Source organism: Arthrobacter sp. HY1533 (assembly GCF_027568515.1).
In the GTDB taxonomy this organism is placed as follows: domain Bacteria; phylum Actinomycetota; class Actinomycetes; order Actinomycetales; family Micrococcaceae; genus Specibacter.
On the sequence record NZ_JANKZF010000001.1, the window covers coordinates 169,248 to 225,394 of the forward strand.

The window sequence follows — 56,147 nt, forward strand, 5'->3', positions numbered from 1 at the left end:
CGACCACCACCCTGATTGTGGCCCACCGCCCCTCGACCGTGGCGATGGCCGACCGTGTGGCACTGCTGCAGGACGGGCGCATCACGGCCGTCGGCACGCATGCAGGGCTGCTGGCAGAAAACGAGCACTACCGCTACGTGCTGGCCAGCCTCGAGACCGAACCGAAGGACCTGGACACCGGCTTTGACGAGGAGCTGCCCGACGACCTCGGCACGGGCGCGCTGCCCGTGGCACCGCGAACCAGCACAAGCAATGCGAAGGAGGCCTCGGAATGAGCCGGGACAACAAGCAGGCGGCCACCGCCCAGGGCACGGCAGGCGAAGACCGGGTTGATTTGAGCCAGGCCGACAGCCGTGCCGTGCGCCAGCGTTCCGTGCGGCTGCTGCGCACCTTGCTGCGGCCTGTCCGTGTGCGGTTCGCCATCACGGTGGCACTTGTGGTGCTGTCGCAGGCGGCCAAGGTGGCCGGGCCGCTGCTGATCGCGTACGGGATCGACACGGCGCTGCCGGCACTCAACGGCCCCGATGGGCCCTGGCTGCCGCTTGCCGTGGTGGGCGGCGGCTACGTGGTGGCGGCCCTTGCGGCGTCCTGGCTGACTGCCGCCTACCTGACCGAGACGGCCAGGCTGAGCCAGGCCATGCTGCTGGACCTGCGCATCCAGGTCTTCCGCCACACGCAGCGGCTCAGCATGGAATTCCACGAGAACTACACCTCGGGACGCATCATCTCGCGGCAGACCTCGGATCTGGAGGCGCTGCGGGAGCTGCTTGATTCGGGCATTTCCTCCCTCGCGTCCGGGCTCGTTTTCATGGTCCTGACAGCGGTTTCCATCTTCACCCTGGACTGGGTCACGGGGCTGCTGGTGCTGGCCTCGGCGATCCCCATGTGGCTGCTCTCCCGCTGGTACCAAAAGCATTCGCAGGCCGCCTACCGTTCCTCACGTGTGGTCTCGGCCAGGCTCATTGTGCACTTCATTGAGACCATGACAGGCATCCGCGCCGTCAAGGCATTCCGCCGCGAGGATGACAACGCCGCCCGCTACGAGGAGCTCGCCGAGGACTACCGGCAGGTCACCGTCCGCTCCATCAACCTCAACGGCGTGTTCCAGCCGGGCCTGGTGCTGATTGGCAACGTCGCCGTGGCCGCCGTGCTCCTGGTGGGCGGCTTCCGCGTCCTGGGCGGCGCGCTGGAGGTGGGCGCGCTTCTGGCCCTGCTGCTGGCCACCAAGCGTTTCTACCAGCCCGTGGGCCAGATGGCCATGTTCTACAACTCCTTCCAGTCGGCGCAGGCGGCGCTGGAGAAGGTGTCCGGGCTGCTGGAGGAGATCCCCACCGTGCGGCCGCCGCGCCACCCCGTTCCGCTGCCGGCCGCTCGCGGAGACATCCGCTTCACCGGCGCCGAGTTCCGCTACGGCGAAGGCCCGCTTGTTGTGCCCAGCCTTGACCTGCACATTCCTGCCGGCCAAACCGTGGCGGTGGTGGGCGCCACGGGTGCGGGCAAGTCGACACTCGCCAAGCTCATGGCCCGCTTCTACGATGTCACGGCCGGGTCCCTCGCGCTCGACGGCGTGGAGTTGCGCAAGCTCTCCACCGAAGACCTGCGCCGTGCAGTGGTCATGGTGACGCAGGAGGCGTTCCTGTTCAGCGGCACGGTTGCCGACAACATCGCCCTGGGCCGGCCGTCGGCCACCCGGGCGGAGATCGAGGCCGCCGCCCGCGACGTGGGCGCCGACGAGTTCATCCGGGCCCTCCCCGACGGCTACGACACCGACGTCAACAAGCGCGGCGGGCGGGTCTCCGCCGGGCAGCGGCAGCTAATCTCCTTTGCACGTGCCTTCCTGGCGAACCCGGCCGTGCTCATCCTGGATGAGGCCACCTCATCCCTGGACATCCCGTCCGAGCGACTGGTGCAGGACGGCCTGCACAGGCTGCTCGGACATGCTTCCATGGAAGGGGAGGCTGGCGGCGGACGGGTAGGCGGGCGCACCGCGCTCATCATTGCGCACCGGCTTTCCACCGTGGCCATCGCTGACAGGGTCCTGGTGGTGCATGACGGGCGGATCGTGGAGGACGGATCCCCCGCCGAGCTGCTGGCCGGCGGCGGGCGTTTTGCCAAGCTGCACGGCGCCTGGCAGGACTCGCTGGTCTGAGCCGCCACCGGTTTCCCATGACCGCACCTTTCGCGCACAACTGGTGGCAGCTGCCCACCGACAAGCGCAGAAGGTGCGGTCATGCCGGTTGGGGCCAGTAGCCTTGGGGAAAGCCCCAGCTACGGAAGCAGGATCATGACCCACTTTGACCTCGTCATCATTGGCACGGGCTCCGGGAACTCAATCCCCGGGCCGGAATTTGACCACTGGAACATCGCCATAGTCGAGGACGGCCTGTTTGGCGGCACCTGCCTGAACGTAGGCTGCATCCCCACCAAAATGTTCGTCCACCCGGCGGAGCTGGCCGACGCCGCCCGCCATGGCCGAGCTCTGGGGGTCGATGCCCAGCTCAATGCCGTGGACTGGCCCGGCATCAGGGACCGCATCTTTGGCCGGATCGACTCCATCGAGGAGGGTGGGCGGCGTTACAGGCAGGGCCCGGAGTGCCCCAACATCACCGTCTTCCCGGGGCGCGCACGGTTCACCGGCCACAAGGCCCTGACCATTGACCTGCACGATGGCGGCACAGCCGCCGTGTCCGCCGACAGGTTCGTGCTGGCCGCAGGCTCCCATGCCGTTGTCCCGGACGTTCCTGGCCTTGCCGCCAGCCCGGGAACCGGGACGGCCGGGACGGCCGGGAGCGGGGCTGTTTTCCACACCTCGGACACCGTCATGCGGCTCGCGGAACTGCCCGCCAGCATTGCCATCCTGGGCGGCGGGTACATCGCCGCCGAATTCGCCCACGTGTTCTCCTCCTTTGGCGTCCAAGTGACCCAGATTGCCCGCGGCAAACGGCTGCTCAAATCACAGGATGCAGATGTCTCCGCACAATTCACCAAGGAAGCCGCGGCGCGCTACACGGTCCTGCTCGAGACCAAGGTGACGGCCGTGGCAAACTCGGGCGACGGCGTCGAACTTCAGCTGCATGGGCCGGACGGCACCAGCGCTGTCAGCGCCGACGTACTGCTCGTGGCCACGGGCCGTACACCCAACGGCGCGGGCCTGGACGTGGAAAAGACGGGTGTGCCCCTGGACGCGCATGGCCGGGTGGTGGTGGACGGACACCAGCGGACCGCCGTGGAAGGCATCTACGCACTGGGGGACATTTCCTCGAAGTTCCAGCTCAAGCATGTGGCCAACCATGAGGCGCGGGTGGTCAAACACAACCTGGCCCATCCGGGGCAGCCCATCAGCTCAGACCACCGCTTTGTGCCGGCGGCTGTGTTCACCGACCCCCAGATCGCCAGCGTGGGCATGACGGAGTCCCACGCCGTCAAGGCCGGCATCCCCCACGATGTGAAGGTCCAGAACTATTCCGACATTGCCGCCGGCTGGGCGCGCGAGGATTCAGGGCACTTCCTGAAGGTGCTTGCCGACCCTGCCACGGGGCTGCTGCTGGGGGCGCATGTGATTGGCCCGGAGGCGGCCACGGTCATCCAGCCGCTGGTCCAGGCCATGCACTTTGGACAAACTGCGCACGACGTGGCCCGCGGGCAGTACTGGATCCACCCGGCCCTCTCGGAACTGGTGGAGAACGCACTGCTGGGCCTGCCGGAGGCTACCCCAGCCGGCTGAGCTCGGCGCGGCCCAAAAGGTAGTTGCGCACGGCGGGCTGGCGGGCCAGGCCGGCCGCAACCGTGAACTCGGCGGAAGCCTCGGCAGTGCGGCCGGACCGGGCCAGTAGTTCGGCGCGGGCGGCGTGGAAGGGCTGGAAGGCCGCGACGGCCGCTCGCCCAGCAGCCGTGCCCGTGGCGGCCAGCGCGTCCAACGCCGCCAGCCCGGATGCCGGCTCGCCTGTTCGCCCGGCCACGGCGGCCAGCGCCACCTGTGCCCCAAGGCTCGGCGCCACCACGAGCAGGGCCGCATAGAGCGTGTGGAGCGCCGCCCAGTCCGTGAGCCCTGTCCTGGCCCGTGCGCAGTGGACAGCCTGGATGGCGGCCTCCAGCTGAAACCGTCCCGGCAGCCCCGGCGGAACTGCCAATCCCAACAATGCTTCGCCTTGTGCCAACAGGGACGCATCCCACCGGGAGGTGTCCTGCTCCCCCAGCGGAACAAATTCACGGCCCTCGTCACTCCGGCCGGGCCTCCGGGACATGGACAGCGTGATGAGCGCGGCAAGACCCCACGCCTCCGGCTCGGTTTCCAGCGTCCGGGCCAAGGTGAGGGCCAGGTATTGTGCCTCGCCGCTGAGGTCCGGGCCCTGCTCCGGCCCGTCCCCCTGCGCCGCAGCCTCCCAGCCCTCATCGAGCCATGCCATGGCGTAGCAGCCGTAGATTGCTTCCAGCACTGCCGGCAGGCGTCCGGGCATGGCCCCGCGGTCCGGGACAGTGAAGGGGATGCGGGCTTCCTTGATCTTCCGCTTGGCCCGGACCAGGCGCTGGGCCATGGCCGCCGCGGGGACGGCGAAGACTGCAGCTATCCGGGCGGCGTCGAACCCCAGGACAGTCTGCAGCATGAGCGGCGTGCGGATGCCGGGGTCGATGGCCGGGTGGGCACAGACAAACAGCAGTTCCAGGCGCTTGTCCCCCATGGCGTCAACGTCGGGTTCGTCCGCCGGCATGGCGTCCCGACCTTCCCATCCTGCGGCCTCCAGCGGCGCGAAAGCGCGGTTGTAGGCCGATTTCCAGGTGTCGCGCTGGCGGTTGCGGGCCACCGTCAGCAACCACGCCTCCGGATTGCCCGGGATTCCGTCGCGCGGCCAGCGCAGCAGGGCCTGTTCAAAGGCGGCGGACAGGGCGTCCTCGGCCAGGGCAAGGTCTCCCGTGGGCGCGGCAAGGAGCGAAACCAGCCGCCCGTAGGAGGCGCGGGCCGTCCGCTCGGCGGCAGCATGCACCTCCCCTGCGCTCATTCGTTGGGCCGCCACGCGCCGTCGACAGTGAAAACGGCGCCCGGGCGCACCTCAACGGCGCCCCATTCAATGGCCGGTGCCTGGCGGGCCCAGTCAATGGCCGCATCGAGGTCATCCACGTCCAGCACGAAGCTGCCGCCGAGCTGCTCCCGGGTGTCGGCGAACGGGCCGTCCTGGACGGCAAGAGCCCCCTCCACCATGGTCAGGGTGGTGGTGCTTGATGAGGGCTGGAGCACCTCGGCGCTGACCAGGACACCCGCCTGGTGCAGCGTTGCCGCATAGCTGGCGAAGGCCCGCTGGCCCTCTGCCAACGCCTCGGCTCCCAGGGCCTCGGCGTCCATCTCCGGATAGTGCAAAAGCAGCGTGTAGCGCATGGTCGTTTCTCCTTCGTGTAAAGCCGGTGCGTGTGCCCCGGCCCTTGCACAGTGATGACGATTGGACGGCCGCGGAAACGACAGCACGGGGCAGCTACCTGCCGCCGGCGATCTTTCGGCTGCGCTGCTCCTGCGCCTTGGGCCCGTAGGGATAGACGCCCACCTGCGGCTCGCTGACCAGGGTGAGCTGTCCGGTTTCCCGTGGCGTGAGAGCCAGGCTCGCCGCCCCAAGGTTTTCGGCCAACTGCGCCGTGGTCCTGGCCCCCAGAATCACCGAGGCCACCCCGGGACGCGCCGCCGTCCAGGCCAACGCCACCTGGGCCGCGCTCACGTCGCGGCTCGCGGCAATGTCAGTCACAACGCCCACCACGTCCCAGGTGCGCGGGCTCGCATTGCGTTCGGACCACGCCTCCATGCCGCGGTTCGGGTCCTCGCCCAACCGGGTGGCGCCCACCGGCGCCACATCGCGCTTGTACTTCCCGCTGAGCCAACCCCCTGCCAGCGGCGACCACGGCAGCAGCCCCACCCCGGCATCAAGTGCGGCGGGCACGATTTCCAATTCAATGTCCCGCACCAGCAGGCTGTACTGCGGCTGCAGGGACACGGGCAGGTTCCAGCCCTGGGCCTTGGCAAGGTAGACCGCCTTGCTGAGCTGCCAGCCCAGGAAGTTGGAGAAGCCGTAGTAGCCGATCTTCCCGGCGGTGACGGCGTCGTGCAGGAAGCGCAGCGTCTCCTCCAGGGGCGTGATGGGGTCCCAGGCATGCATCTGGTAGAGGTCGATTTGTTCCACGCCCAGCCTGCGCAGGGATTCATCCAGGGCGCGGGTCAGGTGCCGGCGGGACGTCCCGACGTCGTTCGGGTGCCCACCCATGGGGAAGCGGCCCTTCGAGGCAAGCACGACGGCGTCCCTCGCCCCGGGCCGCGCGGCCAGCCAGCGGCCGATGATCGCCTCCGAGGCGCCCCCTGTGTAGACGTCGGCGGTGTCGATGAAGTTGCCGCCGGCCCCCAGGTAGCTGTCCAGGATGGCGTGGGAGGTGGACTCGTCGGCCTCCGCTCCGAACGTCATGGTGCCGAGTGCGAAGCTCGAAACGACGGTCCCGGTGTTTCCCAAAGTCCTGTATTCCACGATGCTCCCAACTCTGAGGTGGCTGTGCTGCCCCTTCCACGATAGGACCCTCCCCGGCGCTGCGCGAGGGTCAGGACGGAACTTTCGCGGCTTAGGAGAAGACCACCAGGCCGTAGACGGCGAACAGCGCCAGGTGTGCAGCCCCGTGCATGGCTGTGACCTTCTTCGCGCCAAACGAGGTAACGGACAGCAGCAGGCTCACGCCCAGGAGCAGCAGGTTCGCCGGGCTCTCCGCGAGCACCACGGCCTGGCCCGTGAGCAATCCAATCACCAGCACTGCAGGGATGGTCAGCCCCACGGTCGAGACCAGGGCGCCATGGCACAGGTTGCTGACACGCTGCGCCTCGCCCGCGAGTGCGGCCCGGATGGTGGTGATGGTTTCCGGGAGGAAAACGATCATGGCGATCAGGATGCCGGAAAGGGCCACGGGGGCACCGGCCCGGCCCAGCCCGTCGTCCAGCAGCGTGGCCATGTCATGGGAGAGCAGCACGATGGGCAGCACAGTCGCCACGAGCAGGGCCAGGCGCAGGACAATTTCGCCGCGGTGCTTGGACAGGATGGCGGTGATGGGCTCGCGTTCCGGGGCAATTGCCCCTGATGTGCCGACGGTGAGGCGTGGATCGACCTCGGTGAAGTCCCCGGCCTGGCTGCCCATCTGGCGGAACAGGAAGAAGGCGTACAGGGCCACGGCCAGCAGGATGATCGGCACGGCCTGGCCCGGCGTGTAGGAGCCACCTGATCCAATCAGGGCAGGCAGTGCAAAGGCCAGTGTGGCCAGGACAATGATCATGCCCAGGTAGGCGGAGGTGCCTGTGCGGTTGTGGCGCAGCCCGCCGTGCCGGAGCCCGCCAAGCAGCAGCGACAGACCAACCACCCCGTTGAGGATGATCATGGAAACCGCCATGACCGAGTCGCGGGCAATGGTGGCGTGCTCACCCGGGCCAAGCATGACGGCGGAAATCAGGACCACCTCGATCAACACAATGGAGAGTGTCAGGACCAGAGATCCATACGGGTCCCCCAGGCGCCGGGCCAGGTGTTCGGCCTCATGGACCACGCCGAAGGAGCAGATGAGGATGACGGCGATGATGGCCGTGAGCGTGCCGAGCAAAAGCGGTGTTGGCACGGGTGGTTCCAGGAGCGGCCCGGCAAAGAGCAGGGCGGCTACCGCGCTCCAGCCAACCAGCAGGCGGAGCCACGCCGCGGGGGTGATGATGGAGCGCATTGATGAGGTCAGCATGGGTTCAAACCTGTTCCACGAGGCCGTCCCCGAGTTGAATTGCCGAAACGGGCCGTCCCGTTCGTGCTGCTGGATTCCTGGCGGTGCCGCCCCTGCTGCAGGGGCCTGGCAATTGCCTCCGCCCAGAATAGTCCAGCCTCCACCCGGAGGCCAACTTGCCAGGGCCGGTCTGTGTCCGGCTGTGGGCATGCAGGAAATCTAGCTAGATGAGCTAGTAACCTCTTTGGGAAGGTAATGTTTGTGGCAATCATGCGGGCAGGGATCCAGACGGCGAAAACGCCCGGATTCACTGAATTTGAGATCGGGGACGCAAGTGGGCAAAAACGCCATGGAGGGAATCAACCTTGTCTGGTTCCGAGACGACCTTCGCACCGCGGACCACCCGGCCCTGGCCGCCGCCATGGCAGACCGGCGTCCCGGCGTCCGCACCATTGCCGTCTATGTGCTCGATGAGGTCTCCCCGGAGATCCGCCCCCTGGGGGCCGCGGCGAAATGGTGGCTGCACCACGGCTTGGCGGAGCTGCACGGGCAGCTGGCCCGGCTCAATGTGCCACTGCTGCTGCTGCGCGGTCCGGGCGCGTCCATGGTGCCGGACTTGGCCGGTGAACTTTGCGCCAGCCTGGCCCTGGAACCCGAGTCGCTGTCCGTCTTCTGGAACCGGCGCTACGGTTCCGGGGAACGGACCGTGGACACCGAGGCCAAGAACAGGATCCGGCAGCAGGGCTGCACGGCTACCAGCTCAGCCGGCACCCTCCTGCATGAACCATGGACGGTTCAGACACAGGAAGGACAGCACTACAAGGTGTTCACCCCTTTCTACAACGCACTTCAACGGCTTCCGCTGCGTCCGGCATTGCCTGCCCCGGCCGCCCAGTCCCCTGTGCCGGACATGGACACCCACGGCGATGCGCTCGGCGACTGGGAGCTGTTGCCGACAGTACCGGATTGGTCCGCAGGTCTGGCCGCCGCGTGGGAGCCGGGCGAAGAGGCAGCGCACAGCCGCCTGGACTGGGTGCTCTCCGAGGTTGCTGCGGGCTACCCGTCAGGGCGGGACCTGCCGGGACGTGACGGCACATCACGGCTTTCCCCGGCGCTGCGGTGGGGCCACCTGAGTCCCGTGCAGGTGTGGGAAGCCCTTGGCACGCTGGCCCCAGGCGATGCCGACGCCGCCGAGGGCGCCCGGGCCATGATGCGCCAACTGGCCTGGCGGGACTTTTGCTGGAACCTGCTCTACCACCATCCCCGGATGGACACACGGAACATCCGCGCCGAGTTCGACAACTTTGACTGGGCCTGGCCGGCCGTGGATCTGCCGGGAGTGGAAGCAGGAGGGGCCGGCGGCCCGGGCCAGGAACTCATTGATGCCAACTTCACGGCGTGGTGCCGGGGCGAAACCGGCTTTGCCCTGGTGGACGCCGGGATGAGGCAGCTGTGGGAGACGGGCTGGATGCACAACCGTGTGCGGATGGTGGTTGCCAGCCTGCTGGTCAAGAATCTCGGCATCCACTGGCGCGCCGGCGAAGCATGGTTTTGGGACACGCTGGTGGATGCGGACGCGGCGTCCAACCCGGCCAACTGGCAGTGGGTGGCCGGGTGCGGTGCCGACGCCGCCCCGTATTTCCGGGTCTTCAACCCGCTGCTGCAGCAGAAAAAATTCGATCCACAGGGCCGGTACATCGCACAGCATGCACCGGCCCTGGGCCCGGAACCGATCGTTGACCTGCCGGAATCCCGCCGCGCCGCACTGGAAGCCTACGAACAAATGAAGGCCGACACCCGCTAGACCAACCTAGCCATCAGCGGGGGCCCCGCCGCTGTGGCGCGATGCCCGGGAAAGCTTGGACGGCCACCAAATGCTCCGCCCGATGTCATACGCCAGGGCCGGCACAAGCAGTGACCGCACCACGAATGTGTCCAACAGGACCCCAAAGGCCACGATGAACGCGATCTGCACCAGGAAAAGGATGGGAATCACCGAAAGTGCGGAGAACGTGGCCGCCAGGACAAGGCCGGCCGAGGTGATGACGCCGCCGGTGATCACCAGGCCGCGCACAATGCCTTCCCGCGTGCCGTGCTGCAGCGATTCCTCCCGCACACGCGTCATCAAGAAAATGTTGTAGTCGATTCCCAGCGCCACCAGGAAGATGAAGCCAAACAGCGGAACAGCCGGATCGGCCCCCGGGAATTTCAGCACGTCGTTGAACACGAACGCGGCCACTCCGAGCGCAGCACCGAAGGACAGCACCGTGGTGAGCACCAACAGCACGGGGGCCAGCACGGAACGCAGCAGCAACATGAGGATCACCAGGATGACGCCCAGGACCACGGGAATGATCAAGTTCCTGTCGTGGATTGAGGCATCGTTGGTGTCGATGGCGGTTGCCGTGACCCCGCCAACCAGGGCACCGGGCACTGATTGGGCAAGGTCGCCGCGCAGTCCGCGTACGACGTCGGCCGCCTCATCTGAGTCTGCGGCCGCGGCCAGGGTCCCCTGCAGCATGGCGTCCCCCTGCACCAGGGTGGGCTGCGGTGCGGGCGCTCCGGGGGCACCGAGAGGCTGGATTCCCTCCGCCGTAACTGGTGCCGTTCCGCTCGGGGAATCCTTTGCCACCACGGAAACTCCCTCAATTCCCTGGTTGCCCAGCAGCACATCCGCTGCCGCCTGGAGCCGGTTGCCGGGAACCACCACCAGCACGGGGCTGCCCGTGCCGCCGGGGAAGTGCTGCCCCAGCACAGCCTGCCCATCCCGCGCTTCCGAGGCGCCCAGCACCAGCTCGGACTGCGGGATGCCTGTGGCGTTGAGCTGGGTTGCCCCGAAGGCACCCAGCAGCAGCAGGATGGTGGTTGCCACCCAAATCGCCCGCGGGCGGCGCTTGATCAGCCGGGAGAGTTTCACCCAAACCCCCTGGGCGTGCACGCCGTGCTCGGCTGCCACAACTTCCGGTTCATACTTGGGGCGGCGCGGCCAGAAGGCCGAGCGGCCAAAGGCAAACAGGATGGCCGGGAGCAGGGTCAACGCCGACAGCATGGCAAAGGCAATGCCGATCGCGGCCACCGGGCCCAGGGAGCTGTTGGACTTCAGGTCGCTCAACAGCAGGCACAGCAGTCCGGCTATGACGGTTCCGCCCGAGGCCGCGATGGGCTCGGCGGACTTTCGGATTGCCGCCCAGCTGGCGTCCCACTTGTCGGTGGCAATGCGAAGCTCCTCCCGGTAGCGGGAGACATAGAGCAGCGAGTAGTCGGTGGCGGCGCCAATCACCAGGATGAACAGGATTCCCTGGGTTTGTCCGCTGAGTGCCAGAATGCCGGCCTTGGCCAACCACCAAACACTCAGGAGCGCCACGCACAAGGCAAAGAGGCTGGTTGCCAGCACCGCCACGGGGAGCAGCAAGGAGCGGTACACGAAGACCAGGATGACAAACACCGCCAAGAGCGCAACGCCAAGCAGAATTCCGTCAATGCCCGAGAACCCCTCGATGAGATCCGCGGTGAACCCGGCCGGACCCGTCACGTGGACCGAAACACCCTCCGGGGCGGTGGCTCTGAGCTCGGCTCCCAGGGCAGCCACCACATCGGCGATCTCCGCATCGGCCGCAATGGGCACGAACGCCTGGACCGCCAGGCCGTCTTTCGAGGGAATGGCCGGAGAAACGCCCGATCCCACACCGGGGATGTCCACCAGGGCCGCAATTGCCTGGTTTGCCGCCGCCAGCTGCTCCTTCGTGAAGGGGTCCGTGCCGGACATGACCACGACGGCGGGGATCTCGTCCGAGTCGCGGAACTCGCCCAACAGCTTCTGCACCTGGGTGGCATCGGCAGACTCCGGAAGGTAGCTGGTCTGGTCATTGGAGGAGACCTCGCTGACCTTGCCAAAGTAGGGGCCGCCAATTGACCCGCCGGCGAGCCAGGCCAGGATCAGCACCGTGGGAATGAGGACGCGCAGCCATTTTGGACCCCTGCGGGAAGGCAGCCCAACGGTCCCGTCGACCTCAGGTTTCTGGCTGGTTTTCACATGCGCCTCCCCGGCAGGGTCTGTTGTGTGCCACATGGACACTTTGCTAGTCTAGCTAGCAAATACCCTAACATGCATCATTCCGGCCTTGATATATGCAGGCTCGGCTAGAATAAACCCCATGGCACGCATTGAACCAACATCCCAGCCCATGCCGTCCAACATCTACGATGTTGACGCCAGCGATCCGCGGCAACAGCTCGTGGACCGCTCGGGGATGGACCCGGCCACGGTCAGCCACATCGGGGAGGTCATGGCGGCATTGGGCAGGTTGCGCAGCGCCGAGCAGGAACTCTCGGACGCGTCACTGAAGTTCATGAAGCTGAACCAGACGGACATGCGTGCCCTCCATTACTTGATTGTGGCCGCAAACAGCGGCGGAACAGCAACCCCCGGAGCCCTGTCAACGCACCTGAAGATTTCCACGGCGTCCACCACCAAGCTGCTGGACAGGCTGGAACACGCGGGCCACATCACGAGGGCACCGCATCCCAGCGACAGGCGGGCCCTGGCCATCACCATCTCGCCCAAGACCCGCCAGGCGGCGATGGACACGGTGGGCCGGCAGCAGGCCAAGCGGTTCCATGCTGCTGCGCGGCTGAGTGAAGAAGAGCGCAATGTGGTGATCCGTTTCCTTGACGACATGGCCGGCGAGCTGGCCATCACCGACGAGGCGTGGGCGCAGCCCGGCGCGGCCGCCGACTGACACAGCGCGAGGGGCCAGGGCCCGGGCGCCGCTACATCAGGGCCGCGACGCGGCGGACGCCCGCCTGGATCTGCTGGATGGATGCGGCGCTGTAGGACAGGCGGATGAACGGGGCGGTGGGTTCGTCCACGTAGTAGTGCCTGCCGTCCCCGATCAGCACGCCGGCGGCATTGGCGGCGGCTGTCAACGCCGTCGAACCACTTCCGGCCGGCAACTTGACCCAGAGATGGATGCCTCCCGCGGGCACGATGGGCACGCGTGCGCCGGGCATGGTGGCCAGCACCTCGGCCACCATGGCATCCCGGCGCTCCAACAGGCCCTTCCGCAGCCGCTTGAGATGGCGCGGCCATGCGCTGGATCCCAGCAGGCCCAGGGCAATCTCCTGCGTCAGCGGCGGCACGCACATGTCATCGGCAATGCGGGCGGTCCGCAGGCGCTCCCCCGCCGGCCCGCGGGCTGCCAAGGCACCCACGCGCAGCCCGGGTGCGGCCGGCTTGGTGAGGGTGGCAATGTGCACCACATGCCCGTCTGGGTCCTGCGTGAACAGTGGCGGCGGGGCCGCGCCGTCAAGTGAAAGGTTGCGTGCCCAGTCGTCCTCAATGATGAAGGCGCCATGCGCCTTTGCCAGGGCCAGGACCTCCACGCGCCGCTCCGGGCTCAGCACGGCGCCGGTGGGGTTGGTGCAGTATGGCTGGAGGTAAATGAGCTTGGCGTGGGTGCGCTCCAGGGCCTCGGCCAGCTTTTCGGGAATGATTCCGTCCGCGTCGGCGGGCACAGCGGCGATGTTGAGCCCGGCGGATTGGGCGGCAATGGTCGCGCCGGGGTAGCTGGGGCTCTCCGTGATGATCGTGGAGCCGGGGTCGGCCAGTGTGCGCATGGCGAAGACGAGCGACTGCTGCCCGCCCGGCATGATGAGGACATCCCCGGCCTCGGCATCCAGCTGGGAGGCGAACGCGCGCCGCAACTCGGGCAGCCCCATGGGCGGTGCCATGGTCCAGGCCCGGTGGCTCTTGGCGCAGCGTGCACCGAGCGTGCGCAGTTCATCAAAGGGCTGCAGTTCCGGGGCCAGGTAGCCCCACGAAAGCTGGACCTGTTCGGCCGTGCCCGGCGAACCCAGCCGGCCCGCACGGCCCGCATCAACACGGGTCCGCCCCAGTGCCTGCGACTGCCAGGCATAGTCCGGCTCGGCGGGGAGGTCACGCCCGGCCACGAAGGTGCCGCGGCCGGGCTCTGCCCGCACCACCCCCAGGGCAGACAGCAAAGTGATGGCCTGGGTGACCGTCACCGGGCTGGCGCCGTAGGTCTTGGACAACTCACGGACCGACGGAAGCTTCTCCCCCACCCGCATCAGGCCGGCCTGCTGCTTGAGCAATTCCGCAATCTCGGACGCCCTGTTATTACTCTGCATGGTTCAACTAAATAACGTTACTGTTACCCCATCAAAAGTGTTACCCCATATTTCACTGCGTGGGTGGTGCCGTGCCCGCAGCCGCCGACGCAGCGATTGCCGACTCCGCGACTGCCGACCGGATGGCGCCAATGGCGTCCTGTTCCTCCCGCAGACACTGCTCGAGCAGTCCGGCGACCCCGGGCACACCTTCCGCCCGGGCGTGGATGGCCAGGCTTTCGTAGACACCGCATTCGTGGTGCCTGGCCTCCAGCAGGCTCGTCAGGACCACCTCGTCCACCAGTGGGCTGGAGACCTTGCCAATGAATGACCGGGCCTCCCTGCCAAGGGCCTTGGAGGTGGGTGAGGAAAATTGGTGGGCTTCCCTGCCCAACAGCTCGAAACACTCCTTGAGCATGCCAACATGCCCACGGTTCTCCTTTGCCTGGGCGAGGACCAGATCCTTGACGCCGCCGCCCATGGCCGCATTGTCCAGGTCGGTGTGCAGTTCCATTGCCTCGTACTCCATGGCGAGGGCCATGCCCAGCTTGTAGAGGAAGATTTGTTCCGGGGTTGTGAAGTGTTCAAACATTGTTCGATCTCCATTCCTTGCCATGGCGATGACGTCCCCCACCTTCGACTCTAGCCAGCGGAGCGGGAAAATTCCATGGTTTTCAGCCTCCCCGCGGACCTTCCGGGCCGAAGCAGCTGCCCGGGAAATCCATCCTGTTCGCTGCGCCCCGCTGGTGCTACCTTTTGATCAGGTGTGGCTCTCTGGGTGGAGGGATTGCGATGGCACAGGATCAGGATGGGGCGACCCGCAAGGTTTTGTTCTACGTTCCGGGCCTGGCAATCGGCCCCGACAAGAGTGGCCCGCTGCTGGAGCGGCTGCGCGCAGAGTACGGCAGCGACTGGGAAATTCATGTGTTCCGGCACGGTGTGCGGCCCTGGACCCTCTACCCCCGGCTGGGGCAGGCGGTGGACCGCCTGGCCGTGGCCATCGCGTCCGCCTCGGGCGACTTCACGGGTGAGGCCCACACCGTGGGCGAGGTCCGCCTCATGGGCCACAGCCTCGGCGGCCTGCTCATCCAGTCGGCCTATTTGCGCGGGCTGGGGGTGGACGGCAACCAGTCCTCCAGCACGGTGGGAAGCTGGGCCTCCAAGGTGCGCCGCATGGTCCTGGTGGGCACCCCCAACCAGGGCTTCGCCCCTCGGCGCATGCCGTTCACGGCCCGGCTGACCTACGCCTTTGCCTCACCATTTTGGGATTTTGCCGCCGAGGCCTTCCGGATGGGCGGCTACTGGATCACCAACCTGCGGCTGCTGTGGATGGAGACGCTGCGCGGCCAGGCCAACCCGCCGCTGGTGGTGCAGGTGCTGGGGACCGACGACGACTTCATCCATGAAGAGGACGTACGGGACAGCATCAACATGCCCAACACCGGCTGGACACACATGGACGGGGCCAACCACCCCGGCCTGGTGGACCTGGGCGACCCGTTCACCTCCGAATACCGCTGGAAGGTGCTGCGCGAGGCGCTCTTTGGCTCAAGCATCAAGCCCCAGGCTGCCAGCCCGGTCTCGGAGCGGCCCGTTCACTTCATAGTTCACGGGATCCGGGCCAGCGCCTACGACACCTGGGTGCAGCAGCTGAAGGCCGAAATTGAGCATGACCCCGACGGCGTGGAGCCGTATGTGGTGGCCATGGACTATGGCTACCTGAGCGCCTATGAGTTTGCCCTGCCATTCTCCCGGAACCGCAAGACGCACACCTTCCTGACCACCTACGCAAACGCCTGCCGCGACTTCAACCCCGACAACTTCAACTTTGCCGGACACAGCAACGGCACGTTCATGATGGGCAGGGCCATGAAACTGGTGCCTGCCGTCCGCTTCCGCCACATTTTCCTGGCCGGCAGCGTCCTGCCGGTGGACTACCGGTGGTCGGCGCTTTTTGCCCGACGGCAGGTGGGCCGGCACGACTCCACCGGCTTGTGGCTGCGGGGCCGGGTGCACAACGACAGGGCCGCGGTGGATGTGCCCGTGGGCATCCTGGCGACGTTCCTGCACGGCCTGCACCCGTTCAACAAGGACATCGGCCCGGGAGGCTACCGCGGGTTCAGTGAAGACTCCCTGCCGGCGGAAGTTTCCGATCATGAGCTGGCGTTCCCGCCCGGGCACGGCAGCGCACTCATGGACCACCCTGGCCAGCCGCCGCGCATGCCGCAAATTTCCCACTACCTGCGCAGCGGTGTTCCTGTCTGCACGCCGGACACCGTCCGCCCCGCAAAGTTTGCCCTCATGAACAGGCTGGTTGAGCGCCTGGCGTGGTTCCTGGTGCTGCTGATTGTGGTCCTGTTGTTGCTGGCCGGCTGGTGGCTGGCCACTGTCCTGGGGCTGTGGTGGGCGGTGGGCATCTACGCCGCCGTGCTGGGTGGGGCCTACGTGGCGCTGCGCTGCATCTGAACGGCCCCGCATGAGGTGCGCCTGTGGACGGCGTGCGAGGATTGCTGCATGGACTTGGATGTGGCAGCGGGCTTTGTGATCCCCGCGGCGGAGCTTGGGTGGCGCTTTTCCAGGTCGTCAGGCCCCGGCGGGCAGCACGTGAACACCTCCGACAGCAGGGTTGAACTCTTCTGGAATGTGGCATCCTCCGCCGTCCCCACCGAGGAACAGAGGGAGCGGCTGCAGGCGCGGCTGGGCAGGCGAATGGTGGGCGGGGCGCTGACCGTCACTGCCTCCGAACAGCGCTCCCAGCTGCGCAACCGGGAAATCGCGCTGGAGAAGCTTGCAGCCCTGGTCGCCGCCGCCCTTGCCCCCGATGCGCCCGCACGCCGCCCGTCCAAGCCGACGCGCGGCTCGAAGCGACGCCACCAGGCAGCCAAGCAGCGTCGCTCGGAAACCAAGTCGCTGCGCCGGCGGCCCGCCGGGGACTGACTGGCCGCATGCGAACGGAGGCTGCTAGCCTTGGACACATGGGTTCACTGTTTCTTTAGCACGGGACGCCGCGTCGATTGATTCCGCGGCGGGTCCCACGCGCACCGTCCGCCACAGGCGCCACGTGCGAGATCCATCCCCAGCTCCCCTGCGCCACCACGGTGCGCGCATGCCGCGACGGCAGGCCCGGCCCCGTTGCGGGGAAAGAAGTCCCCAGTGAACCACTCCCCCTTCCCACCGGCCCCATCCTCCAGCATGGGACCCGGCCTGCGCCGCGCGCACCGAAGTGCCACCATCCGCGGCGGCGCCGTCCGCTACGCCGACCGCCTGGTGCTGCGCGACCTTGAACTGAACGTTGGCCCCCGCGACCGCCTGGCCGTCATTGGCGACAACGGCGCCGGCAAGTCGACCATTCTGGGCATGCTCGCCGGAACCGTGCCGCTGGCCGCCGGGGAGCGCGCGGTGGAACTGCCCGGCGGCCTGGCCTGGGCGCAGCAGCGTCCCGCCTTTGCGCCCGGCAGCACGGTGGAACAGGCCCTTGGTTCCCTGCTGGCAGGGATCCGCGGCATCGAGGCGCGCATGACGGCAGTTGCCGCCCGGATGGGCCAGGGCAGCCCGGCGGAACAGGCCGCTCTCGCGGCCCAGCTCGGGGACCTGGAGGCAGAGTATGGTTCCCGCGGCGGCTACACCCTGGACATCCGGCTTAACATCGCGCTGGAGCAGCTGGGCCTGGGCGGGCTGGACCGGGACACGGCAGTTGACGGACTCTCCGGCGGGGAACGGGCCCGGCTGGCACTCGCCGCGGCAGTCTCCGCGGAGGCCGAGCTGCTCCTGCTGGATGAACCCACCAACGACCTCGACGAGGCGGGCCTGGGCTGGCTTGAGGACCGCCTCGGCAGCCACCGCGGCGCGCTTGTGGTGGTCAGCCACGACCGTGCGTTTCTGGACCGCTTTGCCGAGGACATCCTGGCCCTGGAGGACGGTGCCGTGCGCCGCTACGGCAACGGCTATTCCGGCTACCTGGCCGGCCGGGCAGCGGAGCGGCGCAGCCTGGCCAACGCCCGTGAGGCCTGGCGCCGGGACATTGCCCGCACCGAGGCCATGCTGGAGGCCAATGCGTTCCGGCTCTCCGCCATCCCGCGCAAGATGGAGATGGCCGCGTTTGGCCACGGCGCGTTCCGGCAGCGCAGCCGCGACCATGGGGCCATGTCCCGGATCCGCACGGCCAAGGAGCGGCTGTCCCGGCTTCTGGAGAGTCCCGCGCCCAAGCCACCCGAACCGCTGCGCTTCGCCCCGCCATTTACCGCACCACCCCGGGCGGGGGCGGGCGCCCCTAATTCCACCGACGACGGCGTGCCCCAGCAGCTGCTCACGGCGTCTGGCGTGCGCTTGGGGGCCGCCGGTACGGGCCCGCGGCTGTTGCTGGAGCAGCTGGAGCTGCGCGCCGGGGACCGCTGGCTGGTCTCCGGCCCCAACGGCTCCGGCAAGACAACGCTGCTGCGCGTTCTCGCCGGCGAGCTTCCGCCCGTCGGGGGAACCCTCGCCGTCCGCCCCGGCCTGCGCGTGGCCTGGCTGCGCCAGGACCTGTCGGATCCCTCGGGGCGTCGGCTGCTGCCTGCTTTTGCGGCGGCCACCGGCACCGATCCGGAGGAGGCAGCCGCGATGCTGCTGGGCCTGGGCCTGTTCCCACCCTCGGCACTGTCGCTGCCCTTGAATGAATTGTCCGTGGGGCAGCTGCGGCGCCTGGAACTGGCCGTGGCACTCACCGCCCCGAGTGACCTGCTGCTGCTCGATGAACCCACCAACCACCTCTCCCCGGAATTGGCGGAGCAACTCGAAGATGCACTTGAGGGTTACCCGGGGGCGGTGGTCACTGTCACCCACGACCGCCGGTGGCGCGGGCGCATGGCCAGCGGACATGCACGGCAGCTGCAGCTCGGCCCCGGCGGCGTCGTCACGCAGGGGTGAGCGAGGCAACCGGGTGGCTGCCGCCGTCGAACACGTCCCGCCGTGCCAGCTAGCATTGATGGGGCAAGGGACCGGCCACCCACAGGCCCGGACCACCACCGACGCGCGAGGCAATCCCATCACCACTTCACACACCGGGCCGGTTGAGGTCATCATCATTGCAGCCATGGACTCGGAAATCGCGCCGTTCCTGGAACGCGCCACCGGCGTGGACGCCGCCGCGAAGCACGGGAACGCCGTCCACCGCACGGGCACCCTGGACGGGCGGACGGTGCTGTTTGTGCGCGGCGGGATCGGCCTGGTCAATGCCGCGGCGGCCACCACCTCGGCGCTCCTGCTGGCAGGCACCGGCTCCCCCGGCGCCCCGCTGCCACTGGTGGTTAGCGCAGGCAGTGCCGGCGGCTTGGGCGATTCCGTGCGGGTCGGGGACGTGGTGGTGTCGATGGACACGCTCAACGCCGACGCCGACGCACGCGCCCTAGGCTACGAGCTGGGCCAGGTGCCCGGCATGCCGGCCTCGTATCCAGTGCCGCAACACCTTGCCGACGCCGCAGCCCGCGGCCTGCCGGCGCAGCGCCGGGCGGAGACCGTGCACCACGGCCTGACGGTGTCCAGCTACGCCTTTGTGGGCCCGGACCGCGCCGACGTTATCAAGGAACAGTTCCCGGGAGTGCTGGCCACCGACATGGAGTCCTCGGCCATCGCCCAGGTCTGCCACGCCCACGGGGCACCGTTCCTGGCCATCCGCGGGATCTCGGATATGTGCGGTCCGGCCTCGGACGAGTTCATCCAGCACGTTGACGACGCCGCGGAGCGATCGGCAGAGATCGCCGTTGCCGTGGTGGATGCCTGGCTCACGGAAGCCTCCGGCCCGGCTTCCTGATCCGGGACGGCCGCCCCTGCAGGGGCTGGGCAAAAGGGACCCCTGGAAATCCAATCCAGATCCCACTGTGCTCCGAACCACACTGTGGACGAGCCCAATGACGGGCCGCCCGCAATGTAGGAGGAGAATTCCAGTGAAAAAGAAATCTGCTTTGCTCTTCGCACCACTGCTTGCCCTGGCCGCACTGTCCATGTCCACCGGCACGGCCCTGGCCGCAGACGGGGACACCACCACCTTTGAAGCCAACCTGGGCGCCATCAACGGCAGCAACGCCGCTGGCACGGTCTGGATCAACTTGACGGGCGACCAGGCCACCGTCACCGAGAACGTCAGCGGCCTGGCCGCAACTTTCGACGGAAAGCCGTACCCGCACGTGCAGCACATCCACATTGATGCCGCCGGCGTCTGCCCGACACCCGCCGCCGACGCCAATGGTGATGGCGTCATCAGTACCACCGAGGGCGGCCCGTCCTACGGAAAGATCGGCACCACCCTTTCCACCAGCGGTGACACCAGTGACAAGGCCGGATTGGATCTGGCCGTTGGGGGCATGGGTGCCAGCTTCAACTACGAGCGCACGTTCACCATGAACGCTGCGACCATTGCCTCGCTGAAGGCCGGCAAGGCCGTGGTTGTGGTGCACGGCCTGGATCCGGCAACGTTGTCGGCCGCTGGCCAGGCAGCCAAGAGCGACCTGGTGCCGAGCCTGCCGCTGGCCGCCACCTCCCCCGCACTGTGCGGGACGCTGGTGGCTTCCCAGATGGCTGCCATGCCCGGCGGCGCACCCGGGACCGGCGTGACCACCCAGCTTGCCTCCGCAAACGCCTCGGCTTCCCCGGAGGCAGCCTGGTTTGCCGCAGGAGGGGCGTTGCTGCTGGCAGGTGGCGCGGCGTTGACCTTGCGCCGCCAGAAGTTCGCCGCGGCAAAGTAGCGGCGGCCGTTCCCATGACGAACACCACCAGCCGCCGCGGAAGCCACATGGCCTCCGTGGCGGCGGCGGTGCTCCTGGTGTCCCTCACCTTTGGTGTTGCCGGATGCGGGAGTGAATCCGCCCCCATTTCCACAGGCTCGACGGCGGCAGCGCAGCCGGCGGCCGCCGCACCCGAGTCTTCTTCCGCACCCACCCAGGGGCCGTCGTCGGCCATTGGCGTGGCAACTTCCCAGCCCGCCCCACAACCGGTTGAGGGTCCCATCCTGGCCAAATCCGCCCCCATTTCACTGGCCATTCCGGACATCGGGCTCACCACGGATCTAATGTCATTGGGCCGGGATGCCCAGGGCGAGGCCGAAGTTCCGCCGGGCGAGGCTGGCTCCCCGGCCGGCTGGTACAAGTACTCACCGACACCCGGCGAACTTGGCCCGTCAGTCATCCTGGGGCACGTCAACACCACCACCACCCCCGACGGTGTGTTCTTCCGGCTCCACGAGCTCAGGCCCGGCGAGCAGTTCTCCGTGGCCCGGGCAGACGGAACCGTGGCAGTGTTCGCGGTCGACCGCAGCGAAGTCTTCAAGAAGGACCAATTCCCCACGCTGGCCGTATACGGAAACACCCAACGCGCCGAGATCCGGCTCATCACCTGCGGCGGATACGAACCGAGCACTGGCGAATTCACCGAAAACACCGTGGTGTACGGACACCTGCTGTCCAGCCACGCCGGCTAGCGGAGCCGGACAGGTGGCACCGGGCCACCGCGCATCCTGGATTGGAGCAACCATGAAAAGCAATATCAGCCTCGCCGGGGCATTGGCAGTCGCGGCCGCCATTGCCCTTGCAGGATGCGCGGCGCCGGCTTCCGGCACGCCCACGCCCACGCCCACGCCCACGCCCAGTGCATCTCAGGCTGCCGGCCCCATGGAACTGATGATCCACATACAGGACGGCAAGGCCAGCAGCCCCCAGCCCGTTGTTTCCGGGTCCATGGTGACAGTGATGAACATGGATGCCACGCCGCAGAGGATCATTTCCGACGACGCCACCAGCTTTAGCGTCAGCGTGCCGGCCGGGGGCACAGCCGCCTTTGCCGCCCCGGGGAAACCGGGCAGCTATCCTTTCCATGGCGAACCTGGCGGCCTCACCGGTGTTGTGACGGTCACGGCTGCAGCCCCCTCGGCGGCCGCCACGATGGTCTGTGCAGAGGAGGCCAGGCAGACTGTCCAGGAGATCCTTGCCTTGCCCGCCCTCCCGGCCACGGCCAGCCGTTGGGATGGCAGCACCTACAGTTGCACCTATCCCCTTGACGGCGGCGATTTCGTGATGTCGGTGACGGAGACCGCCAGCAATGCCGCCGCCGGGAAACTGGCCGGGGAACTTGCCGAAAAGGAGCTGGCCACACCCATTGCCGGGCTGGCAAATCTGGGCCTGCCCGGATACCAGTCCGGCGACGGCCACGTGATCTTTGCCAAGGACTCCATGGTTCTCCACGTGGATGCGTCAGCGTTTGCAAAACCAGTGGGCCCGCACCAGGTCACAGGAAGCAAGTTTGCCTACGAACTGGCCACCACGATCCTTGGGTGCTGGACCGAACACCACAGTTGAGCGGCAACGGAGGCCAGGAATGCTACTCAGCGCCGCCTCCGGACATGTCGCCAACCCCCGGCACGCCGTCCTCGCGGGCGTAGTGCGCCAGGATGGCGCCCTTGCCCGATGACACGGCCGGCCCGATGAGCCTGAGGTTGGTGGGCACCACCCCGTCGGCAAACACCTTCTTGCCGCGGCCCAGCAAAATGGGGTAGACCCAGAGCGTGAGCCGGTCAAACAGCTGCCCGGCGAACAGCGTCTGGACAAAGTCCATGCTGCCTATGACGTGGGTGTGCTCGTGGCGTTCGCGCAGCTCGGCAATGGCCGCGGCGGTGTCCTCCCCCAGTTGCGTGGAGTTGGCCCACGCCGGGGCCAGCCTGCCGCGGGAGGCCACGTACTTCGGGATGCGGTTGAACAATTCGGCGACGCTTCCGTCGGGCCCTTCCTGCTGCTTGGGCCAATAGGACGCGAAGATGTCGTAGGTGCGCCGGCCCAGCAGCAGGGCGTCCATCCCCTCCATGCCCGCGTCGAGGTCGTCACCCACCTCCTGGTCCATGAGCGGCGCCTGCCACCCGCCAAAGGCGAAACCGCCCTCGGGGTCTTCCTCGGGCCCGCCGGGGGCCTGCGCCACGCCGTCGAGGGTGGTGAACAAGTCAATGTGGATGAGTCCCATGCGCGTGCTCCGTCCCGGTGGCCCGCCGCCGGCCCGGCGCCGGGATCACCCACAACGCTGCCACACCGCCAAGTGCGGGGCAATGGTTTGGGGCCAATTCAGCTGCCCGGAAGGCCCGCCTGCCGCCCCGTCATTGTCACGATGACCTTGGCAATGCTGTCAATGAATTCCGGCGTGGGTCCCCGAAGGCCCGGATCGGTCTGCACGCGCTGCACCAGGGCCTCGGTGATGCCGCCGATCAGGATGATCCCCGCGAGCCCGCCAGGTGCCTCATCGATGAGGCCTGCCGCGGCGAAGCCCTCGAAGGCATCATCGACGGCGCCTGCAAGCTGGCGGTTGGTGTGCCTGCGCTGGCGTTCCAACTCCACCGAGACTCCCACAACCTCGACCTGCATGACCCGGGCCTTGCGTTCATCGGCCAGCATTGGGCCCAGGGCAGCGGCAACGAGCATCCTCGTCGCGGCCAGGACATCGCCCGCAGGCGCGCCGGTCCCGCCCGTAATTGCCCCCAGGACCTCCTGGTTCAGGTCCAGGTACAGGTGGGCCAGCAGCTCCTGGTGCTCGGAGTACAGCTCGTAGAAAGAACGGGTGGAGACCTTGGCGAGCCTGCAAACGGCCCCAACTGTGGTGGCGCCGTAGCCCACAGTCCCGTAGAGCTCCAGGGCCGCGTCCAACAGCCTCCGCCGCCGTTCCGTGTCGCGCACATCCCGCTCCGTGCCGTGCCACAGCTGCGATTCCGCCTGCGCGCCAGCCGTCATTTGCCTCGGCCCCTTCCATTGAAAACGTCCATTTCCAGTGTAATACTGCTCACATGCCATACCTCGTGAAGCCCGAACACCTCGCCGCTGCGGTGGCCGGCCCCATCCCTGCCAACCGTGAACTCCCCCGTGCGGCCATCATAGGCGCCGGCTCCTCCGGCATAGCGGCCGCCAAGGCACTGTACATGGCAGGCATCCCCTTTGACTGCTTCGAGAAGGGCAGTGCCATAGGTGGAAACTGGCTCCTGGACAACCCGAACGGCCAGTCTGCCTGCTACGAAACACTGGAGATCAACACCTCGGGGCCCCGCATGGCGTACTCTGACTTCCCCATGCCGGCGGACTACCCGCCGTACCCCCGGCACGAACTGGTCCACGCCTACTTCGAAAAGTATGTGGACCACTTTGGCTTCAGGGACGCCATCACCTTCAACACCACGGTCCAGGACGTCAGCCGGAATCCACAGGGCGGCTGGCTTGTGCGCACCAGCGGCCCCGACGGCGAGCATGCCGCCACCTACGATGCCGTGCTGGTGGCCAACGGCCACCACTGGGACCCGAAATGGCCCGAACCCGCCTACCCGGGCACCTTCGACGGCGAGCAGATCCACGCCCACAACTACCGTTCAGGGGACCAGCTCGAGGGGCGCGAGGTGGTGGTGGTCGGCGCCGGCAACTCGGCCATGGACATCGCCGTGGAGGGTTCCTTTCGCGCGAAAAGCGTGGCGCTCTCGATCCGCCGCGGACAATGGGTGCTGCGCAAGTCCCTCCTGGGCAAGCCCAGCGACCAGGTTGCCCTGCCGGGATGGATGCCCTGGTGGGTCACCGGGGTGCGTCTGCGCATCGGCGCCATCACCTCCGGCCGCCTGCGCAAGCACGGGCTTCCCGTGCCGTCCCACAAGCCGGGGCAGTCGCATCCGGTGCAGTCCGATGCCATCCGCGCCCGCATCGCCGCCGGCCGCGTGTCAGTCCGGCCGGGAATTGAGCGCTTTGAGGGCCGCGAGGTGGTGTTCAAGGACGGTACCCGCGCCGCGGCGGACCTGCTTGTATGGGCCACCGGCTACAGGGTCACATTCCCGTTCCTGGACCCGTCGCTGGTCTCGGCTGCGGACAACGACCTGCCCTTGTGGAAACGCACGGTGCATCCGGATCTCCCCGGCCTGTTTTTCATTGGCCTGGCCCAGCCCGTCGGTGCCGTGATGCCCGTGGCCGAGGCCCAGTCCGCCTGGGTGGCCGAGATGCTTGCCGGAACGTACGCTCCCCCGCCCGCGGACGGCATCCGGCGCCAGATGCTGCGCGACCATGAACGCAACAAGAAGCAGTTCTACGCCTCGCCCAGGCACACCATGGAGGTGGACTTTGACCACTACCTGTGGGACCTGGACCGGGAACGACGGCGGGGCCGCCAGCGCGCGGGCGTCAGCACCCGTGCGGTCCCCCGGGCGGCGGACGGGCGGATCCGGGCATGAAGGCCACGCCTCGACTCGAGGGAAAGGTGGTGGCCGTGACCGGCGGCGCCAACGGGATTGGCCGTGAGACGGCACGTCTCCTGGCCTCGTTGGGGGCCAAGGTGGCCATCGGGGACCGTGACGGGGAAGCGGCGCGGCGCGCGGCCCGGGAACTGGAGGGGGCCGTGCTCGGCGTCGACCTTGACGTCACCTCTGCCGCCTCGTTTGCCGCATACCTGGCGGCAGTTGAGGCGGAGTGGGGCGCCGTGGACATCCTGGTCAACAACGCCGGTGTCATGTGGGTTGGGCCCTTTGACGCCGAGCCCGATGCAGCCGCCGAACGGCAGCTCGCGGTCAACCTCATGGGCGTCATGCGCGGCGTGAAGCTCGCAGCCCCCGCCATGGTGGCACGCGGCTCCGGCCACATCATCACCATCGCCTCGGCGTCGTCGATCCTCACCACCCCCGGCGAGGCAAGCTACTCGGCCAGCAAGCACGGCGTGCTGGGCTACCTCAAGGCCGTGCGCGAAGAACTGCGGCTGTCCCCCGTCCAGGTTTCCGTGATCATGCCGGCCGTGGTGGACACCGAGCTGGCAGCCGGAACCGGCACAGGAGCGGCCAAGCTGCTGCAACCCTCCGACATTGCCCAGGCTGTGCTGCGGACCATTGCAAAGCCGCGCTTCGAGGTCACCATTCCGGGCTACATGGGACCACTGGCGCGGCTGATCAATGTCCTGCCGCGCCCGTTGCGCGAGTTCATCATGCGCACGCTGGTGCCCAACCAGGTCAGCCAGGCCGACCTCCGCGCCCGGGAAGTCTACGAGGCCCAGTTCGGGACCCGAAGCTAGGCCGCTCGTGGAAAGCTACGCCGCCGGGCCGTCATACTCGGTGCGCGCCGCAAGGATTGCCTGGTGGTTGTCCCCGGCCCAGCCCACCAGCGTGATGACCGGCTCGGACAGTGAGCGGCCCAGGGGGGTCACCGCGTATTCCACCCGGGGCGGGATCTCCGCATAGCTCTCGCGCGAGACAAGGCCGTCACGTTCAAGGCTGCGAAGCGTCTGGGTGAGCATGCGGTGTGAAATTCCATCCACGCTGCGCTGGATTTCCGTGAACCGCCGGGGCCCGTCGTGGAGCAGTCCGATGACCAGGAGGCTCCATTTGTCGCCCACCCGCGCAAGCACCTCGCGGATCACCCGGCTGGCGGGGTTGTCGGTGCTGCACATCGCGGCCCCGTCGGTGTCGCCATGCAGGGGCAAGAGCCCCGGCTGCGGCGCGTGGCTGGGATCTGCTGTCATGGCTGCTCCTTTCCAATACGCACCTGCAGGTGCGTGACGAACCAAAAAGTGCGTCCTTTTGATGGGAATACTGTAGCAGCCGGTGCGTTATGCACTATCGGTAACCTACTAACTTTGGAGAACTTATGTCTATTGCCCTTTGGATTGTCACCGGAATCTTTGCAGCCCTCTTCGCCATGGCGGGGACCATGAAGGTGGTCACGCCCTACGCCGATGTGCGCACCAAGATGGCGTGGGTGGAAACGGTGACCCCCGGGCAATTGAAGACCATTGGTGCGCTCGAGGCCCTTGGCGCCATTGGCATGATCCTGCCGGCCGCGACAGGCATTGCCCCCTGGCTGACCCCGGTCGCCGCCTTCGCGCTCCTGCTCACCATGGTGGTCGCCACCGCACTCCACGTGCGCCGCAAGGAACCCACCACCCCCAGCGTGGTCCTTGGCGCCGTCGCACTGGTGGTCGGCATCGGCTGGCTGGCACTGGGCTAAACCGCCAGGCCTCACTTTCCCAACGGGCTCCGCGCACGTCCCCGCTTTGCGCGCATGCAGGGACATGCGCGCAAAGCGGGGACGTGCGCGCCGGCGGCCCGGATGCACAACTGCGGCCTGCCCCGGCATGCCGGTGGCCGACGGATTGCCGGCTGCGTCTAGGATATTCCTTGCCGGATTGATTCCGGCGGGGCAATCCCCTCGACCGCACCTTACAAGGAGAGCACCATGTCCGTAGGCCTGCTTGCCATCGTCGATGACGTCTTGGCTGCCGCACTGAAGGCATCGGCAAAGTCGGCCGGGGTTGTCATCGACGATGCCGCCGTGACGCCGCAATACGTCCAGGGGCTGACGCCCGCGCGCGAGCTGCCCGTGGTGGCAAAGATCGCCCGCGGGAGCCTGATCAACAAGTTCGTCTTCATCATTCCCGTCGCCCTGATCCTGACGGCCTTCGCGCCCTGGGCCCTGCCCTTCCTGCTGATTGGCGGCGGCGTGTACCTGGCCTTTGAGGGTGCCGAAAAAGTCACTGAGTGGTTTGGCCACCACGAGGGGCACAAGGAGGAGGGCGCCCGCGATGAAAAGTCACTCGTGGCCGGCGCCGTCCGCACGGACTTGATCCTGTCCACCGAGATCATGCTCATTTCCCTCTCCAACCTCGATCCCAACATGGGGTTCTGGATGCGGCTGGCCACACTCGTGGTGGTTGCCCTGCTCATGACCGTCCTGGTCTACGGCGCCGTGGCTCTGCTGGTGAAGCTGGACGACGTCGGCATGAAGATGGAGGGCAGCTCCAGCAGCGGCACCAAGCGCCTTGGCACCGCGATTGTGCGTTCCATGCCGGCGGTGTTCCGGGTCATCAGCGTCATCGGCACGGTTGCCATGCTCTGGGTCGGTGGGCACCTCATCGTGGTCAACCTGGGCGAAGTTGGTTGGCATGCCCCGGTGGACATGCTGCACGCGGTGGAGCATGCCCTCGAGCCGCTCGGCGCCGTGGTGACCTGGCTGGGCGACACCGCAGTGTCCGCTGTGGCCGGACTCGTCGTGGGGCTGGCCGCCGTTGGCGCGGTGCTGCTGGCCAAGAAGGCCCTGCCCCGCAAGGCATCCGCAGCCAAGTAGCCTGGCACGTTAGAAGCAGGGGCGGGCACCACTACTGCGGTTCGTAGCCAATGAGCCAGTGAAGGCCATGCCTGTCGACCACCTGCCCGTCAGAGGCGCCCCACGGCTTGGGAGCCAGGACGTCAACTACCCTGCCTCCCGCACTGAGCTGATTGAACCACTCATGGAGGACAGCCGGTTCAGCCGTTCCCAACAGTGACAGCATGAGCCCTTCAAAGCGGACACTTGGCGCTCCGTCGGCCGCATCCGAGCCGGCCAGGGCAACAACGCCGTCCAGCTCTCCGTGCGCCACGGCGCCCGGCGGACCGTCCGTGCGGCCAAAGTCCTGGTAGGTGAACAAACGCAGCGTCCCGCCAAATATCCCTGCGTAGAATTCCAGGGCAGTGCGCGCGGTGCCGGGGAAACTGATGTAGATCCGTGGAGCATCCATGCCCCCAGCGTACCCACATGGCTCGCCCGCGACCCCGCGCCGCTATGATCTGCCCCACATGCCCGTGGGCGTGGCCGCCGCCAAGGGCTAAAGTTGATGGCGATGCCCGCCGGAGCGCGCCGCTCGGCCATGGGCCGGGCGGGACGGACCGGCGGCACCAACGCACCGCCCCACTTCGCAGGTTCGCAGGAAGAAGCCCATGACCCACGCACGCCCCCTGGCCACCAAGTTGATTCCGGCCGCTGCCGCCCTGGCTGCCGCAATGGTTCTTGCCGGCTGCACGCCCGGCACCACAACCCCGGACGACGGCGGCGCCGCCGGCACGCCTGTCACCGGCGGCACCCTTGTCTACGCTTCGGGCGACGCCGAGCCGAGCTGCCTGGACCCTCATGTGGGCGGCAACTACCCCCAAGCCCTGGTCGCCTCGCAGTACCTTGAAACCCTCTACACCAAGGACTCCGTCGGCAAATTGATCCCCTGGCTGGCAGAGGACTCAACGGTTTCCGACGACGGCCTGACCCGCACGGTCAAGATCCGCGACGGCATCAAGTTCACCGACGGAACCGCGTTGGACGCCGCCGCCGTCAAGGCCAACTTTGAGCACCTGCTGGACCCTGCCACGGCCTCCTCCACCGGCTACCTGGCACTGGGCAAGATCGACTCCATGAAGGCCGTCGATGCCCGGACCCTGGAGCTGAAGCTCAAGTCCCCGGACAACTCGCTGCTTGAATCCTTCTCCATGCCCTGGGTGGCCATTGAATCCCCCACTGCGCTCAAGCGCAGCCAGGCCGAGAACTGCGAATCCCCCGTCGGCACCGGCCCGTTCAAGGTTGCCTCCTGGAAGAAGCAGGAAGCCGTCAACCTGGTCCGCAACGACGCCTACGTCCTTCCTGTTGAGCAGGCCGGACATGCCAGGACCGCCCACCTGGATGCCATCACCTGGCGCTTCATCCCGGAAGCTGCAACCCGCTATGCAGCCCTGCAGTCCGGCGAGGTGCAGATGATCGACAACGCCCAGCCGGACGCCATCGCCACCTCCGCCAAGAACCCGGCCATCAAGCACCTGGACGCCCCGCGCCCGGGCGCCTCGAACCGGATCGAGCTGAACTCCTCCAAGGCACCGTTCAACGATGCCAATGTCCGGGAGGCATTCATCCACTCGGTCAACGTCAACGCCGGGATTGACTCCCTCTTCTTCGGCACCGCAAAGCGATCCTACTCCCCGCTGTCCAGCGTGGAGCCGCTGGCCTACAGCGAAGAATCCCTGTTCAGCAACGATCCCGCCAAGGCCGGGAAGCTGCTGGATGACGCCGGCTGGAGCCAGCGCGATGCCCAGGGCTACCGCGTCAAGGACGGCACCCGCCTCTCCCTCACCTTCCCGGTGAGCACCAGCCAGTCCATCCCCGCCGAGCAGTCCCTGTTCGAGCAGATGCAGGCAACTGCCAAGGACTCCGGCATCGAGATCAAGATCAAGCTGCTTGACCTCTCCAGCTGGTACGGCGAGCTGTTTGCCAACAACTACAACCTGGTCTCCGCCCCGTACACCAAGGTTGGCCCCGGCGTGCTTTCCATCCTGTTCCACTCGGACTCGACCATTCCGGCACCCTCGGGCTACTTCGCCAACCTGTCCCAGGTCAAGGACCCCAGCCTGGATGCCCTGCTGAACAAGGCCGGTTCCACCAAGGATGAGGCCGAGCGCAAGGACCTCTACACCCAGGCACAGAAGAAGGTCCTCGAGGGCTACTACCTGCTGCCCCTGTACAACCAGCAGAACCATTTCCTGTACTCGGAGAAGCTGAAGAACGTCGGGGCAACCACGGCCGTGGCGAGCCCGACCTTCTTTGACACCTGGCTGGCCAAGTAAGCCACGGAGAGCCCGCCCCCGCCATGAGCACTCCCACAGCCACCCCACCCAGGCGCCGCGCAGGCCCGGGGCGTTCCCTCAAGTGGCTGCTGGGCAGGCTCGGCGGGGGCATCTTTGTCCTGTGGGCGGTGGCCACGGCCATCTTCTTCGGCATCCGGATGATCCCGGGGGATCCCGCCGAGGCCATCATGGGCGGTCCGGGATCCCAGGCCTCGGCCGAGGCCCTCGCTGCAGCACGTGCAGAATATGGGCTGGACCAGCCATTGTTTGTCCAGTATTTCGGCCAGCTGTGGCGGCTGGCCACCGGGGACCTGGGCACGTCCTATTCGCTCAAGAGCCCCGTTGCCGAGGTGCTGGGCGAGCTCATTCCGCCCACCCTTCTCCTTGCAGGGCTGGCCCTACTCCTGGCCTGGGCCATGGCGCTGGCTCTTGCGGTGTTGTCCACGCGCAGCGGCCCCTGGGGCTCGGCGATCGGTTCCGGGCTCGAGATTGTCTCGGCGGCGGTCCCGCATTTTTGGCTTGCCAGTGTGCTCATCATGGTTTTTTCCACCTCGCTTGGCTGGTTTCCGCCCGTGAGCACCAATGCACCGGCCGGCCTGGTCCTGCCCGTGGCCACGCTGGCCCTGCCCCTGGCAGGATTTCTGGGCCAGGTCATGCGCGACTCCATGGAGGGGGCCCAGCGCTCCCCCTACGCCCTCTCGGCCCGGGCCCGTGGCGAATCGGAGACGGGCGTGCTGCTGCGCCATTCCCTGCGGCATGCGGCATTGCCCGGAATTGCCCTGTCCGGCTGGGCCCTGGGCTCACTGTTGTCCGGCGCGGTGGTGGTGGAGACCATCTTTGCCCGTCCCGGCCTGGGACGCTCACTGCTGCAGGCCGTCACGGCCCGGGACATCCCGCTGGTCACCGGCGTCGCGCTTTTCTCCGCGGCCGCCTACGTCGTGGTCATGGCACTGTCCGACCTTGCCGAACGCGTCGCTGACCCACGGATTGGCACGCCATGACCATGACCGGTCCCGCCCTGCCTGCAGGTGATCCCCTCCTGGCACCCCACCCAGGCAACGTTCGACGGCGCAGGGCCGGCGGGGTGCGTCGGCTTGCTTCGCACATCCCCTGGCTGGCCGCCGGCGCGGTCCTGCTGTTCTTTGTGCTGGCAGCAGCGGCACCTGGCCTGCTGGCACCGCTCGACCCGCTGGCCATCAATCCCGCGGCCGCATTCTCGCCTCCAGGACCCGGCCATTTCCTGGGCACTGACGAATCGGGGCGCGACATCTACTCGCGCATCATCCACGGCGCACGGCCGTCCCTGCTGATCGGGGCGGCGGCCACCGCCGTCGGGCTGGCCCTGGCCCTGGTGCTGGGCACCATGGCCGGTTTTGGCGGCAAGCGGCTGGACTCGGGCGTTGGTCGCATCCTGGAGGTGCTGTTTGCCCTGCCCGGGCTGCTGCTCGCCCTGGTGTTCATTGCCCTGGCCGGTCCCGGCGTGGGAACCACTGTCATTGCCGTGGGCCTGACGAGCGCACCCGGCTATGCCCGGATCATCCGCGGCCAGATCATCGCACTGCGCAACTCCCCCATGGTGGAGGCAGCCACCGTGCTGGGACGCAGCCGTTCCCACATCCTGGCAATCCACATCCTGCCCAACGCACTGGCTCCCATCGCCGTGCTGGCCACTCTGGGACTGGGGCAGGCGATTCTCTGGGCCGCCTCGCTGAGTTTCCTGGGCCTGGGGGCTCCCCCGCCAGCACCGGAATGGGGCACCATGCTGTCGGCCGGCCGAACTTACCTGTCGCTGGCCTGGTGGATGACGTTCTTCCCCGGACTGACCATTGTGCTGGTTGCCGCAGCCGCCACCGTCCTGTCCCGGTCACTGAAGTTCAGGGGAACCCGATGAATGCCCCCGTGCCCGTGCTGCGGGTCTCTGATCTGAACGTTTCCTTCGGCGCAGACAGCGTCGTTCGGGGCGTATCCTTCACCATCAACCCCGGCGAATGCCTGGCGCTCGTGGGTGAATCGGGCTCTGGAAAGTCGGTGACGGCCAGGTCCCTGATCGGGCTGGCCGGGCGCGGCTCCCAGGTGCAGGCGGGTGCGCTGGAACTGGCCGGCCGGGATGCCCGCCGACTCTCGCAGCGCAGCTGGCGTGGCATCCGCGGAAAGCAGGTGGGACTGATCCTGCAGGATGCCCTGACGTCCCTGGACCCGCTGCGTACCGTTGGCAAGGAAATTGATGACTCCCTGCGCCTGCATTCCTCCGGGTCCTCGGCACAACGGGCGGCCCGCGTCATCGAGCTGCTGGAGTCCGTTGGACTCGATGACCCGGTGCACCGCGCCGCACAGCTCCCGGGGGAACTCTCCGGCGGCATGCGCCAGCGGGCGTTGATTGCCTCCGCCATTGCCCTTGACCCGGCGCTCATCATTGCCGACGAGCCCACCACGGCACTGGATGCCACGATTGCCGCCTCCGTCATGGAGCTGCTTGGCGGCCTGCGCCGCTCGGGCTCCGGCATGCTCCTGATCAGCCACGACCTAGCCGCGGTGGCCCGGGTGGCCGATTCCATTGCCGTCATGCAGCACGGGCAGCTCGTGGAGCACGGGCCGCGGGATCAGGTCCTGGGCGACCCGCAGCACAGCTACACGCGTGCCCTGCTGGCCGCAGACCCCGCCGGCAAGCCCCGTTTCGCCAGGCTCTCACCGGTGCCCGCTTCCGCGGAGGTTCCGCCTGGTCTGCCCGCCGTTTCCCGTCCGCCGGCTGGCGCGCCGGCCGCGGGTGTGCAGCCTGCGCTCCGGGCCCGGGGACTTGCCAAGAGCTTCCCCGTGTCCAGGTCCGCCCCGTTCCAGGCCGTGCGCCAAGTCGATTTCAAGCTGCTGCCCGGGCGCACACTGGGCATTGTGGGCGAGTCTGGTTCCGGAAAAACCACCACGGCCCGGATGGCCCTGGGCCTGCTGGCACCAGATGCCGGAAGCGTGGAACTTTTCGGCGAACCATGGAGCGGGGTCCCCGAATCCGCACGCAGGTCCCGGCGGCGGGCACTCGGCGCCATCTACCAGGACCCGGCATCCTCCTTTGACCCCCGCCTGTCCGCTGGTTCCCTGCTTGCCGATGCGGTCAGTTTCGGTGCCACGCGCAATCCACGCAGCCACACAGCCAAAATTGCCCAACTGCTGCAGCTGGTGGGCCTGGATCCGGAGGTGGCTGGACGCAACCCCGCCACGCTCTCGGGCGGGCAGCGGCAACGACTGGCGATTGCCCGCGCCTTGGCCCCGGAACCGCGGGTGCTGGTGTGCGATGAGCCGGTCTCCGCCCTGGATGTATCCATCCAGGCCCAGGTTCTGGACCTTCTTGATGATCTGCAGCAACGACTCGGGCTCAGCTATTTGTTCATCTCGCATGATTTGTCAGTCATCCGCCACATGAGCGACGACGTTCTGGTCATGCGGGCAGGTGAGGTGGTGGAATCGGGTGCCACCGAAACAGTGTTCACGGATCCGCAACACCACTACACACGCGCGCTGCTGGCTGCCGCGCGGGTCAGCGCAGGTCCAGGCGCATCAGGACCCGGGGGAAGCCGTTGACAACCGAGTCCGTGGCCGCTGCCACCGTGAATCCTCCCCGTTCGAACAATGAACGGGTGCCCACGTAGGCCATGGTCAGGTCCACGTGTTTACCGAGGTTGTCCACCGGATAGCCCTCAATCGCGGGGGCACCATGGTCACGGGCAAACGTCACGGCGCCGGCCCGCAGGTGGTGCGAGATGCCTTGGCCGCGGTGGCCGGGCCGCACCCTGATGCACCAGACTGACCACACATCCAGCTTGTCGACGTGCGGAATCTTGCGGTTCTTGGCAAAACTGGTGTTGGCACGCGGGTGCACGGCTGCCCAGCCCACCACCTGGTCGCCGTCGTAGGCCAGCACCCCCGGCGGCGGTTCCTGCCCAAGCAGTTCTTTGACCGCTGCCCCGCGCTCCGGGCCGCGCAGCGCAAGGTTTTGCTTGGACGGGATGCGGTAGCTCAGGCACCAGCACACATTTGCATCGGGCCGTTTGGGGCCCACCATGGATGCGACGTCGTCGAACAGCCTTGCAGGGCGAACCTCAATTGCCATGCCGCAACCATTCCACCCACCGGGCACTGCAGGCAAGGGATTCCTGTGTGACACGCAGCTGCGCAACGAACGCGAAGTTCAGCCCCCGGCAGTTAAGGCACTGACGGGCTCATCCCTTGGGGTGCTAATAGGTGGTGCCCATGGCGATGCGCACTTCATCGAGGGTTTGCTTGGCCACAAGGTTGGCTCTTTCGTTCCCGCGCTTGAGGATGTCACTGACGTAGCCGCTGTCCTTGGCCAATTCTGACCGGCGCGCCCGATGCCCGGCCAGGAAGTCGTTGACGGCCTCCGTTGTCAGCTGCTTGAGCGCACCGCTACCGGAATCCCCGAGCTTTTCGGCAATCGCCTCCGGAGTCTCGCCGAGGCACAACGCCGCGGTGGACAGGAGCGCCGATACGCCAGGGCGCGCTGCGGGGTCGAAGGCAATTCTGCGTTCCGTATCCGTGGTGGTTCGTCGAATGGCCTGTGCAGTCTCAGCCGGCGACATGCCCAGGGAGATGGCGTTCCCGTAGCTCTTGGACATCTTCCGTCCGTCAAGGCCCGGAACCTCGGGTGACGAGGTAATCAGCGCCTCAGGTTCCGGGAAGATCTCTTCGTAGCGTTCGTTGAATCGACGGGCAATAAGGCGGGTCATCTCGACATGCGGCAGGTTGTCCTTTCCCACCGGGACAAGGTTGCCCTTGCAGAAAAGGATGTCCGCTGCCTGATGGACGGGGTAGGTGAGCAGCAGGCCACTGAGTGCGCGTCCCGAGGCTGCCAGCTCCGCCTTCACCGTGGGGTTGCGTCGCAACTCGGCCTCGGTCACCAGGCTGAGAAACGGAAGCAGCAATTGGTTCAAGGCCGGCACGGACGAATGGGTGAAGATCGTGGTCTGCTCGGGGTCCATGCCCGCAGCAAGGTAGTCCAGGACAGCCCCGTGCACGAACTCACGAACCCGGGGCATCGAATCGCGGTCCGTGATCACCTGGTAGTCGGCAAGGATCAAGAAGGACTCAACCCCTGACTGTTGGAGCCTGAGGCGTTCCACAATGCTGCCGAAGTAGTGGCCCAGGTGAAGGGGGCCGGTGGGGCGTTCTCCCGTGAGTACCCGGTATTCATGCGGCGCATCGGCGATGAGCTGGGCGAGTTCGGATGATCGGCGCTGCGCGGTGGCAAATGATTTCATGGCAATTCCTCTTTATTGATGCGTAGAGGGTTGCACAACGATGCCGATGGCGGAGAGAAAGTCCTCGCGGGCTGCTGTACAGCCCGCGAACATGATTGAACCGGCTGTTAGGACAGCCACCACCAAGACATGCGGTTCAGGTTCATGTTCCCCATACTAGGCCCCACGCGAAGGCGGCGACGGCAAGGTGGCCGTTCTCCTGCTGATCGGCGGATCTGCCGATGCGCTCTGGGCCGGGGGCCGAAAGGCTGAAACTGCCGGTACCTTCGTGGAAATCCCTGACGCCAACCACTCGCTGCAGATACCGAACAATTGGCGCGCATCCCTGGACGTGCACACCAAGATCTTCGACTACCTTGATGACTTCCTCAGCGGCGGCCTTCAGCCCCCGGACCGCGCCGCAGACATGTAGATCTGGCACCGGTCCCGAAGTGGAACGCTTTTTGGTAAACCCGGGCAGCAGATCATCCACTTTCCCTGCCGGGCAGCGGCGCGCCAGCGAGAAAGGCCTGATACTCGTCCAAAACATCAGCATCTATGGAGGGCTGGGCATTGCCGTACCGGCCATCTGTGCGGTTCCGTTTTGGGCCGGAAATCCAGTACTCATCTCCAGTCTCGACATCGAAGAAATTTGAGTCGTGGTTTGCGTGTGCGTATCCGGCGACACGGCCAAGGGTCCGGTCGCGGAAATATGCCGTCCTCCAGGACTTCGAAAATCTGACACGAGTGATCCATGCCGGTCCTCGGTCCACGTCGTAGCCGGTCTTGAGCTGGACGTACATTATGCGTTCTGCCATGGTTTTACCTTCCTCCTGCGGTCACTTGAGGCTTGCGAGGATTCCCAGCGGATCTCGACACCATCCGTCAACTCCGTCGGTTGAACTCCTTGGTTTCACAATCCAGTTGAACCATCCTTGGGACCGGTCCGCTGAGTGTCCCACCGAGAGCGGCTCGAGGCGCAGACGCTCCGACGTGATGGTTTCAACCGTGGGCCAACTCATTGGACGATCATGTCAGATTTGCCTGGACTGCGCGCAAGCCGATCGAGCAGCGAACGGAACGCGTCCGAGATGCCAACCCAAGGGCCGCTGTACTGGGCAATGACCTCCACATAGAATGTCGCTGTGAGTCACGCGATCGAAGATGGACCGTTCTTTCACGGCACAAAAGCCGATCTCCGGCAGGGTGATCTTCTGATGGCCGGCTTTCGCTCCAACTATCGTCCGGAAGTTGTGATGAACCATGTCTATTTCACGGCGCTTCCGAACGGTGCCGGACTCGCCGCGGAACTCGCGGCGGGCGACGGCGACCCGCGGGTCTACGTGGTCGAGCCAACAGGCGCGTTCGAGGACGACCCCAACGTGACCGACAAGAAGTTCCCCGGGAACCCCACCCGTTCATACCGCAGCAGCGCCCCTCTCAGGATTGTTGGTGAAGTCAGCGATTGGGAACGGCAAACGACCGAGGCGCTGCAGGCGTGGAAAGTACGCTTGGCGGAGCTCCGCGCCGACGAGCGCGGCGAGATTATCAACTGACGGGGATCATTCTCCATGGGATACATGGAACGGAATCCGGCCCATTCGTGAAACGTTTGCCGGGCTGCTCTTCCGCTGCCCTGAGCTGATGGCAGTCTCCGACAAGCGCGAAGTGGTCAAGAGTAAGCTGGGAAACGTGAACAGTCGTGTCGGGCGCATCGCCCTCATCGTCATCGGTTTGATCGCTGTGATCGTCGGTGGAGTATTCGCCGGGCAGGGAGCGAATCTGATCCCGGGAAGTTTCATGACCGGAGACCGGATGTGGCTCTCCAACGGGCTGATCGTCGCGGGTGTCGGCGTCATCCTTGTGGTGCTCGGCCTTCGCCGGCCCAGGACTGGCCGCCCGGGCAAATGAAGCCCAGCCGGGCCTCCTGGCCGGCGTGCTCAAACTCTTGCAAGGAATTGGAACCGAACGATTCACCGCAACGGACCTCTGATTGCCCCGCTGTGAAGAAGCTTCAGCCAACTCCTGCTGCCCTACCGCGCCTATCGTCGACGGTAGGGTCCTCTCCCGTAGACCCAAAAACTGTCCAGCCCCGGTTGTCTTGACTCACTGGGGGGTCTGCGAGCAATATCGGGGTCATGGATGAGGAGGAGATTATCACATGGTTGAAGTCACTTCCCGGAGTGGTCGTGGAGACTGTTGCGGCTCAGAGCGATGCCCCGGAGATCGCGTGGGGTGACTCGTTCGCCTACGACGCCGCCTCGGCGGCGCTGCCGGCCGACCACCGATGGCCGTTCGCCACAGTGGTGACAAAGGACTATCCGGGCTTCGATGAGAGCTCGCAGCTAGACCGCCCCGGGGTCTTCCGCGTCAACGTCAATGTTGGCCGCGAACGGTTCACACAACTCATCGGCTACCCGCCGTCAGAGCACAAGCTGCGTTCGCCAGCCGCCGATCCTTCCACGCTGGACGTGGTCATTCCGCACCCGCAGTACGGCCAGCAGGGTTGGTTGGCCGTCGTGTCGCCAGGTGTCAATACCTCCGTGCTGCTGCGCGACCTTCTGCGCGAGGCGCACGAGCGGGCGGCCTCGCGACATTGACCTCTCCCGCGTGGCCGGACAGCAATTCCAGGGAAGGGTCATCTCGACGTCGACCCATAGGGGAACGCTCTGCCGCCTTGGTCATTGCCCTGGAGGGAAATTACGTGGCATATTTCCGCCATTTTTTTGAATATACAAAGTAAGCAATCCATGCCATCAAGACCACCAGGGGAAACAAGGCCACAGCAGTTCCATAAAAATCCGTATGCACAACGGTGACGGAAGGTACCACGTGGGTATAAGTGCATGACACTCCGGAAGGGAAGAAAAGCACATCCGCCGCCGGGATCGGATTTTCGTAGACAGGCGGCAGGTTTGAGGGGATGACCTCCCTGCAGAACTCGAAGAGCCTGTTCCGAAGAAACCCCGTGTAGGCATGAATGGCAATGTATTGCGATACCATGAAATACCAAATTGGTGATATGCACAGCAAGATTCCAGACACAGTGAAGAAACTTCTGAGGGAGGGCCCTTTCTTGGGGCCTGGACCTTCTGGGCGCGTTTCTGGGGACACTAGATGATCCAATCTGACAGTTCTGCATGCCTGGTGACGAAAGGCCTGCCCCGGCGGACAACGGCATCGATGGCCTCGGCTGCAGTGGCAGCAATGAGTGTAGGGGACGTCGATTCTCCTGGCCACGTGTTGCCGCGCGAAACCCAAGCAGTTTCCAGCCCAGCCGCGACGCCCCCGGCAATGTCTGCGGTGGGGTGGTCACCGACCATCCACCCGCCGGACAGGTCCTCGCCCAGGCGCTGCGCAGCAATCCGGAAAATCTCAGGATCTGGCTTCTTGACCTGTACGACTTCGGAGATCACCACCGCATCCACATGTGATTCAAGCCCAAGGCTTTGGATTTTGAGAGTCTGCTGCGTCACCGTCCCGTTGGTGACGATGGCTATTTTCCAGCCGAATTTCCTGGCATTCCTGAGCGCATTGATTGTGATCGGATCCATTGTCAGCAAACCCACATGGTCAAAAAGGAGCTTGTCCACGATTTCCGTGACTGCCATGTCCACCTTGAATCGTTCCTTGATCGCTCGTGCCAGGGATTCACGTGATTCGTAGCCGTCACGATCAGCCTCAATAAGCCAAGCGGCGTCCAATTCGGATCTCCCAAGCTGCCCAACGAAATTTGTGGCCCAGAGGCCAAAAGCGCAGGCCCTGTCGATCAACGTGTTGTCCAAATCAACAAGAAGCATCATGACTCCACCCTAGGTGTCCAGCTGCAAATTCGATTGATCGTCACGCAAGAATTCCCGGGCCGCATCCGGGACAATTATTTTGTCCATGAAGGCCACTATTCTGGTTTTGACAACCGGCGTCGGTTAAGAGCGATTCAAGAGTTTCCGTGTGTTTAGGGCCCGCCAGGCAACTGGAGCGCCAACTGTGAAAATCCCTGCTCAAACGCGGAACGAAGCATCCATTCCGGCCATGGGAGTTCAGAGGAACCGAGGGACTGCCCGAAGTCCAGCCCCGCCACCCACGCATTCCGGATGGCTGAGGCAACCAGGTTCAGCGAATCGGCCTGACGCTCAACAAACTCCCTGCCCACTGGCCGCCCGTGCCCGGGAATGACGACGTCGTCCGGCATCAGCTCAGCCAGCAATCGCTCAAGGGCTGCCGGCCATTCCAGCGGCCAGCTGCCCGAGCCAAACATTGGCGGCCCGGACTCCTCAACCACGTCACCGAGCAGCCAGACCCGTGCGTCCGGAACGAAGACCGCCAGGTCCGTGTCCGTGTGGCCGCGAGGGACGGGCAGGAGCCGTATTTCACGGCCGCCATGCGCAAGGGATCTGGCCTCGCGGACCAGCTCTGTTGGTTCGGTCAAGACCACCTTCCCCCAGTCCTTGTCCGGTTCCCTTGCCGGCTCGGACCGCCAGGCGGCCAGCCGGGGTGCCTCGTATTCGGCGTAGTGGGCGGGTATCCGGTGATGCCCAACAAGGGGAATGCCAAGCTCGGCAAACACGCAGTTGCCAAAGGTGTGGTCGTAGTGCGCATGCGTATTGATGGCGTCGACGATGGGAAGTCCGAACCCGTCCTTGATGTCGGCAATGATTTCCCGCGCCTGCGCTGAGGATCCTCCCGTGTCAACGACGGTGACACCCGACGGTCCGGGAATGGCAGCCACGTTCAAGTCATCCAGTTTGTAGCGCTTCACAAAAACGTTGCTGGCCACCTCGATCCACGTCATGGCCCTGACGATACTCCATGGGCGAAGAGCCTGCCCAGACCATGGCCCAACAGCGCCCTGGCACCCATCCGTGCTCCCCTGTCCATTCGGACAACAACAAAATGTTTACGTTGACATTCACTCCGGGCGGTTCCTAGCATTGGCTCGTCAGGTGCTCGTTACCGGTGAGTACACCGGGCTGGGCACAGCACTTTGAACAGAGAGGTTCAAATATGCAAGGTCACATCAATCGAGTCGCGGTTGGGCTCAGCACCATCGCCTTGGCGGCCGTTTCACTGGTCAGCCCGGCGAACGCGGCGCCCGCAGACGACCCGATTCAGGAGCTGACGGGGGCACAGCTCGCCGCCTCGTGGACGGCGCCGCTGAGCACCCGGGGCCGCTACATCGTCGATGCGAACGGCACAAGGTTCAAGCTGAAGTCCGCCAACTGGGACGGCGCACAGGGGCACTGGAACGGCACGGGCTCGGCGCAGGACCCGGCCAACAGCAACAGCGGAATGAGCTACGACATCCCCATGGGCCTGGACCGAGTGGCATTGCCGACGCTCATGGCCGATTTCCACAAGCTGGGCATCAACAGCATCCGGCTCCCGTTCTCCAACGAGATGCTCGGCAAGACCGCACCGGTGCCGGACGCGGCGGTCACTGCCAACCCGGCCCTGAAGGGCAAGACACCCCTGCAGGTGTTCGACGTTGTGGTCAAGGCCCTCACCGACGACGGATTCGCTGTCATCCTGAACAACCACACCACCACCTCACGCTGGTGCTGCGGCGCCGACGACGGCAACTCAAAGTGGTACAGCAGCCAAACCACTGACAAGTGGATCAGCGATTGGGTCATGCTGGCCGCACGCTACCAGGACAACCCCCGCGTGGTGGGCATGGACCTGCGCAACGAAGTCCGGCGCGACATCTGGGACGACCCCAACTGGGGGCTCGGCGACGGCAATGACCTGTACAAGGCATACCAGCTCGCAGGAATCGCCATCCAAAAGACCAATCCCAACGTGTTGGTGGTCATGGAGGGCATCAACTGGCAGGGCATCCCCACCGACGCCACGTTCCACGACCGGCCGCAGCTCAAGCCGGTGGCAAACATCTCCAACACCATTCTTTACCCCGACAAGGTGGTGTACGCCATGCACGTCTACGGCTTCACGGGGCCGCGGCACACAGGGGCCACAGGGCTGGGCGAGACCACCGATCCGCGCTACCGCGACCTGAGCGCGGCGGAACTGGCCGCAGAGATCCAGAAGGAAGCATTGTTTGTCTACAAGGCAGGCCAGCACTACACGGCGCCGGTCTGGGTCAGTGAATTCGGCACGACGGGCGCCGGGCAGACCGACGCCAAGGAAGTTGCCTGGTGGACGAACTTCACCGACATCCTGGCCGCCAACGACACCGACTTTGCGGCCTGGCCGCTGGTGACGCAGGCCAGCGACACGGGCGTATTCTCCGACAAGTTTGCCCTCCTGGCCTACAAGGCCGACGGCACCAAGCTGAGCATCGCCGACGACTGGCGCTACCCGGGATGGCGGAAGCTCGTGAACACCACGTCAACCACGGGCACAGTGGCGGCCCCGGCCCGCTGGAACATGCTGGGCAGCGACAGCACCAGCCCCGACACCAATGCATCCGCACTCATGCAGAACCGGCCCGACTGGGATGCCGGGCAGTGGAAGGGCGTTTGCCCCGACAGCCAGCGCCTCGCCGGGGTGGCCCGCGGCCAGAACCGGGCCTTGTGCACCGACAAGCTGCGGCCTGGCCTGACCACTGTCCGCAACGCCGTGGGCAATGAGGCCAACGTGGCCACGGACTGGGCCCCGGGCTACAGCAAGCTGCAGTGCGCGGCCGGCCAGATGGCTGTCGGCTTCAGCCTGACCACCGGCACAGTCAACAAGTACTCGACGTCGAAGCTGCTGTGCGCGCCCAGCTCAACGGCGCTCCCTGTGAGCCAGGGCCGGGTGGTGTGGTTCGATTCGGGCGACAACCGGCCCGCTGGCGGAGGTTCGACGGCGAGCGACTGGGCGCCCGGGAAATTCAAGGGCCAGTGCGCGGACAACGAGTACCTGGCCGGGGCGGCCTTCACCTGGAAGTGGAACCACGGGGGCGTGCCGGACGCGCTCCTATGCAAACCCCTGGCCTAGGGTGGCGGCCGGGGCCGGGCACAATTGCCGGCCCCGGGAATGCCGGCGCCGCCACGGAGAATCCTTCCGTGGCGGCGCCCGCATGGGTAGGGTTTTTCCTGGGGCCGCAGGGCGCGGCCCCGCATCGAGTCATCCAAGGAGCCAAGCAATGTCTTTTCAGGCCTACCTCGACACCATCGAAGACAAGACCGGCCTCACGCCGCGGGAACTTCTCAAACTGGCCAGCGAACGGGGGCTGGACAAGGAACCCGTCAAGGCCGGCGCCATCATCGAGTGGCTCAAGGATGACTACGGCCTGGGGCGCGGACACGCCATGGCCATTGTCCACATCGTCAAGAACGGCCCGACCATCAGCGACAAGCATGTGGGATCAGGCGGAACCCACCAGGACGAGTCAACCCAGCTGTGGATCGACGGCAAGAACAACCGCCCCAGCTGAGCCGGACCTGCAGCGCCGTCACGGTGCTGTCTTGAGGCTCAGCGCCAACCTCGGGCACAGGGCAACCGCATCCCGGGCAGCCTGGGAGTCGCCTGCCCCGATGCCCACGTTTGTCCGGTCGCCGTGGCGTGCCAACGGGTATCCCCAGTCATCACGGGCAAGCAGCTGGGGCAGCAGCTCCGTGCACAGCCCGCGCCCGTCGCAGCTGGTCCAGTCAATGTGGAGCGTGTCACCCATGGTGTCCTCCTGCGGATCGTGTGCAGCGGCCCGTGAGGTGGGCGGCGACGTCGTCGGAAAATGTCTCCAGCGCGCTGCCCACCAGCCGCGCCGTCCCGTCGGGGTGGTGGCAGGCGCCCCGGCCACCCACAAGGTGGCCCAGCCGCGCAAGCTCCCCCGGCAGCCCTGGGTCCTGTTCGCCGCACGCAATCGCATCGAGCACCCGCGACATGGCCGGCAGCCCGAACATGCAGGGGCCGCATTGCCTCGCCGACTGTGCGGCCAGGTACCTGACAATCCGTGCCGTGGCCTCCAGGCCGCACCCGGTGGCCGGCAAAACATGGATCACCCCTGCCCCGGGCCGAACAACGTGGCTCTCCGGCCCTGCCGGCGACAGCCTGTAGTCGAGCGGGCGGACCCACCGCCCGTGGTACCCGCCGACCAGGACCGCCTGGACTTCTGCAAGATCGACGCCGGCTGTGGACAGGATCCGGGCAAGGCTCGCATCGCCCTCCACCTCAAGAACCTGGTCGGCGCAGCTTCCCGAAAGTGAAACCAGCCTGGTTCCGGGGTCCCGATCAGAGCCCACCGAGCGGAACCTCGCCGCCCCGTGGCGGGCGATCAACGCAATGTGGGCCAGGGTCTCAACATTGAACACCAGCGTGGGGCGGCCCTTGACGCCGGATTCGCCCAGGCGCAGGCGGCGGTCCGTGGGCAGCGCAATGCCAGTGGAAATGCTGTTCACGACGGCGCTGGCCTGTCCGGCGATGAACGTCTCCGGCGCCGGGACCACCTTGATCCTGCGGGCATCACCGCGGGCGGCCACGGCGGCCCCCACCACCGGGAGGACGGCCGGCGTTGCGTAAATGTACATCAAGGGGGCCTGGAGGGCGCGCCCGGCAACGAGGAGGCCGTCGATCACCAAGTGGGGTGAGTGGGCCAACAAGGCCTTGTCCTTGAAGCTGAGAGGTTCACCCTCGGCACCGTTGGCAACCACTGCCGGACCGGCGGCCCGTCCGCCCCGGGCCTGACCTGTTGCCGCCATCTTCCGCCAGGAAGAAAAAGCTGCGCCGCCGCGTCCCGTCAGGCCTGATGCCTCCACGACTGAAATGAACGAATAGTCGACCCGATCGAGGGGCACTGGCCCGAAGGCCAACGCGTGGCTGGCCAGGTCTGCGTTGGGCCCCGCGGCAAAAAGGCGATGGGTGGCCAAACTTGCCACTTCCCGCTCCTCGCCCACCATGGCCGTTCCCCGGGGTGTCATGACAGCCCTCCCTGCCGGACCTTGGATGTTTCAAGGAAAGCTGCCGAAACCCGCCAGGCGGTGGCGGCAGCAAGCAGCAGGACCGCAATGGAGGCCCCGGCCAGAAACCATCCGTTGCCCCCGTTGGTCCCGTTGCCGATGGCGTGTCCGAGCGCGATCGGCCACATCGCATAGCTGAACCAATGGACGGCACGGAAAGCACGCTGGCCGATTCGATGCCTGAGCAGGCCTGTCACCACGAGGGCCAGCACCAGGTCCAAGGCAACCGTGCCCAGGCCCTGCCAGAACGGCTTGAAGGAACCCAAAAAGGGCACCACCACGTCCACAATGTTGAGCTGGGCGTAGGAGTCAAGCAGCAGCGTTCCCACGTGTAGCAGCAGAAATACGGTTGCCAGCAGCGAGAGGTTGCGGTGCAGCAGTGTCACGGAGAAGCGCGGGATGGCCAGCAGTGGCCTGCCGGAGCGGGTCAGGATGCCCAGCAGAACGGTCATGGTGAACAGTGCCAGTGCCACAAATCCGCTCATCCGGCCAACGGCCCACATGGCGTTATCCATGAGTCTGTGCCCCCGCCATGGACTTGTCCGGCACGCCGTGGCGGAATCCACCAAGGTTGTCCCGGGGCCAGCTGCCGGTGGCCACGACCCTGCCCTGCAGGTCGACCATGCGGGCGGCGACGCCCAAACTGTTGAACCACTCCCTGGCGGCGAAGCCCCTGACAATGCCGGCTGTGCTGAAGGCGTTGGCCTGCAGGCAGGATGTGGCGGCCACGGTGACGGAGCGCCATGCAGGTTCTGCGGGGAGCCCAAAGCGGGGGTCCAGAATGTGGTGGACGGTGCGCCCGCCATGCTGCCACCGCCGCTTCTGGGTGCTGGAGGTGGCCATGGCACGCCCCGGACGGAGCGTGACCTGCTGCCGGGGGTCGCCGGGCTGGTCCTGGACCAGGACCTGCCAGCCGCCGGCCGGCGCCATCCCGGCCGTGGCAATGTCGCCGCCCAGGGAAACCAGTACGCCGCAGCCCAGTCCTGCAGCAGCACGGCTTGCTGCCCGGTCGGCAGCAACAGCCTTGGCGGTTGCCCCAAGGTCCAGGCGAAGCGAGTCCGGAACAACCAGGTTCAGGCCCTCCAGCCGCACGTCCTGCCAGCTGCCGGACCGGGCCCGGGGCAGGGCTGCCACGCCGACGTCGGGAAGCAGCCGAAGCTGGGATATGTCACGGTCGTAGCCCAGGGCGTCCATGTCCCGGCCGAGGGTGGGATCCACCTCGCCATCGGTCCACCGTGCTGCGTCCAGGGCACTGCGCACCAGCAAGGCCAGGAGCGGGCTCACAGTGCTTCCCGAGGCCAGGGCCGCTTGGAGGAGCATCAGCTCGGAGTCCTTGCGGAATCGGCTGCATGCCAGGTCGACGGCGGCCACCTCGGCGCGGACCAGCCGTTCGGCAGCTGCCAAATGGGTGGAATCGGTGACGCTGACAGACGCTTCAAGCCCCCACACGGACCAGCACCTTGTGGTCTCCATGTCAGGACCCCGCGGACTTGCCGGCGGCCGATCCGCCGTTGCCGGGCAGGACGGAGTCTGCGCCACTGTAGCTGTTGCCTTGCCCTGTCCCTTGGTCCTGTGTGGTGTCCTGGATGCTGCCGGACACTGTGCCCGGAGTGCTGGCCTGGCTGTCGGTGGCCTGGCTGTCGGTGGCCTGGTCCATGGCGACGGCCCCGGCCCCCACAATGGCAAAACTTCCCACTGCGATGGTGGCAGTGATGCCTGCCGCCATTTTCTTTCCGCTGCTTCGAACTGTCATGGCCTGCTCCTGTGCGGGGGTCCGGTGTACTTCCTTCCCTCCATCATTGGGCCGATTTCTATGTGCTTCCTATGACTGCCATGTCAGCCGGCGATGAATCCCGTCCCGGCCCGTGCAGCGTGGCGGCCGGCGGCAGCCGTGGCCACGGCAACCGTGACCAGCGCACCCAGGATCAGGGCTGATGCCTCCCCTGGTTGCAGCAGTCCCTGCTGGATGCCAATCGTGGCCGCCGCCACGGGCACTCCCAGCTGCGATGCCGCCAGCAGTCCCAGCGGGAGTTCCTGCCCCAGCACCCGCATGCTCGCATGGACGCCAAGTGCGCCCAGACCCAGGGTCAGCCCCAGCAGGATCATTTCCGGATGAACCGCAAGTTCCTGCAGTTGCAGCGAGGCCCCGAGCCAGACAAAAAACAACGGCCCCAAAAAGCCCTCGGTGATGGCGAAAAGCTGCCTGGCCAGCCTCCTGGGCTCCCCCACGGCAACAACTGCCAGGCCAAAGGAGAACCCGGCGAGCATGATGGACACGTGGCTCCACACGGCCAGACCGGCCAGGGCAAACAGGATGGCCAGCTGCAGCCGCAGCTCCAGGGCGAACTTCCGTTGTTCCGAGAAGCTGTGCAGGCGCTGCTGCACCCCGGCACGTTCGCCCGCCCGCAGGATGAAATAAATTGCCCCCGCGCCGGCAAGCACCGCGAGCGACCCGAACGCCGCGCGGGGTGCGGACTGCGGGGCCAAGACCAGTGGCAGGGCAACAATGGCCAGGGTGTCGGCCAGGGCCACCTGCGCCAGCGTCGCCGCCACGCCCTGGCCGCGCAGCCCCAGGGAGGAAACTATGGGCAACACCAAGGCCGCCGACGACGACGCCATCAAGACTGCGTAGAGCGCTGCGTGGCCCGTGCCAAAAAGGGCGGCAACGCCAATGCCGGCGGCGGCGGCAAGCACCACCACGGTCGCCTGGCGAACACCGGCCCGCACCAGGGAAGACCGCAGGGCGGCATCGCGCAAGGGCACATGGGTTCCCGCCACAAGCATGACCAGGGCAAATCCCACGTCGGCCAGGAAATTGAACGTCGGCTCGGCCGGATCGACCAGCTGCAACCCCGAACGTCCAATGACCATCCCCGCCGCGAGTTCGCCCACCACCACGGGCACCCGCCACCGGCGCGGCGCCGCCAGAAGCGGACCCAGGAGCGCCGCAACACCAATGGCGGCCAGCAGGAAGAACGTCACCGCCCCGAACCCCGCAAACTTCTCTGACCCATGGGCCAATTCTGTATCCGGGCGGGCCGCTTGCCAATGCCCGCCCGGCCCCACCCCTGCTAGATGGCCAGGGGACCGAAGAACTTCCTCGAATCCGCAAACACCGGCTGCGGCCCGCCGGCCGGACCCGGTACGACGCCGGCCAGGCCCGCGTAGGCGTGCCACTCGCCCTTGGGCGGCAGCGGCTGCGGGTTCAGGCTCGCCTCCGAACCCGCCCGGGGCCATTCCACATCCCCCGTTGCCGTCCGTGCCGGAATGAGCCAGTGGTCGCCCGTGCGGTACTGGGCCGCATTGCCGTTCGCCGCGCCCGGGAAGGCCACCTGAACCCCGTCCTCCAGGTCCAGCCAGGTGGCGGGCACGGCGGCGGATTCAACCACCGCAACGGCCCCGCCCGATGCCGGGTCGCCGTCGTGGTCCCAGCGGCGCAGGTGCGGGTGGAGCCGGGGATCCTGCCCCACACGCGGATCTGCCACGCCCTCCAGCACGGCGCTGAAAGTGTCCCGGTCCACCGAGTGCACGCGCAGCAGCGGCCCGGCATCGTGCCGCAAGGTGGAATGGTCATCGACAAGTTCCACCCAGCCGCCCACCACAAGGCCCAAGTCCGTATCGCGTCCCAGCGAGGACAGCACGACGGTGGTTGTCTTGGCCACCGCATCCGGAACCGGCAGCTCCACCAGCGGGAAAAGCACCGAGCCGTTGTCCCTTGACCATTTGAAGGTTGCGCCGGCGCCCGCGCTCCCGGGCGTGTGGACCTCCACCCGGTACAGCTGGTTTTCCAGGCCGCGGTACCGTGCCGCGGGGTCCACCGTGCAGGGGTCGTTGCTGCCGGCCGGCGGCTCGGCCCGGGCGGCCAGCTGCGGGACATTGCGGCCCAGCCGCTCCTCCAGGGTGGCCGGTGCCCCGTTGCCGCCGTCAGGCTGGGGCAGGAGCACACGCACCTGCCAGGTGAGCTGCGCGCGTGTGGAGGTGTCCGGTCCGCCGAGGGCCACCTCGGCAATGCGCGGATCCTCCACGGCGCTGATGTGCCGTTCCCACACGTCCAGGTAGATGGTGAAGGCGTCCAGGGCGGCCAGTTCCTCCATGGTGGTTGCCGCATCAAAGGGGTAGCCCGGCTGTTCGCTGTACAGCAGCGCCCCGGGGTTTTCGCACAGCAGCCCGTCAACGTAGTAGCGGCCGGCACCGACCACGAAGTCCCCGGGCAGCAGCTGCTTGCCCAGCGCCTTGGCGCCGGCGGCGTCGGCAATGACGGCAAACCCGGCATTGTCCAGGGGCCCTCCCTCGGGTCCGATCAAGTCACGGGCCAGCAGCCGCCGGTAGTGTGCGGCAATGGCGGCCTGTTCGTTGAAGTCGGCGTCCACGTGGACCCGCCCCTGTTGCATCAGCACGCGGGTGTAGTGGTTGTCCGGATCAAATGTGTCCCGGCTGAAATCGCCTTTCATGGTGTGCCCCTAACTCGTGAAGATGATGCCGGTGGAGAAGCCTGCAACGGTGTATTCCTCCAGCCGCGCGCGCAGGTTCGCGGCACGCTGGGGTTCGAAGAGGTCGTGGAAGACACCCATTTCCGATTCGTCGGAGGCGCCGCGCACAATTTCGGCAGCGGTCCCGGCCGCCAGGCGCCCATAATTGGGGTTGCCGTAGCGCCTGCTCGACAGGGCCGGACGGACCCGCATGGCCTCCCGCTCCGCGGCCGCCGCGGCGTCGGCCGGGTTGCCGGGATGGGCGGCCCTGGCCGCATCCTGCACCAGGTCAGGCTGGCAGTTGAAGCGCCGCGGCGTCCGCGAGGCCAGCGGCAGGTAGCAGAAGCGCACGCAGCCAAGTTGCCGGCGCGCCACCGCCAGCTCCCCGAGGAAAATGCTGTCCTCCCCCAACGTGAGCTCGTGGACGCACACCTGGCCGATGACTGTGCAGCGCTGCACGCACAGCGAGCTGAACGCTGTTCCGCCCACCTCGTCGCACAGCACCTGCTTGCAGGGGTCCGTGGCGTCCCAGAGGCAGTCCGTCAGTGCCAGCATGGGTGCCTGCCCGTTGTCCGGGTCCCGGCGGACCTGCACGGGGCCCAGGATGCTGCGGCTGATGCGCACGGCGGCGCGGCTCCCGTCCAGCAGGATGCTGGGCTCGTCGGGACGCTGCGGTTCGCAGTCGCAGTCCAGGTTCCAGCCCGGCACCAGGGTGCAGTGGCGAATGGTGACGTCGCACAGCTCGCCCCCGCCCGTGGGGTCGTCACCGTCTCCGGCACCGCGGCGGGCACCGGGGCCGTTGACCACGAGCCCGCGTCCCACCACCAGGAGCCCGTCCAGCACGAACCGGCTGCCGTTGCCGCCCGTGACGCTGAGCGGGTCGGGCTGGTCAACGCGGTAGTCCAGCAGGCGCAGCACGGGCCTGGCACCGTCTGCCGCGCGCAGCTGCAGGTACTCGCCCTGGGCGAGCGTGAATTCAAAGCGCTCCTCGTAGGCCCGGCTGTCCATGACCTCGATGACCCCGGCCATGGGCCACCCTGGGGTGCGGCGGTCCTTGCGCCACCGCCCGTACGCTCCCATGATGGAGCCGAACTCGCCCTTGCGCGGCGACTCCTTGCGCACCCGGTACACGGCCGAGCCCGCCGGCTGGGACGTCTGGCGCGGATACTCCCCGCCGCCCAGGTCCATGCTGAAGCCGTAGTGGTAGCCAACGGTGACGCCGCGGGGCAGCTGCCCGGCGGGAAACACCAGCCTGCCCCGTTCAGGGTCGATGAGGACCTTGTTCCTTGGCGCCTTGTAGGCGTGCCAGTCGGACAGGTTCGCCGGGATGACGTCGGCTGCGACGAGGTCGTGCCTGGCCCCGCCGCGCCAGCCCCAGGCGGTCACGGCCAGGCTCTTTCCCTCGCCCAGGTACGACGCCGATGCCCGGGCCTTGGGCGGGTGCCGGCCCACAAGCGCCGTGAAGGCTGCCCGGCTGACGGGCTGCGGCAGGTGCAGGGCCGGGTCTCCTGCACCGGACGGGTCAGGGGGCTGGGTGAACAGGGGCGTGTCGTGGCCCAGCACGCTGAAGGTGAAGCACTGGCTGCCCTCCTTTTCGACACAGCAGGCGGGGGCGTCCGTGATGGAGTGGGACACCAGGGGTGCGGCGAACAGGCTGATGTCGGGAATGTTGAAGCGCCCCGTGGTGCGGTGCGAATCGGGCCTGCGGACGTCCACGCAATGGGCGGTCGTGTCACCGGGTCCTCCGAGAAGGGACAGTGCCGGTCCGTTGCGCAGGTCCGCGGTTCCGCCGCGGTCCAGGTGTGGGTGGTTCAGGTGCTGGTTCCAGCCCAGGAGCCTGAATCCCTCAACAGCAACTGCTTCCCATCCCGCCGACTCCAGCGACAGCTGCTCCAGCAGCGCAAGGGTGCCTTTCCGGCGTCGGAAGTTGATGGTGTGGGCCGCCTCCCGCCGCGGCATCAGGACCTTGTTGCGGGCGGCGCTGCCGGGCCCGCTGCCCGGGCGTCCGGCGTCGTGCACGGGCTGGTAGCCAACCAGCTCGGCAATGTAGGGCACGGCCCAGTCCTGGGCCGTTTCAATGAACCAGTTCCCGTACAGGGCATCGATATTTGCCTCAACCAGGGCGCCTTGCTCGTCCATGACGGCCAGCAGTTCCCGCAACGGGTAGCCCTGTTCGGCGTCGCGCGTGCGGTATGTCGCGGGCAGGAGGTTGTACAAGTAGTCTGCCGGCCGGCTCATGGCTGCACCTCGTTCAGGATCAGGCTGTCCGGGACAGCGGCTTGCAGGTAGGCGAGTTGGGCCGGCAGTGCCTGGCCGCCGTCGACCCGGCCGGGCAGGACCGCGATGCGGCGCGGCAGTGCGCCACCCCGGCTTGCCGGGATGCCGGGCGTGACGTTGCCGCCCGGCTGGCCTCCGGTGAGTCGGGCCAGGCCTGAGGTGAGGTCCTCGCGCCGGAGGGTGGCCAGCACGTCCAGGTCCACATACTCCACCCCGGGCACTGCCGCCATGGTGGCGATGACGGCGCTGCTGGCCAGGTCCTCCCCCAGTTCCATGGCCGCAAATCCGAAGGATTCCAGCAGGGCCGCGCGCACGGCCGGCTCCACGAGCGTCCAGTCGTAGTCGGCCTGGACTTTGACGCTGGCGCTGAGCACCAGGGCCAGTGCCTCGCGCTGGACCAGTTGGATGCGCAATTGCGTCTCGCCAAAAAGTGTCAGGGCGCTGCGGAGGTTGCGGAAGAGGTCCGAGCTGGGTTCGATGGGGACGTCGTCCAGGCCGGCGATGGTCACCTGGAGCAGGGCCGATCCGCCCGCGTGCAGCAAAACGGAACTGGCCTTTCCGATGCCGGCAAACGTGGCGGCAAAGTCAGCGTAGTCGGACACCGACACCAGCCTGTCCAGTGCCGTGACGGAGCGTGGCGCGTTGGCCCGGGTCAGATCCGTGGGCTCAGTGTCGGCGCCGCCGGAGGTGCGCAGCGGGTTGGTTACTTCCTTCACGCCCAGGGGGCGGGTTGCCAGCTGGCTGATTTGGCCGGGGCGGACATTGCCGGGGGCACCGATGCCGCTGCGGTAGGCGGCGTGGACGTTGTCACCACCGCTGGGCAGGCGCTGCCCGTGGGGCGGGGAGCCGAAGGTGATGGTGGCGGCCCCGGTGTCCGATTGTGCGGTGAAGAAGCCGCGCTGCCCGTCCGCCAGGTAGGCCAGGCCCGGAACTTCCGGCCATTGCACGCCATTGACCCGGACCACCAGGGTGCTGGCGGCCCCTGCCGGGGTGGGTGCGGCCAGGTAGGTCAGCGGGGCGGCCTTGAGCGAAAACTGTTGCAGGGCTGCCGCTGCGCTGCCGGCACCCAGCACCTCCTGCCGGGTTTCCCCGTGAGTCGCGTGGGCCACGTTGCCAAAGACGCCCACGGTTTCGCGCCGGTAGCTGTAGGCCAGCGGCTGGGCGAAGGTGAGGAAGGTGTGGCGGTCCTCGCCGGCCAGGATGGTGCCGTCATCGCTCCTGCCGGTATGGGCGACGGCGGCAAGCATGAGCAGCTCGGCCCCCTGCACGCCGTCGGTGCCAAGGTCCGCCCGCTCGCCGGTGACAATGACCCAGCGCCCGGCGGTCAGTCCGTCGTAGAGCCCGTCGAGTTCCAGTTCAGCACCCTGGACGTTGTCGGTGATGGGTTCCTGGGCCAGTTCCAGGGCTTCCTCCTGGACGTAGGCTGCGGAGGCGCGGAGGTTGCCCATGGTGTCGGGGCCGTCGGGGAAGATGCGGCCTGTGGGCTTCCACCATTCATCGGCCAGCACCAAGGTGGTGGCCGGGCCGGAGAGCCCGTAGGCCTTGCGCGAACCGGTGCGCACCAGCTTGGCGGTCGTCAGCAGGGCGCCGACGTCGGAAGTTTTGGCCGGGTCTTCGGGATCCAGCGGGAAACCGTGCTCCATGACCACGTGCTGGCCCGGCTGCAGGTCCTCAACCGCGCCGTCAAGGTAGGCCACGAACGGGGATTCATCGCCCGCCAACGCCAGCTCCTTGCCGTCCTCCGGCGGGTGGTACTCGCCCCCCTTGAAGAAGCCCTGCACAAGGGCATTGTGTCCGAACAGCGGGCTGCGCCGCCGCAAGGCAGACACGCTCAGGGTGGTGGAGTTGCTGATGCGGGTCGCGGCCAGGGCGGCATAGAGTGTGGGGGCCAGCTGGGTGAAGATGCCGGCCAGCAGCTGCGGGTATACGTTGCCGGCGCCGGTGAACGTGGCGGCAAAGGAACGCTCCATCTTCTGCGGCGTGGCCGGCGGCACCGAGGCCGGCAGCAACAGGCCGTCCACGAGTGCATCGATGGGGCTCTGCTCGCCTTTGCGCGCCAGCCGCGCCGTTCCCGGCAGCACGCCCGCAAAACCGCTTGTCCCAGGGCTGCCGGCAACGACGGCCAGCGCCGCCCGTGCCCGTTCCAGCGAGGGCACCAGGCGTGTCCAGTCCTTCTCGCGGGCCACGACCAGTTCGGCGCCCAGCACAGCCAGCGCCTCGGCTCCCGCGGTGCGGGCAAAGCTGGACGAGGGAACGGCACCCAATTCTCCCGACAGCTTGTCAAGAACCGCCACAACACGCTGTGCGGTCGCCGTCCCGGCGACGTCCGCCATGGCAGCCCTGGCGGCGGCAATCGCCTCCTTGTGCACCGCCAGCGCCAGGTCCCCGCCCGTCCAGTCCATGAGCTCCACGCGGGTCAGCCCGGCGTCGGAATCCACGGTGGCGGACCTGACGCGCACGGCCTGCACGGTTCCGGTGCCCAGGTCCAGCACCAGGGCGTCGTTGGCCTTGAGCCCCGTGGCGGTGCCGGCCAGGCACAGCCCGCGGGCCAGCACGGCGGCGGCGTCCTGGGCCCGGGACATCCGGGGGCGCAGCTGGTTCCAGGCAGCCCGGGCCGGCAAGTCGGCACTGCTTTCAAAGGCCTGCATGCTCTCCCCGGGTCCCGGGACACTGTTGGCGCGTGAGCCTGCCGGGATGAGCACCTCGGGGGTGTTGGGGTCCACGGTGTAGGCGAGGTAGGCGGTGGCGGCGACCCCGGGGCGCGGCCGCCAGCCAACCAGGGCCGCCAGCTCCCGAACCGACCGTTCCCAGATGGCGGTGCGAAGGTAGCCTTCGTTGCACAGGCGCTCCTGGTAGAAGGTGAGCACGTCAGCGGCCGTTGCCCAGGCATCGAGCATGGCCATGGAGGGGTCGGACGGCTCGCGCGTGCGCAGCCCCGACAGTGCCGGGCGGCCGGCGCTGGAGAGCCCTTGGACCATGGCAGCCAGGAAGGCGGGCCGGGTGCCAACACGGTACGCCAGGGCAGGCAGCCCCGGGGCATTGGCGGTGGGCAGCGGTGCCGGAGTTGCCTGGGCGTTGGCTCCTTGTGCGTTCACAGCCCGCCTCCCAATGTCAGGGTGAGTTTCCCGTGGTCCGGGAAGTTCGGTGAATTGTCCAGCCGCACGATCTCCAGCGGTCCCACGGCGAGGACTCCGCGCTCCAGCTCCCGGCCGGCCGGCATGCCCTGCCGCCGCAGCATGGACACCACGGCGCTTTCAACGCCGGGCACGGCCGCGGCTGCCGCCACGAGGGCGGAGACGTACACGCCGGTGCCGAAGGTGAGCCGGTCCGGGTTGAAGATGCCGTCCGGACCGCTCCCCAGCAGTTGCAGCAGGGCTGCCCGCACCTCACCGCGCACATAGTGCGGCAGGACGCAGATTTCCAGCGCCACCTCGATTGGCACGTAGGCGGCGGCGGTGACGGCGAGGTCGTGGCCCATGCGCCGGTAGGGGGCCAGCACAGCGGCGGCGGCATCCAGCAGGGCCTGCGCAGGCTGTTCGGTCCCCCACGGGTCCACGCCCACCCGGGCCTCGTACCAGCTGCCGGTCCAGGCCAACTGCGCGGCGGCCCGCTGCAGTTCGGGGGCCTGCCCGGCGAGTTCGGCGTAGTCGTCCGCCGTGACGGCGCGCAGCCGGGTGCGCCGGAAGGCATCGGGCGCCAGCAGCCGGGCCTCGGCGACGGCTTCGGGGTCCACGCCGCCGGAGGCCGGCAGCGGGTTGCGGGGCTTGATGGCGGCCCCGCTCCAGGACCCATGGCGCAGCACCATGAAGGTGATGCTGTCCCGGCCCACATTGCCGGCCGCGCCGTTGCCCACACGGTACTGGACAGTGCCGATGAGCCCGGCTGCGGGCTGTTCCCCCAGCTCGCCGTCGCCGAAGCGCAGGCGGGCCTGGCCGACGTCGTCCATCTCCACCACAAAGGCGCGGTCGCGGGGCGAACTCTCCAGCAGGGTCTGCCGCGGCACCCATTCCGAGGTGCTGCCGTCTGCCGGATCAAGGAAGGAAAGTTCGACGGCGGGGCCAGCCTTTCGCGGATCCCTCACCGGACCGGCGCACGCCGCAGCGAGGATGACGGGGTCGCTGTGGGTCAGGGGATGCTGCGCCAGGACGGGTGCAATGCGGGCCGGCACAGTGGTTTCCTCCACGGCGCCGCCGTCGCAGCAGCATTCGCCGGAGACGGTGTCCACGGCGACGGGGTCCCAGGGCGGGTCCGCCACGGTGCGGCCGTGGTCCACCAGGATGGTGTTGCCGCGCGCCACGCTGATGCCCTCCACCAGGGCGCAATCCGGGGCGGCCGTGCGGGTGGAAAGGCAAAGGTCGAAAGTGAGCGCATCCGCGGGGTGCCAGGTGACATGGACCAACCAGCCGCCGTCCTCGGGGTCTTCCACCTTGGTGAGCCTGACCGCCTGGCGATGCCCGGGGCGGGCGTCGGCGGGGTTGCCGGTGGCCGGGCCCTTGACCTCCTCCAGGATCAGGACGCTGCCTGCGACCAGCTCCAGCGGCCGTGCGGGCACGGCTCCGTTCCAGGACGCCGGAACCGGTTGGCGCGGGTGGGCGCGGTGCCAGCGGAAGCGGTCAAGCAGCGTGGCCTCCGTGGCGCCCCGGGGGATCCGGCATTCGGCTTCCCCGCCGCTGTCGATGCTGATCTCGCTGTGGGCCGCATGGAAAACCAGGCCGGGGGCAGTGGCGTTGGCGGGCTCGAAGACCTCCATTCCAGCGGCAGGGAGCTGGCCCAGCTGCACGTCCGTCAGCACCGTGCCGGGCGCCGCGGTGAGGGCCGGAAAGGCCGTGGTGAAGTAAATGTCGCGGGCATCCACGGGTTCGGTGTCCGTGTCCGTCCAGACCGTCAGCCACGCCCGGGCGTTGAGGCCTTCGTGGAGGAAGTAGTCCACGAGCCGCACATGCCGGCGCACCGAGACCCGCTGCCGGGCCGTGCCCAGGTAGGCCTCGGTGGCCACGGCGTCCTGGTAGTAGCTCAGCTCGTCCGCGGCGTAGGCCAGCACCTC

52 protein-coding genes (2 of these 52 cut by a window edge) are annotated in these 56,147 nt (G+C 67.2%); 26 read left to right on the plus strand and 26 right to left on the minus strand.

The features are described 5' to 3' along the window. The 3 genes from PCK14_RS00835 to PCK14_RS00845 form a co-directional block, all read left to right on the plus strand. A protein-coding gene (locus PCK14_RS00835; protein WP_269936561.1) for an ABC transporter ATP-binding protein crosses the window boundary here: on the plus strand, window positions 1–275 show its final stretch. Its footprint begins 1,609 nt before the window's first position; only the last 275 of its 1,884 coding nucleotides appear in the window; its start codon lies off the left edge, out of view; the stop codon is at window positions 273–275. Then, on the plus strand, window positions 272–2,149 hold the full coding sequence (locus tag PCK14_RS00840; protein ID WP_269936562.1) for an ABC transporter ATP-binding protein: 1,878 nt from the start codon (window positions 272–274) through the stop codon (window positions 2,147–2,149). Before PCK14_RS00835 ends, PCK14_RS00840 begins: the two co-directional genes overlap by 4 nt. Window positions 2,150–2,284: 135 nt before the next feature. After that, window positions 2,285–3,724 (plus strand): mycothione reductase, encoded by a 1,440-nt coding sequence (locus tag PCK14_RS00845; RefSeq protein ID WP_269936563.1) that lies wholly within the window; start codon window positions 2,285–2,287, stop codon window positions 3,722–3,724. Here PCK14_RS00845 and PCK14_RS00850 read toward each other — a convergent pair. From PCK14_RS00850 to PCK14_RS00865, 4 genes are all read right to left on the minus strand, one after another. Beyond that, window positions 3,708–4,997, minus strand: a complete 1,290-nt coding sequence (locus PCK14_RS00850) for an RNA polymerase sigma factor (protein ID WP_269936564.1) — start codon at window positions 4,995–4,997, stop codon at window positions 3,708–3,710. The two genes, PCK14_RS00845 and PCK14_RS00850, sit on opposite strands and share 17 nt — an antisense overlap. Continuing rightward, window positions 4,994–5,371 carry a YciI family protein gene (locus PCK14_RS00855; RefSeq protein ID WP_269936565.1) on the minus strand — a complete coding sequence of 126 codons (378 nt, stop codon included), beginning with the start codon at window positions 5,369–5,371 and terminating at the stop codon, window positions 4,994–4,996. Before PCK14_RS00855 ends, PCK14_RS00850 begins: the two co-directional genes overlap by 4 nt. Window positions 5,372–5,465: 94 nt before the next feature. Then, complete coding sequence (locus PCK14_RS00860; protein WP_269936566.1) at window positions 5,466–6,497, minus strand: aldo/keto reductase; 1,032 nt, start codon at window positions 6,495–6,497, stop codon at window positions 5,466–5,468. A gap of 91 nt (window positions 6,498–6,588) precedes the next feature. Then, window positions 6,589–7,737, minus strand: coding sequence for a calcium:proton antiporter (locus PCK14_RS00865; RefSeq protein ID WP_269936567.1), 1,149 nt, complete (start codon window positions 7,735–7,737; stop codon window positions 6,589–6,591). A gap of 328 nt (window positions 7,738–8,065) precedes the next feature. Between PCK14_RS00865 and PCK14_RS00870 the strand changes: the two genes are divergently transcribed. Then, the gene (locus tag PCK14_RS00870) at window positions 8,066–9,520 is read left to right on the plus strand and encodes a cryptochrome/photolyase family protein (RefSeq protein ID WP_269936568.1); all 1,455 of its coding nucleotides are present in this window, start codon (window positions 8,066–8,068) and stop codon (window positions 9,518–9,520) included. A gap of 6 nt (window positions 9,521–9,526) precedes the next feature. Here the strand turns inward: PCK14_RS00870 and PCK14_RS00875 are convergent, their stop codons facing one another. After that, entirely contained in the window at window positions 9,527–11,785 is a 2,259-nt protein-coding gene (locus tag PCK14_RS00875; RefSeq protein ID WP_269936569.1) for an MMPL family transporter, read from the minus strand. An 85-nt stretch (window positions 11,786–11,870) separates the two neighbouring features. On the opposite strand from PCK14_RS00875, the gene PCK14_RS00880 reads away from it, so the two are divergent. After that, window positions 11,871–12,455, plus strand: a complete 585-nt coding sequence (locus PCK14_RS00880; protein WP_269936570.1) for a MarR family winged helix-turn-helix transcriptional regulator — start codon at window positions 11,871–11,873, stop codon at window positions 12,453–12,455. A 31-nt stretch (window positions 12,456–12,486) separates the two neighbouring features. Here PCK14_RS00880 and PCK14_RS00885 read toward each other — a convergent pair whose 3' ends face one another. Then, entirely contained in the window at window positions 12,487–13,863 is a 1,377-nt protein-coding gene (locus PCK14_RS00885; RefSeq protein WP_269936571.1) for an aminotransferase-like domain-containing protein, read from the minus strand. 52 nt (window positions 13,864–13,915) lie between these two features. Next, entirely contained in the window at window positions 13,916–14,434 is a 519-nt protein-coding gene (locus PCK14_RS00890; protein WP_269936572.1) for a DUF892 family protein, read from the minus strand. 200 nt (window positions 14,435–14,634) lie between these two features. On the opposite strand from PCK14_RS00890, the gene PCK14_RS00895 reads away from it, so the two are divergent. From PCK14_RS00895 to PCK14_RS00925, 7 genes are all read left to right on the plus strand, one after another. Further along, window positions 14,635–16,308 carry a hypothetical protein gene (locus tag PCK14_RS00895; protein WP_269936573.1) on the plus strand — a complete coding sequence of 558 codons (1,674 nt, stop codon included), beginning with the start codon at window positions 14,635–14,637 and terminating at the stop codon, window positions 16,306–16,308. A gap of 48 nt (window positions 16,309–16,356) precedes the next feature. Beyond that, a complete protein-coding gene (gene arfB / locus PCK14_RS00900) occupies window positions 16,357–16,779 on the plus strand; it encodes an alternative ribosome rescue aminoacyl-tRNA hydrolase ArfB (protein ID WP_269936574.1) in 423 nt (140 codons plus the stop codon). 216 nt (window positions 16,780–16,995) lie between these two features. After that, window positions 16,996–18,747: an ABC-F family ATP-binding cassette domain-containing protein gene (locus PCK14_RS00905; protein ID WP_269936575.1), complete on the plus strand. Its 1,752-nt coding sequence runs from the start codon at window positions 16,996–16,998 to the stop codon at window positions 18,745–18,747. A gap of 58 nt (window positions 18,748–18,805) precedes the next feature. Next, window positions 18,806–19,630, plus strand: coding sequence for a 5'-methylthioadenosine/S-adenosylhomocysteine nucleosidase (mtnN, locus tag PCK14_RS00910; protein WP_269936576.1), 825 nt, complete (start codon window positions 18,806–18,808; stop codon window positions 19,628–19,630). Window positions 19,631–19,781: 151 nt separating this feature from the next. Then, window positions 19,782–20,561: a hypothetical protein gene (locus PCK14_RS00915; RefSeq protein WP_269936577.1), complete on the plus strand. Its 780-nt coding sequence runs from the start codon at window positions 19,782–19,784 to the stop codon at window positions 20,559–20,561. 14 nt (window positions 20,562–20,575) lie between these two features. Further along, the gene (locus PCK14_RS00920; RefSeq protein ID WP_269936578.1) at window positions 20,576–21,292 is read left to right on the plus strand and encodes a class F sortase; all 717 of its coding nucleotides are present in this window, start codon (window positions 20,576–20,578) and stop codon (window positions 21,290–21,292) included. A 52-nt stretch (window positions 21,293–21,344) separates the two neighbouring features. Continuing rightward, a complete protein-coding gene (locus PCK14_RS00925; RefSeq protein ID WP_269936579.1) occupies window positions 21,345–22,166 on the plus strand; it encodes a hypothetical protein in 822 nt (273 codons plus the stop codon). A gap of 22 nt (window positions 22,167–22,188) precedes the next feature. Here PCK14_RS00925 and PCK14_RS00930 read toward each other — a convergent pair whose 3' ends face one another. Together PCK14_RS00930 and PCK14_RS00935 are read right to left on the minus strand one after the other, a co-directional pair. Next, a complete protein-coding gene (locus PCK14_RS00930; protein ID WP_269936580.1) occupies window positions 22,189–22,821 on the minus strand; it encodes a dihydrofolate reductase family protein in 633 nt (210 codons plus the stop codon). A gap of 98 nt (window positions 22,822–22,919) precedes the next feature. Next, window positions 22,920–23,579, minus strand: a complete 660-nt coding sequence (locus PCK14_RS00935) for a TetR/AcrR family transcriptional regulator (RefSeq protein WP_269936581.1) — start codon at window positions 23,577–23,579, stop codon at window positions 22,920–22,922. A gap of 53 nt (window positions 23,580–23,632) precedes the next feature. Here PCK14_RS00935 and PCK14_RS00940 point away from each other — a divergent pair, with 53 nt between their 5' ends. Next, window positions 23,633–25,048 carry a flavin-containing monooxygenase gene (locus PCK14_RS00940; protein WP_269936582.1) on the plus strand — a complete coding sequence of 472 codons (1,416 nt, stop codon included), beginning with the start codon at window positions 23,633–23,635 and terminating at the stop codon, window positions 25,046–25,048. After that, window positions 25,045–25,875, plus strand: a complete 831-nt coding sequence (locus PCK14_RS00945) for an SDR family oxidoreductase (RefSeq protein WP_269936583.1) — start codon at window positions 25,045–25,047, stop codon at window positions 25,873–25,875. Before PCK14_RS00940 ends, PCK14_RS00945 begins: the two co-directional genes overlap by 4 nt. A gap of 15 nt (window positions 25,876–25,890) precedes the next feature. On the opposite strand, the gene PCK14_RS00950 is transcribed toward PCK14_RS00945, so the two are convergent. Then, window positions 25,891–26,322 (minus strand): winged helix-turn-helix transcriptional regulator, encoded by a 432-nt coding sequence (locus PCK14_RS00950; RefSeq protein ID WP_269936584.1) that lies wholly within the window; start codon window positions 26,320–26,322, stop codon window positions 25,891–25,893. 125 nt (window positions 26,323–26,447) lie between these two features. Here PCK14_RS00950 and PCK14_RS00955 point away from each other — a divergent pair, with 125 nt between their 5' ends. Further along, window positions 26,448–26,807, plus strand: coding sequence for a DoxX family protein (locus PCK14_RS00955; RefSeq protein WP_269936585.1), 360 nt, complete (start codon window positions 26,448–26,450; stop codon window positions 26,805–26,807). Window positions 26,808–27,035: 228 nt separating this feature from the next. Continuing rightward, window positions 27,036–27,923 carry a DUF808 domain-containing protein gene (locus tag PCK14_RS00960; protein WP_269936586.1) on the plus strand — a complete coding sequence of 296 codons (888 nt, stop codon included), beginning with the start codon at window positions 27,036–27,038 and terminating at the stop codon, window positions 27,921–27,923. 31 nt (window positions 27,924–27,954) lie between these two features. Here the strand turns inward: PCK14_RS00960 and PCK14_RS00965 are convergent, their stop codons facing one another. Further along, a complete protein-coding gene (locus PCK14_RS00965; RefSeq protein WP_269936587.1) occupies window positions 27,955–28,353 on the minus strand; it encodes a VOC family protein in 399 nt (132 codons plus the stop codon). A gap of 199 nt (window positions 28,354–28,552) precedes the next feature. On the opposite strand from PCK14_RS00965, the gene PCK14_RS00970 reads away from it, so the two are divergent. From PCK14_RS00970 to PCK14_RS00985, 4 genes are read left to right on the plus strand one after another with little or no spacing between them, the layout of a single operon-like run. After that, entirely contained in the window at window positions 28,553–30,217 is a 1,665-nt protein-coding gene (locus tag PCK14_RS00970; RefSeq protein ID WP_269936588.1) for an ABC transporter substrate-binding protein, read from the plus strand. 23 nt (window positions 30,218–30,240) lie between these two features. After that, complete coding sequence (locus PCK14_RS00975; protein ID WP_269936589.1) at window positions 30,241–31,218, plus strand: ABC transporter permease; 978 nt, start codon at window positions 30,241–30,243, stop codon at window positions 31,216–31,218. Beyond that, window positions 31,215–32,108 (plus strand): ABC transporter permease, encoded by an 894-nt coding sequence (locus PCK14_RS00980; RefSeq protein ID WP_269936590.1) that lies wholly within the window; start codon window positions 31,215–31,217, stop codon window positions 32,106–32,108. Before PCK14_RS00975 ends, PCK14_RS00980 begins: the two co-directional genes overlap by 4 nt. Next, window positions 32,105–33,787 (plus strand): dipeptide ABC transporter ATP-binding protein, encoded by a 1,683-nt coding sequence (locus PCK14_RS00985; RefSeq protein ID WP_269936591.1) that lies wholly within the window; start codon window positions 32,105–32,107, stop codon window positions 33,785–33,787. The genes PCK14_RS00980 and PCK14_RS00985 overlap by 4 nt, the downstream gene beginning before the upstream one ends. Here PCK14_RS00985 and PCK14_RS00990 read toward each other — a convergent pair. Together PCK14_RS00990 and trpS are read right to left on the minus strand one after the other, a co-directional pair. Next, window positions 33,744–34,316 (minus strand): GNAT family N-acetyltransferase, encoded by a 573-nt coding sequence (locus PCK14_RS00990; RefSeq protein WP_269936592.1) that lies wholly within the window; start codon window positions 34,314–34,316, stop codon window positions 33,744–33,746. The two genes, PCK14_RS00985 and PCK14_RS00990, sit on opposite strands and share 44 nt — an antisense overlap. A 124-nt stretch (window positions 34,317–34,440) precedes the next feature. Then, entirely contained in the window at window positions 34,441–35,481 is a 1,041-nt protein-coding gene (gene trpS, locus PCK14_RS00995) for a tryptophan--tRNA ligase (protein WP_269936593.1), read from the minus strand. Between the two features lie 187 nt (window positions 35,482–35,668). On the opposite strand from trpS, the gene PCK14_RS01000 reads away from it, so the two are divergent. Next, complete coding sequence (locus tag PCK14_RS01000; protein ID WP_269936594.1) at window positions 35,669–35,893, plus strand: hypothetical protein; 225 nt, start codon at window positions 35,669–35,671, stop codon at window positions 35,891–35,893. Window positions 35,894–35,945: 52 nt separating this feature from the next. Here PCK14_RS01000 and PCK14_RS01005 read toward each other — a convergent pair whose 3' ends face one another. Continuing rightward, window positions 35,946–36,278 (minus strand): hypothetical protein, encoded by a 333-nt coding sequence (locus PCK14_RS01005; RefSeq protein WP_269936595.1) that lies wholly within the window; start codon window positions 36,276–36,278, stop codon window positions 35,946–35,948. A gap of 327 nt (window positions 36,279–36,605) precedes the next feature. On the opposite strand from PCK14_RS01005, the gene arr reads away from it, so the two are divergent. From arr to PCK14_RS01020, 3 genes are all read left to right on the plus strand, one after another. Next, the gene (gene arr / locus PCK14_RS01010; protein WP_269936596.1) at window positions 36,606–37,016 is read left to right on the plus strand and encodes an NAD(+)--rifampin ADP-ribosyltransferase; all 411 of its coding nucleotides are present in this window, start codon (window positions 36,606–36,608) and stop codon (window positions 37,014–37,016) included. 88 nt (window positions 37,017–37,104) lie between these two features. Then, window positions 37,105–37,371 carry a hypothetical protein gene (locus PCK14_RS01015; RefSeq protein WP_269936597.1) on the plus strand — a complete coding sequence of 89 codons (267 nt, stop codon included), beginning with the start codon at window positions 37,105–37,107 and terminating at the stop codon, window positions 37,369–37,371. Window positions 37,372–37,598: 227 nt separating this feature from the next. After that, window positions 37,599–38,060 carry a DUF6194 family protein gene (locus PCK14_RS01020; RefSeq protein ID WP_269936598.1) on the plus strand — a complete coding sequence of 154 codons (462 nt, stop codon included), beginning with the start codon at window positions 37,599–37,601 and terminating at the stop codon, window positions 38,058–38,060. A gap of 513 nt (window positions 38,061–38,573) precedes the next feature. Here the strand turns inward: PCK14_RS01020 and PCK14_RS01025 are convergent. Together PCK14_RS01025 and PCK14_RS01030 are read right to left on the minus strand one after the other, a co-directional pair. Further along, window positions 38,574–39,263, minus strand: coding sequence for an HAD family hydrolase (locus PCK14_RS01025; protein WP_269936599.1), 690 nt, complete (start codon window positions 39,261–39,263; stop codon window positions 38,574–38,576). A 152-nt stretch (window positions 39,264–39,415) separates the two neighbouring features. Further along, window positions 39,416–40,252 (minus strand): MBL fold metallo-hydrolase, encoded by an 837-nt coding sequence (locus PCK14_RS01030; RefSeq protein ID WP_269936600.1) that lies wholly within the window; start codon window positions 40,250–40,252, stop codon window positions 39,416–39,418. A gap of 212 nt (window positions 40,253–40,464) precedes the next feature. Between PCK14_RS01030 and PCK14_RS01035 the strand changes: the two genes are divergently transcribed. Both PCK14_RS01035 and PCK14_RS01040 read left to right on the plus strand, forming a co-directional pair. Beyond that, entirely contained in the window at window positions 40,465–42,399 is a 1,935-nt protein-coding gene (locus PCK14_RS01035) for a glycoside hydrolase family 5 protein (RefSeq protein ID WP_269936601.1), read from the plus strand. A 148-nt stretch (window positions 42,400–42,547) separates the two neighbouring features. Continuing rightward, a complete protein-coding gene (locus tag PCK14_RS01040) occupies window positions 42,548–42,838 on the plus strand; it encodes a DUF4287 domain-containing protein (RefSeq protein WP_269936602.1) in 291 nt (96 codons plus the stop codon). An 18-nt stretch (window positions 42,839–42,856) separates the two neighbouring features. Here the strand turns inward: PCK14_RS01040 and PCK14_RS01045 are convergent, their stop codons facing one another. The 10 genes from PCK14_RS01045 to PCK14_RS01090 all read right to left on the minus strand — a co-directional run. Further along, the gene (locus PCK14_RS01045) at window positions 42,857–43,075 is read right to left on the minus strand and encodes a ferredoxin (protein WP_269936603.1); all 219 of its coding nucleotides are present in this window, start codon (window positions 43,073–43,075) and stop codon (window positions 42,857–42,859) included. Next, on the minus strand, window positions 43,068–44,318 hold the full coding sequence (locus PCK14_RS01050; protein WP_269936604.1) for an NADH-ubiquinone oxidoreductase-F iron-sulfur binding region domain-containing protein: 1,251 nt from the start codon (window positions 44,316–44,318) through the stop codon (window positions 43,068–43,070). Before PCK14_RS01050 ends, PCK14_RS01045 begins: the two co-directional genes overlap by 8 nt. Beyond that, window positions 44,315–44,872: a ferric reductase-like transmembrane domain-containing protein gene (locus PCK14_RS01055; protein ID WP_269936605.1), complete on the minus strand. Its 558-nt coding sequence runs from the start codon at window positions 44,870–44,872 to the stop codon at window positions 44,315–44,317. The genes PCK14_RS01050 and PCK14_RS01055 overlap by 4 nt, the downstream gene beginning before the upstream one ends. Continuing rightward, window positions 44,865–45,806 carry an FAD:protein FMN transferase gene (locus PCK14_RS01060; RefSeq protein WP_269936606.1) on the minus strand — a complete coding sequence of 314 codons (942 nt, stop codon included), beginning with the start codon at window positions 45,804–45,806 and terminating at the stop codon, window positions 44,865–44,867. The genes PCK14_RS01055 and PCK14_RS01060 overlap by 8 nt, the downstream gene beginning before the upstream one ends. A 25-nt stretch (window positions 45,807–45,831) precedes the next feature. After that, a complete protein-coding gene (locus PCK14_RS01065) occupies window positions 45,832–46,110 on the minus strand; it encodes a hypothetical protein (protein ID WP_269936607.1) in 279 nt (92 codons plus the stop codon). A gap of 83 nt (window positions 46,111–46,193) precedes the next feature. Then, window positions 46,194–47,378: a cation:proton antiporter gene (locus tag PCK14_RS01070; RefSeq protein WP_269936608.1), complete on the minus strand. Its 1,185-nt coding sequence runs from the start codon at window positions 47,376–47,378 to the stop codon at window positions 46,194–46,196. A 50-nt stretch (window positions 47,379–47,428) separates the two neighbouring features. Beyond that, window positions 47,429–48,808 carry a DUF6519 domain-containing protein gene (locus tag PCK14_RS01075; protein ID WP_269936609.1) on the minus strand — a complete coding sequence of 460 codons (1,380 nt, stop codon included), beginning with the start codon at window positions 48,806–48,808 and terminating at the stop codon, window positions 47,429–47,431. Between the two features lie 9 nt (window positions 48,809–48,817). Beyond that, the gene (locus PCK14_RS01080; RefSeq protein ID WP_269936610.1) at window positions 48,818–51,064 is read right to left on the minus strand and encodes a hypothetical protein; all 2,247 of its coding nucleotides are present in this window, start codon (window positions 51,062–51,064) and stop codon (window positions 48,818–48,820) included. After that, window positions 51,061–54,198, minus strand: a complete 3,138-nt coding sequence (locus PCK14_RS01085; RefSeq protein WP_269936611.1) for a putative baseplate assembly protein — start codon at window positions 54,196–54,198, stop codon at window positions 51,061–51,063. Before PCK14_RS01085 ends, PCK14_RS01080 begins: the two co-directional genes overlap by 4 nt. Then, a protein-coding gene (locus PCK14_RS01090; RefSeq protein WP_269936612.1) for a putative baseplate assembly protein crosses the window boundary here: on the minus strand, window positions 54,195–56,147 show its 3' portion. 708 nt of this gene lie beyond the right edge of the window; 1,953 of the gene's 2,661 nt are visible here — the last part of the coding sequence; its start codon lies off the right edge, out of view; it ends in the stop codon at window positions 54,195–54,197. Before PCK14_RS01090 ends, PCK14_RS01085 begins: the two co-directional genes overlap by 4 nt.

Bases quoted from the DNA above. Each gene is read 5' to 3' on its own strand.
- PCK14_RS00840 (WP_269936562.1), top strand. From the start codon at position 272: ATGAGCCGGGACAACAAGCAGGCGGCCACCGCCCAGGGCACGGCAGGC.
- PCK14_RS00845 (WP_269936563.1), top strand. From the start codon at position 2,285: ATGACCCACTTTGACCTCGTCATCATTGGCACGGGCTCCGGGAACTCA.
- PCK14_RS00850 (WP_269936564.1), bottom strand. From the start codon at position 4,997: ATGAGCGCAGGGGAGGTGCATGCTGCCGCCGAGCGGACGGCCCGCGCC.
- PCK14_RS00855 (WP_269936565.1), bottom strand. From the start codon at position 5,371: ATGCGCTACACGCTGCTTTTGCACTATCCGGAGATGGACGCCGAGGCC.
- PCK14_RS00865 (WP_269936567.1), bottom strand. From the start codon at position 7,737: ATGCTGACCTCATCAATGCGCTCCATCATCACCCCCGCGGCGTGGCTC.
- PCK14_RS00870 (WP_269936568.1), top strand. From the start codon at position 8,066: ATGGAGGGAATCAACCTTGTCTGGTTCCGAGACGACCTTCGCACCGCG.
- PCK14_RS00875 (WP_269936569.1), bottom strand. From the start codon at position 11,785: ATGTGGCACACAACAGACCCTGCCGGGGAGGCGCATGTGAAAACCAGC.
- PCK14_RS00880 (WP_269936570.1), top strand. From the start codon at position 11,871: ATGGCACGCATTGAACCAACATCCCAGCCCATGCCGTCCAACATCTAC.
- PCK14_RS00885 (WP_269936571.1), bottom strand. From the start codon at position 13,863: ATGCAGAGTAATAACAGGGCGTCCGAGATTGCGGAATTGCTCAAGCAG.
- PCK14_RS00890 (WP_269936572.1), bottom strand. From the start codon at position 14,434: ATGTTTGAACACTTCACAACCCCGGAACAAATCTTCCTCTACAAGCTG.
- PCK14_RS00895 (WP_269936573.1), top strand. From the start codon at position 14,635: ATGGCACAGGATCAGGATGGGGCGACCCGCAAGGTTTTGTTCTACGTT.
- arfB (WP_269936574.1), top strand. From the start codon at position 16,357: ATGGACTTGGATGTGGCAGCGGGCTTTGTGATCCCCGCGGCGGAGCTT.
- mtnN (WP_269936576.1), top strand. From the start codon at position 18,806: ATGGGGCAAGGGACCGGCCACCCACAGGCCCGGACCACCACCGACGCG.
- PCK14_RS00920 (WP_269936578.1), top strand. From the start codon at position 20,576: ATGACGAACACCACCAGCCGCCGCGGAAGCCACATGGCCTCCGTGGCG.
- PCK14_RS00925 (WP_269936579.1), top strand. From the start codon at position 21,345: ATGAAAAGCAATATCAGCCTCGCCGGGGCATTGGCAGTCGCGGCCGCC.
- PCK14_RS00930 (WP_269936580.1), bottom strand. From the start codon at position 22,821: ATGGGACTCATCCACATTGACTTGTTCACCACCCTCGACGGCGTGGCG.
- PCK14_RS00935 (WP_269936581.1), bottom strand. From the start codon at position 23,579: ATGACGGCTGGCGCGCAGGCGGAATCGCAGCTGTGGCACGGCACGGAG.
- PCK14_RS00940 (WP_269936582.1), top strand. From the start codon at position 23,633: ATGCCATACCTCGTGAAGCCCGAACACCTCGCCGCTGCGGTGGCCGGC.
- PCK14_RS00945 (WP_269936583.1), top strand. From the start codon at position 25,045: ATGAAGGCCACGCCTCGACTCGAGGGAAAGGTGGTGGCCGTGACCGGC.
- PCK14_RS00950 (WP_269936584.1), bottom strand. From the start codon at position 26,322: ATGACAGCAGATCCCAGCCACGCGCCGCAGCCGGGGCTCTTGCCCCTG.
- PCK14_RS00955 (WP_269936585.1), top strand. From the start codon at position 26,448: ATGTCTATTGCCCTTTGGATTGTCACCGGAATCTTTGCAGCCCTCTTC.
- PCK14_RS00960 (WP_269936586.1), top strand. From the start codon at position 27,036: ATGTCCGTAGGCCTGCTTGCCATCGTCGATGACGTCTTGGCTGCCGCA.
- PCK14_RS00965 (WP_269936587.1), bottom strand. From the start codon at position 28,353: ATGGATGCTCCACGGATCTACATCAGTTTCCCCGGCACCGCGCGCACT.
- PCK14_RS00970 (WP_269936588.1), top strand. From the start codon at position 28,553: ATGACCCACGCACGCCCCCTGGCCACCAAGTTGATTCCGGCCGCTGCC.
- PCK14_RS00975 (WP_269936589.1), top strand. From the start codon at position 30,241: ATGAGCACTCCCACAGCCACCCCACCCAGGCGCCGCGCAGGCCCGGGG.
- PCK14_RS00980 (WP_269936590.1), top strand. From the start codon at position 31,215: ATGACCATGACCGGTCCCGCCCTGCCTGCAGGTGATCCCCTCCTGGCA.
- PCK14_RS00985 (WP_269936591.1), top strand. From the start codon at position 32,105: ATGAATGCCCCCGTGCCCGTGCTGCGGGTCTCTGATCTGAACGTTTCC.
- PCK14_RS00990 (WP_269936592.1), bottom strand. From the start codon at position 34,316: ATGGCAATTGAGGTTCGCCCTGCAAGGCTGTTCGACGACGTCGCATCC.
- trpS (WP_269936593.1), bottom strand. From the start codon at position 35,481: ATGAAATCATTTGCCACCGCGCAGCGCCGATCATCCGAACTCGCCCAG.
- PCK14_RS01005 (WP_269936595.1), bottom strand. From the start codon at position 36,278: ATGGCAGAACGCATAATGTACGTCCAGCTCAAGACCGGCTACGACGTG.
- PCK14_RS01015 (WP_269936597.1), top strand. From the start codon at position 37,105: ATGGCAGTCTCCGACAAGCGCGAAGTGGTCAAGAGTAAGCTGGGAAAC.
- PCK14_RS01020 (WP_269936598.1), top strand. From the start codon at position 37,599: ATGGATGAGGAGGAGATTATCACATGGTTGAAGTCACTTCCCGGAGTG.
- PCK14_RS01025 (WP_269936599.1), bottom strand. From the start codon at position 39,263: ATGATGCTTCTTGTTGATTTGGACAACACGTTGATCGACAGGGCCTGC.
- PCK14_RS01030 (WP_269936600.1), bottom strand. From the start codon at position 40,252: ATGACGTGGATCGAGGTGGCCAGCAACGTTTTTGTGAAGCGCTACAAA.
- PCK14_RS01035 (WP_269936601.1), top strand. From the start codon at position 40,465: ATGCAAGGTCACATCAATCGAGTCGCGGTTGGGCTCAGCACCATCGCC.
- PCK14_RS01040 (WP_269936602.1), top strand. From the start codon at position 42,548: ATGTCTTTTCAGGCCTACCTCGACACCATCGAAGACAAGACCGGCCTC.
- PCK14_RS01045 (WP_269936603.1), bottom strand. From the start codon at position 43,075: ATGGGTGACACGCTCCACATTGACTGGACCAGCTGCGACGGGCGCGGG.
- PCK14_RS01050 (WP_269936604.1), bottom strand. From the start codon at position 44,318: ATGACACCCCGGGGAACGGCCATGGTGGGCGAGGAGCGGGAAGTGGCA.
- PCK14_RS01055 (WP_269936605.1), bottom strand. From the start codon at position 44,872: ATGGATAACGCCATGTGGGCCGTTGGCCGGATGAGCGGATTTGTGGCA.
- PCK14_RS01065 (WP_269936607.1), bottom strand. From the start codon at position 46,110: ATGACAGTTCGAAGCAGCGGAAAGAAAATGGCGGCAGGCATCACTGCC.
- PCK14_RS01075 (WP_269936609.1), bottom strand. From the start codon at position 48,808: ATGAAAGGCGATTTCAGCCGGGACACATTTGATCCGGACAACCACTAC.
- PCK14_RS01080 (WP_269936610.1), bottom strand. From the start codon at position 51,064: ATGAGCCGGCCGGCAGACTACTTGTACAACCTCCTGCCCGCGACATAC.